The organism is Intrasporangium sp., assembly GCF_036566125.1.
In the GTDB taxonomy this organism is placed as follows: Bacteria; Actinomycetota; Actinomycetes; order Actinomycetales; family Dermatophilaceae; genus Intrasporangium.
Map to the genome: position 1 here is coordinate 1 of NZ_DATCWX010000060.1, position 40822 is coordinate 40822.

General features: G+C 69.9%; 41 protein-coding genes and 2 tRNA genes. 27 read left to right on the forward strand and 16 right to left on the reverse strand.

Annotated features, from left to right (window positions below; genetic code table 11):
• Window positions 1-217, forward strand: a 217-nt coding sequence (locus VIR15_RS03445; RefSeq protein ID WP_331926076.1) for a gamma-glutamyl-gamma-aminobutyrate hydrolase family protein, incomplete at its 5' end; no start/stop codon positions are given.
• Window positions 218-627: 410 nt separating this feature from the next.
• The gene (gene cimA / locus VIR15_RS03450) at window positions 628-2211 is read left to right on the forward strand and encodes a citramalate synthase (protein ID WP_331926077.1); all 1584 of its coding nucleotides are present in this window, start codon (window positions 628-630) and stop codon (window positions 2209-2211) included.
• 30 nt (window positions 2212-2241) lie between these two features.
• Here cimA and VIR15_RS03455 read toward each other — a convergent pair whose 3' ends face one another.
• From VIR15_RS03455 to VIR15_RS03470, 4 genes are all read right to left on the reverse strand, one after another.
• A complete protein-coding gene (locus VIR15_RS03455) occupies window positions 2242-4047 on the reverse strand; it encodes an HNH endonuclease (protein ID WP_331926078.1) in 1806 nt (601 codons plus the stop codon).
• 109 nt (window positions 4048-4156) lie between these two features.
• A complete protein-coding gene (locus tag VIR15_RS03460) occupies window positions 4157-5263 on the reverse strand; it encodes a TolB family protein (RefSeq protein WP_331926079.1) in 1107 nt (368 codons plus the stop codon).
• Window positions 5260-5778 (reverse strand): SigE family RNA polymerase sigma factor, encoded by a 519-nt coding sequence (locus tag VIR15_RS03465; protein ID WP_331926080.1) that lies wholly within the window; start codon window positions 5776-5778, stop codon window positions 5260-5262. The genes VIR15_RS03460 and VIR15_RS03465 overlap by 4 nt, the downstream gene beginning before the upstream one ends.
• A gap of 72 nt (window positions 5779-5850) precedes the next feature.
• Window positions 5851-6738, reverse strand: coding sequence for a 3-methyladenine DNA glycosylase (locus VIR15_RS03470; RefSeq protein WP_331926081.1), 888 nt, complete (start codon window positions 6736-6738; stop codon window positions 5851-5853).
• Between the two features lie 202 nt (window positions 6739-6940).
• Here VIR15_RS03470 and VIR15_RS03475 point away from each other — a divergent pair, with 202 nt between their 5' ends.
• The 5 genes from VIR15_RS03475 (at window position 6941) to VIR15_RS03495 (ending at window position 10425) form a co-directional block, all read left to right on the forward strand.
• Complete coding sequence (locus VIR15_RS03475; protein ID WP_331926082.1) at window positions 6941-7723, forward strand: fumarylacetoacetate hydrolase family protein; 783 nt, start codon at window positions 6941-6943, stop codon at window positions 7721-7723.
• Window positions 7724-7745: 22 nt separating this feature from the next.
• Complete coding sequence (gltX, locus tag VIR15_RS03480; RefSeq protein WP_331926083.1) at window positions 7746-9371, forward strand: glutamate--tRNA ligase; 1626 nt, start codon at window positions 7746-7748, stop codon at window positions 9369-9371.
• A 26-nt stretch (window positions 9372-9397) separates the two neighbouring features.
• Window positions 9398-10054 (forward strand): GNAT family N-acetyltransferase, encoded by a 657-nt coding sequence (locus VIR15_RS03485; RefSeq protein WP_331926084.1) that lies wholly within the window; start codon window positions 9398-9400, stop codon window positions 10052-10054.
• Between the two features lie 125 nt (window positions 10055-10179).
• A tRNA-Gln gene (locus VIR15_RS03490) sits at window positions 10180-10251 on the forward strand.
• Between the two features lie 98 nt (window positions 10252-10349).
• A tRNA-Glu gene (locus VIR15_RS03495) sits at window positions 10350-10425 on the forward strand.
• A gap of 47 nt (window positions 10426-10472) precedes the next feature.
• On the opposite strand, the gene VIR15_RS03500 is transcribed toward VIR15_RS03495, so the two are convergent.
• The 4 genes from VIR15_RS03500 to VIR15_RS03515 all read right to left on the reverse strand — a co-directional run bounded on the left by VIR15_RS03500 (window position 10473) and on the right by VIR15_RS03515 (window position 14250).
• Window positions 10473-11099: a MerR family transcriptional regulator gene (locus VIR15_RS03500; RefSeq protein WP_331926085.1), complete on the reverse strand. Its 627-nt coding sequence runs from the start codon at window positions 11097-11099 to the stop codon at window positions 10473-10475.
• Window positions 11100-11161: 62 nt separating this feature from the next.
• Window positions 11162-12169 carry a glucose-6-phosphate dehydrogenase (coenzyme-F420) gene (fgd, locus tag VIR15_RS03505; RefSeq protein ID WP_331926086.1) on the reverse strand — a complete coding sequence of 336 codons (1008 nt, stop codon included), beginning with the start codon at window positions 12167-12169 and terminating at the stop codon, window positions 11162-11164.
• 134 nt (window positions 12170-12303) lie between these two features.
• Window positions 12304-13200 carry a L,D-transpeptidase family protein gene (locus tag VIR15_RS03510; protein WP_331926087.1) on the reverse strand — a complete coding sequence of 299 codons (897 nt, stop codon included), beginning with the start codon at window positions 13198-13200 and terminating at the stop codon, window positions 12304-12306.
• Between the two features lie 300 nt (window positions 13201-13500).
• Window positions 13501-14250 carry an IclR family transcriptional regulator gene (locus VIR15_RS03515; RefSeq protein WP_331926088.1) on the reverse strand — a complete coding sequence of 250 codons (750 nt, stop codon included), beginning with the start codon at window positions 14248-14250 and terminating at the stop codon, window positions 13501-13503.
• 143 nt (window positions 14251-14393) lie between these two features.
• Here VIR15_RS03515 and leuC point away from each other — a divergent pair, with 143 nt between their 5' ends.
• The 3 genes from leuC to VIR15_RS03530 all read left to right on the forward strand — a co-directional run bounded on the left by leuC (window position 14394) and on the right by VIR15_RS03530 (window position 17359).
• On the forward strand, window positions 14394-15818 hold the full coding sequence (gene leuC / locus VIR15_RS03520) for a 3-isopropylmalate dehydratase large subunit (RefSeq protein ID WP_331926089.1): 1425 nt from the start codon (window positions 14394-14396) through the stop codon (window positions 15816-15818).
• Between the two features lie 2 nt (window positions 15819-15820).
• Complete coding sequence (gene leuD, locus VIR15_RS03525; RefSeq protein ID WP_331926090.1) at window positions 15821-16426, forward strand: 3-isopropylmalate dehydratase small subunit; 606 nt, start codon at window positions 15821-15823, stop codon at window positions 16424-16426.
• Window positions 16427-16666: 240 nt separating this feature from the next.
• Entirely contained in the window at window positions 16667-17359 is a 693-nt protein-coding gene (locus tag VIR15_RS03530) for an HU family DNA-binding protein (protein WP_331926091.1), read from the forward strand.
• A gap of 62 nt (window positions 17360-17421) precedes the next feature.
• On the opposite strand, the gene VIR15_RS03535 is transcribed toward VIR15_RS03530, so the two are convergent.
• The gene (locus VIR15_RS03535) at window positions 17422-17634 is read right to left on the reverse strand and encodes a cold-shock protein (protein WP_331926092.1); all 213 of its coding nucleotides are present in this window, start codon (window positions 17632-17634) and stop codon (window positions 17422-17424) included.
• Window positions 17609-18340 (reverse strand): 2-phospho-L-lactate guanylyltransferase, encoded by a 732-nt coding sequence (cofC, locus tag VIR15_RS03540; protein ID WP_331926093.1) that lies wholly within the window; start codon window positions 18338-18340, stop codon window positions 17609-17611. Before cofC ends, VIR15_RS03535 begins: the two co-directional genes overlap by 26 nt.
• 113 nt (window positions 18341-18453) lie before the next feature.
• Between cofC and VIR15_RS03545 the strand changes: the two genes are divergently transcribed.
• Window positions 18454-19248: a lysophospholipid acyltransferase family protein gene (locus VIR15_RS03545; RefSeq protein WP_331926094.1), complete on the forward strand. Its 795-nt coding sequence runs from the start codon at window positions 18454-18456 to the stop codon at window positions 19246-19248.
• Window positions 19245-20243 (forward strand): NAD(P)H-dependent glycerol-3-phosphate dehydrogenase, encoded by a 999-nt coding sequence (locus tag VIR15_RS03550; RefSeq protein ID WP_331926095.1) that lies wholly within the window; start codon window positions 19245-19247, stop codon window positions 20241-20243. Before VIR15_RS03545 ends, VIR15_RS03550 begins: the two co-directional genes overlap by 4 nt.
• A 142-nt stretch (window positions 20244-20385) precedes the next feature.
• Here VIR15_RS03550 and VIR15_RS03555 read toward each other — a convergent pair whose 3' ends face one another.
• Window positions 20386-21477: a trans-sulfuration enzyme family protein gene (locus VIR15_RS03555; RefSeq protein ID WP_331926096.1), complete on the reverse strand. Its 1092-nt coding sequence runs from the start codon at window positions 21475-21477 to the stop codon at window positions 20386-20388.
• Window positions 21478-21527: 50 nt separating this feature from the next.
• Here VIR15_RS03555 and VIR15_RS03560 point away from each other — a divergent pair, with 50 nt between their 5' ends.
• Window positions 21528-22715 carry a D-alanine--D-alanine ligase family protein gene (locus VIR15_RS03560; protein WP_331926097.1) on the forward strand — a complete coding sequence of 396 codons (1188 nt, stop codon included), beginning with the start codon at window positions 21528-21530 and terminating at the stop codon, window positions 22713-22715.
• Window positions 22716-22739: 24 nt separating this feature from the next.
• Here the strand turns inward: VIR15_RS03560 and VIR15_RS03565 are convergent, their stop codons facing one another.
• Complete coding sequence (locus VIR15_RS03565; protein WP_331926098.1) at window positions 22740-23192, reverse strand: DUF3515 family protein; 453 nt, start codon at window positions 23190-23192, stop codon at window positions 22740-22742.
• Between the two features lie 42 nt (window positions 23193-23234).
• Window positions 23235-23468, reverse strand: a complete 234-nt coding sequence (locus VIR15_RS03570; RefSeq protein WP_317181962.1) for an Lrp/AsnC family transcriptional regulator — start codon at window positions 23466-23468, stop codon at window positions 23235-23237.
• Between the two features lie 194 nt (window positions 23469-23662).
• Here VIR15_RS03570 and thiL point away from each other — a divergent pair, with 194 nt between their 5' ends.
• Complete coding sequence (thiL, locus tag VIR15_RS03575) at window positions 23663-24664, forward strand: thiamine-phosphate kinase (protein ID WP_331926099.1); 1002 nt, start codon at window positions 23663-23665, stop codon at window positions 24662-24664.
• A gap of 29 nt (window positions 24665-24693) precedes the next feature.
• On the opposite strand, the gene rpmB is transcribed toward thiL, so the two are convergent.
• Complete coding sequence (rpmB, locus tag VIR15_RS03580; protein ID WP_331926100.1) at window positions 24694-24882, reverse strand: 50S ribosomal protein L28; 189 nt, start codon at window positions 24880-24882, stop codon at window positions 24694-24696.
• A 161-nt stretch (window positions 24883-25043) separates the two neighbouring features.
• The gene (locus tag VIR15_RS03585) at window positions 25044-25823 is read right to left on the reverse strand and encodes a fructosamine kinase family protein (RefSeq protein WP_331926101.1); all 780 of its coding nucleotides are present in this window, start codon (window positions 25821-25823) and stop codon (window positions 25044-25046) included.
• A 125-nt stretch (window positions 25824-25948) separates the two neighbouring features.
• Between VIR15_RS03585 and fakA the strand changes: the two genes are divergently transcribed.
• The 11 genes from fakA to VIR15_RS03640 all read left to right on the forward strand — a co-directional run bounded on the left by fakA (window position 25949) and on the right by VIR15_RS03640 (window position 37784).
• Window positions 25949-27724, forward strand: coding sequence for a fatty acid kinase ATP-binding subunit FakA (fakA, locus tag VIR15_RS03590; protein ID WP_331926102.1), 1776 nt, complete (start codon window positions 25949-25951; stop codon window positions 27722-27724).
• Window position 27725: 1 nt separating this feature from the next.
• Complete coding sequence (locus tag VIR15_RS03595) at window positions 27726-29957, forward strand: ATP-dependent DNA helicase RecG (RefSeq protein WP_331926103.1); 2232 nt, start codon at window positions 27726-27728, stop codon at window positions 29955-29957.
• Between the two features lies 1 nt (window position 29958).
• Window positions 29959-30540, forward strand: coding sequence for a 16S rRNA (guanine(966)-N(2))-methyltransferase RsmD (gene rsmD, locus VIR15_RS03600; RefSeq protein WP_331926104.1), 582 nt, complete (start codon window positions 29959-29961; stop codon window positions 30538-30540).
• A gap of 9 nt (window positions 30541-30549) precedes the next feature.
• Window positions 30550-31038, forward strand: a complete 489-nt coding sequence (coaD, locus tag VIR15_RS03605; RefSeq protein ID WP_331926105.1) for a pantetheine-phosphate adenylyltransferase — start codon at window positions 30550-30552, stop codon at window positions 31036-31038.
• Between the two features lie 93 nt (window positions 31039-31131).
• Window positions 31132-31707: a YceD family protein gene (locus VIR15_RS03610; protein WP_331926106.1), complete on the forward strand. Its 576-nt coding sequence runs from the start codon at window positions 31132-31134 to the stop codon at window positions 31705-31707.
• Between the two features lies 1 nt (window position 31708).
• Window positions 31709-31903: a 50S ribosomal protein L32 gene (gene rpmF, locus VIR15_RS03615; protein WP_324143154.1), complete on the forward strand. Its 195-nt coding sequence runs from the start codon at window positions 31709-31711 to the stop codon at window positions 31901-31903.
• A 7-nt stretch (window positions 31904-31910) separates the two neighbouring features.
• Window positions 31911-32708: a ribonuclease III gene (rnc, locus tag VIR15_RS03620; protein ID WP_331926107.1), complete on the forward strand. Its 798-nt coding sequence runs from the start codon at window positions 31911-31913 to the stop codon at window positions 32706-32708.
• Window positions 32708-33574: a bifunctional DNA-formamidopyrimidine glycosylase/DNA-(apurinic or apyrimidinic site) lyase gene (gene mutM / locus VIR15_RS03625; RefSeq protein WP_331926108.1), complete on the forward strand. Its 867-nt coding sequence runs from the start codon at window positions 32708-32710 to the stop codon at window positions 33572-33574. Before rnc ends, mutM begins: the two co-directional genes overlap by 1 nt.
• A gap of 96 nt (window positions 33575-33670) precedes the next feature.
• The gene (locus VIR15_RS03630) at window positions 33671-34957 is read left to right on the forward strand and encodes a hydroxyacid-oxoacid transhydrogenase (RefSeq protein ID WP_331926109.1); all 1287 of its coding nucleotides are present in this window, start codon (window positions 33671-33673) and stop codon (window positions 34955-34957) included.
• 56 nt (window positions 34958-35013) lie between these two features.
• On the forward strand, window positions 35014-36942 hold the full coding sequence (locus VIR15_RS03635) for a M3 family metallopeptidase (protein ID WP_331926110.1): 1929 nt from the start codon (window positions 35014-35016) through the stop codon (window positions 36940-36942).
• 8 nt (window positions 36943-36950) lie between these two features.
• Window positions 36951-37784, forward strand: a complete 834-nt coding sequence (locus VIR15_RS03640; protein ID WP_331926111.1) for an MOSC domain-containing protein — start codon at window positions 36951-36953, stop codon at window positions 37782-37784.
• Here VIR15_RS03640 and VIR15_RS03645 read toward each other — a convergent pair.
• Window positions 37762-39735, reverse strand: a complete 1974-nt coding sequence (locus VIR15_RS03645) for an acyltransferase family protein (RefSeq protein ID WP_331926112.1) — start codon at window positions 39733-39735, stop codon at window positions 37762-37764. The two genes, VIR15_RS03640 and VIR15_RS03645, sit on opposite strands and share 23 nt — an antisense overlap.
• A gap of 282 nt (window positions 39736-40017) precedes the next feature.
• On the opposite strand from VIR15_RS03645, the gene VIR15_RS03650 reads away from it, so the two are divergent.
• Together VIR15_RS03650 and VIR15_RS03655 are read left to right on the forward strand one after the other, a co-directional pair.
• Window positions 40018-40308 carry an acylphosphatase gene (locus VIR15_RS03650; RefSeq protein ID WP_331926113.1) on the forward strand — a complete coding sequence of 97 codons (291 nt, stop codon included), beginning with the start codon at window positions 40018-40020 and terminating at the stop codon, window positions 40306-40308.
• 127 nt (window positions 40309-40435) lie between these two features.
• The gene (locus tag VIR15_RS03655) at window positions 40436-40732 is read left to right on the forward strand and encodes a chorismate mutase (RefSeq protein ID WP_331926114.1); all 297 of its coding nucleotides are present in this window, start codon (window positions 40436-40438) and stop codon (window positions 40730-40732) included.
• Window positions 40733-40822 lie beyond the last annotated feature (90 nt).

Here is a 40822-nt window from a genome sequence, read left to right on the forward strand (position 1 = left end):
GCCGAGCCACCACCACCAGTCGGTGGCGACACATCCTGGTTACGTCTCGGCCGCCTGGGCCCCCGATGGCACGTTGGAGGCGATGGAGGATCCTTCGTCCCCCTTCCGGCTCGCGGTCCAGTGGCACCCGGAGCAGGGGACGGATCCCCGCCTCTTCGAGGCGCTCGTGGCGGCCGCGAGGTCGTGTGCCGCTGGGCTCGGTCGCGCTCGTCGGTGACCGGGAGGTCGGTGTTGCGTCACGGCGGGGTGGGCAGGCAATCGTTGACGCGGCCCTCGACCCTTGACAGCGATTGGCGAGCTCAACAGCTGCCACTCACGATCCTCCACCGCGTCTCCTGGAGTCGCGGGTCCACGATGCGGACAGGCGGTTTCGGGCATCGGACGGGGCTGCCACGATGACGCTGTGACGCACCTCCTCGGGCCTGCCACGAGCACGCTCATTATCACCTAGCGCGACGAGAGACCCTCGTCGCGCAGACCTCCCTACCCGGGGGGTCTTTTTGTTTCCCCGACCACCCGTCGAGGAAAGCCGTGAGGCACACCGAGCTCAGCGGCATACGGATGAATGAAACCCGGGGAGCGGAACGTCACGTCGACCCATCGCCAAGCACGAGGACAATGACGGTCATGGAAGCGCTGCACGTCTACGACACCACCCTGCGCGACGGCGCCCAGCAGGAGGGGCTCAACCTGTCGGTGTCGGACAAGCTGGCCATCGCCGGGCTGCTCGACGACCTCGGGGTCGACTTCATCGAGGGCGGCTGGCCGGGAGCGAACCCGAAGGACACTGAGTTCTTCGAGCGGGCCCGGACCGAGCTGCACCTGCGTCACGCGACGCTGGCCGCCTTCGGGGCAACGCGACGGGCGGGGTCCTCGGCCGCCGAGGACCCGCTTGTCGCGGCACTGCTCAATGCGGGCACGTCCGTCGTGTGTCTCGTCGCGAAGTCCCATGTGCGACACGTCGAGGAGGCGCTCCGGACCACACTCGAGGAAAACCTCGACATGGTGCGCGACACGGTCAGCCACCTCGTCGCCGCGGGCAAGCGGGTGTTCCTCGACGCGGAGCACTTCTTCGACGGCTGGCACCTGGACCGCGAGTACGCGCTCGCAGTGGTCAGGACGGCCCACGACGCGGGAGCGGACGTCATCGTGCTCTGCGACACCAACGGTGGGATGCTGCCCCACGTCATCGAGGAGGTCGTGGCGGACGTCATCGCCGAGACCGGCGCTCGCGTCGGCGCGCACTGCCACAACGACACCGGGTGCGCCGTCGCCAACTCGATCGCGGCCGTGCGGGCCGGAGCGACCCACGTCCAGGGAACGGTCAACGGCTACGGCGAGCGAACCGGCAACGCCGACCTGCTCACCGTGGCGGCGAACCTCCGGTTCAAACTCGGCCTCGACGTGATGGCCGCGGACTCGTTCCGCAAGGCGATGCACGTGGCCCACGCCATCAGTGAGGTGACCAACGTGCCCGCCTACAGTCGCCAGCCCTACGTCGGCGCCAGCGCCTTCGCGCACAAGGCCGGCCTCCATGCGAGCGCACTCAAGGTCGACCCGAATCTCTACCAGCACATGGACCCCGAGCTGGTCGGCAACGGGATGCGCACCCTGGTCTCCGACATGGCCGGTCGCGCCAGCATCGAGCTCAAGGCGAAGGAGGCAGGGCTCGACCTGTCCGGGCGACCGGACATCGTCGTGGACGTCCTGGCGCGGGTGAAGGATCTCGAGCAGCGCGGCTGGACCTTCGATGCGGCCGACGCAACGGTCGAGCTCATGGTTCGCGAGGCATTGGAGCCGGGATGTGCGACCTACTTCTCCGTGGAGTCATGGCGCGTCATGACCGACTCCACGGCGACTGGTGATGCGGTCTCCGAGGCGACGGTCAAGCTCCACGCCGACGGGGCGCGGCACCTGGCAACCGGCGAGGGCAACGGCCCGGTCAACGCCCTGGACCACGCCCTCCGGGAAGCGCTCGCGAAGGCCTACCCCGAGATCGAGAAGCTCGAGCTGATCGACTACAAGGTCCGCATCCTCGACGCCTCGCACGGGACGGACGCGGTGACCCGCGTGCTCATCGAGACGTCGGACGGCGAGACGTCGTGGGACACGATCGGCGTAGCCGGGTCGATCCTCGCCGCGTCGTGGCGCGCCCTCACCGACGGACTGGCGTACGGCCTCATCCGGCAGGGAGTTGCTCCCCGGCCCTGACTGCAGCGTCGTCCTGCCGGCTCCAGACGGTCAGGCGGCGATGCGCTGGATCTGGAAGCCGTGCTCGCTAAGGATGTTCCGACGGCGCTGGTCGGGGTCGGCGGGGGCCTCGTCGATGGCCTTCTGTGTGGACGGCGTGTGGCCAGGAAGGACGCTTGGGGCGCTTGAGATGTGGCCGTGCCCGGTGGGGGTGGTGAGCTGCACGGTGTGCGGCTTGCCTGCGTCATCGCCGGCCCGGTGAGTGGTTTGGGCGGTGGTCGTCGCGGTGGGTCCGGCGTGCAGGACGTTGGAGTACCAGCCGGGCAGGTCCTTGACGTGGTTGCAGCGTTGGCACAGGCCTTGCCCGTTGGCGGCGCTCGTGGGCCCGCCGGCGGCGTGCGGGGTGACGTGGTCGGCGTGCCGGATCGGGGCGTCGCACCACGGGGTGCGGCAGGTGCCGTCGCGGGCGATAAGGAAGCGGCGCAGCCCGGCGGGGAAGAGCCGTCGCTTGGAGTCCATTGCGACCAGGGTGCCACTGCGCGGATGGGTGTAGAGGCGACGCAGGTAGATCTTCGCGCGGCGCCGCTCGTAGTCCTGCCGGCTCTCGTGTCCCGGCTCATCGGGTGGGGGTTCGTCGATCAGGTCCGCGGTGAGCAAGTCGCGGGCCCAGCCGGCCGGGATGGGCCCGTAGCCGGGGATGTGTGCCGGGGTGTCATCCCCGGCGAGCAGGGCGCGGTCGGTGATAACGAGCTGTATCTCTACCGACACGTCGGCCGGCAGCCCGGCCGTCGCAGGCCCGGGCAGGTCCGATGCCTGTGTGGTGACTGCAGTGCAGGGCGTCGGCAAGGGGGTGGGGTGAGTGACCCGGTGCACGAGGGTGTCGGCCATGACCTGGCCGCGGCTGCGGAGATCGCCGGTGGCGTGCGCGGTCGCGGCGGCCCGCATCAGCGCGGCTTGAACTGCAACGGCCTGTGCTACGGGCAGGATCGCGGTGACGATGGCCATGGTGTCCGGGATCGGACGGATCGTCACGCGCCGCTCGGACTCGGCGGTCCGCGCCCGCTTGACCGCGGCCTGCGCGTCGATCCGGTCCGCGGCGGCGCGGACCTCGGCCTCGAGCCGCCGGTCGCCCCACGCCGCGATCCCCGGATCCGCCGCGCCCGCGCTGCCGTCAGGATCGGGAAGGTTGGCAGCGATCACCTCGGCGTCGACGTGGGTGCGCTGTTCGGGGGCCAGGTGCGAGGTCAGCTTGGCAACGAGCTCGGCCCGGCGCTCGTTGAGAGCCCCAGACTCGAGCGCGGTCAGCGTGAACGGCAGGTCCCTCGTGAGGGCGAGGGCGGTGGTGGTCAGCCGGGCTCCGCGAGCAGGGGACTCGTGCCGCGCGAGCCCGATCTGGGCGGCGACGCCGGCCCGGTCGTAGGCACCGCGGTCGCGTCGGGTCTCGCCGCGGTCATGGCGATGGTTCAGCGCGACGGGCTGGAACTCGCACCGCCGCGCCTGGTCTCGTGCGGCCTGGAACGCCTCAAACGAGTCGCTGTCCTTGGCAGCCTGGCGCCACTGGGCCGCCTGGGCCGCCTGCGTCTCGACGAACGCCGCCGTGACGCGTGCTTGCGCCGCCGCGCAGGCAGCCTTCACCCGTTCCAGGTCGGCCAGCACGTCGACCAAACGGGCCGCGCCCTCCTTGGCGACCTCCTCGGCGCCGGAAGGGCCGGCGAAGGTCGCGGCCAACTGCGCAACCCATCCAACGAAGGGTCTCGTCACGTCGGCGGACGCAGTGACGTGGCCGGAGTGCCCGGGTCCCACCCCGCCCGCTGACTCCTCGACCATGCGTCCAGCCGAGCGTTTGAGGATCGCCATTCCAAGGATCTGAACAAGCGAATTCATTTGAGGTATAAGGCAATTGGCAACCAAATGGACTGTCGGCGGCTGGTCGTAAGGTGTCGTTGGGAGGGTCTGTACCGGGGACTCAGGGGGCGATGAGGAGGGTGTTCCTGTCGCGCCAGCCTTGTGGGGTTCCCGACGACGACACTCGACGTGTTGCGCCCGTCGCGATGTCGACGACCCACACGCCCTGGTCGTCGTCGTAGGCGATCGAGCGCCCATCCGGCGACGGCACCAGCATTCCGATCGCTGTGCGGGCGGTGACCACCGTGCGTCGGGATCCCGAGCCGTCGACAATGCCGATGGCCGAGCCCTCCCAGAAGCCAACCACAGGTGTGATGTACGCGACTGATGCCGTGCCCGGGATGGCCTTGGGTGCCTTCGCGTCACGCAGCAGCCTGGTTCCTTTCGCGGATCCAGCTGCGGTCAACGGCGCGGACCAGATGTCCCAGCCGACCTGGTCGCCGTCGCCGCGGGGGAGGTCATACAGAATCGAGGCGCCGTCCGGAGAGAAGGTCGTCTGCAGGGACCACCACCAGGCGTGGTCCAGCGGGATGTCGGTGACTTGGCGGGTACGGCCTGTGGCGACATCGATGAGGTAGAGCTCACCGACAGCGTAGGCAGAGCCATCAGTTGCACCCACGAGGAGCTTGGTGCTGTCAGGGGACCAGCTGATGAGATCGGTCAGCTGAGCGTCCGGGATCGGCAGCGGCTGGAGTTCCAGATCATCCAGGCTGCCCACGGCGATCCAGGGGTTTCCCTCGCAACCCATCCCCGTCAGGTCGCACTTGACGACGGCGACCCGCGTCCCGTCCGGGGAGATGCTGTAGGCCGGGATCAGCGGGTATCCGGGCACCAACTGGCTGGGCAGCGGTGACATCGACAGGGTTGGCAGGTCGAGCAGGAAGGGCCAGCTGTAATCCGCAGGGGTCGCCTCGGTGGTCGGGCTCGGTGGGGGCGCCGGGGCCACCGGCATGGCACGGTTCGGCCCCGTGGCCGACCAGGCAACCACCACGGCGATCGCAAGGACCACCGCGGCGGCGAGCCACCGGCGTGCCAATCGCCGGCGGTCGCGCGTGGACAGCTCCTGATCGAGCCGGTTCCGGGCGGCTCGGCGGTCGATGCCCATCTTCTCGACTTCTGCCGTGAGGGCGGCGGTGAGCTGGCGGCCGAGGTCGTCTTCGACGTTCATGCGGTCACCTCCAGCAGGTGCGCAAGTGCGGCCAGTCCTCGGGAGCTGTGCTGCTTGACCGAGCCGGTCCCGATGCCGAGCTGTTGTGCGACTTCGTGCTCCTGCATTCCGAGGTAGTAGCGCAGGACGAGCACCTCCCGCTGGCGAGATGGGAGCCCCCGCAGGGCCTCGACGAACGTGGTGTGATCGGCGCCATGGGCAGCGACGTCCTCGAGACTGGCAAGGTCTTCGGCGCCCGCTCCCTCGTGCCGTCGTCGGACCATTCGTCGGCGCAGCTGGCTGCGCGACCCGTTCAGGACGCTGGAGCGCAGGTACCGGTGTGCGTCGTTGGGGTTGCGGAGCGAGGACCAGTGGCGGTGGAGCGACAGGAACGCCTCCATGACGATGTCCTCTGCGGTCTCCCTGTCGTCGACGAGGAACCGTGCCGTCGCCACGAGCTCCACGTAGTGCAGGTCGAAGAGGGCGGCGACGGACGCTCGGGCTCCGTCGTCGGAACCCGTCTCACGCCGCGGCACGCGGCCGACTCCACTGCGCATATCCCCAGAGACGTTTCGGCCCCTGCTCCGGATGACGCAAGGGCGTCACGATCATCCTGCGCGGGCAGCTCCACTGAGGGCAAGGAGTTCGTCGATCGCCTCGACGAGGCGCGCGCGGAGCGCCTGGCTTCGCTCGCTGAAGCGTCGCTGCTCCTCGACGTACTGCGCCTTGCCCTCCGGCGTTTCGATCCGCACCGGCTCGTAGCCCAGGGCCCTGAGGTCGTACGGCGACGCGCGCATGTCGAGCTCCCGGAGCTCGCGTGCGAGCTCGAACGCGTCGAGTGCGAGGTCGCTACCGACCGCGGGCGACAGCTTCATGGCCCATTTGTAGAGATCCATCCCGGCGTGCAGGCACCCGGGTTGCTCATACGCCCCTTGGCTGGCTCTCGTGGGACGCAACGCATTGCGCGGGGCCGCGTCGGGCGTGAAGAACCGGTATGCGTCGAAGTGCGAGCACGAGACGTGGTGCGCCTCGACGACGGCATCGGTCTGGCTCTGGCCCAGCCGCAGCGGCCACGACGAGTGCCGCACGCCAACCTGCGGGAGGCGGTAGACCATCGCCCACTCGTGCAGCCCGAAGCAGCCAAACCGACCCGGGTGTGCGGCGGTCCGTCCGACGAGGTCCCGGACGAACCGCACGGTGTCGCCCCGCGCCTCGAGGAAGGTGGCGACGTCGACCAACACGACGTCGCCGGCCCGCCGGTAGAACCGCCAGGCGGCGTGTCGGGTCGGGCCGGCGGACGCCAGCCCCACTCCGGCGCCCGGGTGCCAGCGTCGCAGTCGGCCCGGCGTCCAGCCGTAGTACGTGAACAGGAAGTCCTCGACCGGATGCGTGGCTCCGGCCACGCGGCGCGCCCGGTGACCCGCGGTGAGGGCATCCGCGCGCGTCTCATGGGCGGCCACCCGAGCGCGCCACTCGTCCTCGGCCAGGATCCTCACCCCAGCAGGGTAGGAGATTGCGGGGCCGGACCCTCCACGAAGCCGGCCCCGCGAGACTAGGAATACCCCATGAGGGGCTCACAATCCGCGAAACCGCGAGATTCCCTTCGGGGGACCCGGCCACGCGGCAACCGCGGCTGCCAGCGTGAGCCCGCCCAGCGGCATACGGCTGGACGTCGCTGGGGATCGTTAGGCTGGCCGCGTGCGCATCGCGAGGTACACGACCGGGGACGACCCGGCATACGGCATCGTCCAGGGCGACCCCGGCAAGGAGGTCATCACCCCGCTCAAGGGCGACCCGCTCTACGTCGGGTTGCAGCCGTCAGGCGCCGGGCCGGTCCTGCTCGAGGACGTCCGCCTCCTCGCGCCCGTCATCCCGCGCTCCAAGGTCGTAGCGGTCGGCAGGAACTACGCCGACCACGTCAAGGAGATGGGCGGGAGTGCTCCGCCGGAGCAGCCGATGCTCTTCTTCAAGCCCAACACCGCGGTCGTGGGGCCGTTCGACCCGGTCGTTCTGCCGAGCGGCAGCACCGAGGTCTCCTACGAGGGTGAGCTGGCGGTCGTCATCAAGACGATCACGAAGGGGGTCACGGCGGAGCGCGCGGCCGAGTGCATCTACGGCTACACCGTGGCCAACGACGTCACGGCGCGCGACTGGCAGCGCTCGGACGGGCAGTGGGCGCGGGCCAAGGGCTTCGACACGAGCTGCCCGCTCGGACCGTGGATCGAGACCGAGCTCGACCCGGGCGACCTCCGGATCACGACGACCCTCGACGGAGCGGTCAAGCAGGACGGCACGACGGCCGACATGGTGCACGGGGTCGCCAGCATCATCGAATACGCCTCCGCCGCCTTCACCCTCCTGCCGGGCGACGTCATCCTCACCGGCACACCGGCCGGCGTCGGCCTCGTCGAGCCGGGCCAGCAGGTCACCGTCGACATCGACGGCATCGGCTCCCTGACCAACACCTTTGTGCGCCGCTGAGCCCCACTAGGCTGGTCGCACCATGAGCGACACACAAACCGATGGCCGTATGCCGCTGGGCTCGGTTCCCGGCGCCACCTCCCTCGACGAGCAGGTCGAGTTCCGACCGGCCCCCCGGGCCCGCCGCAGCACGTCCGACGGGAGTGGTCCCGTGCGGACGAGGGTGGCGCCGTCGCCGACGGGCGACCCTCACGTCGGCACGGCGTACATGTCCCTCTTCAACCTGGCCTTCACCCGGCAGCAGGGCGGCCAGTTCGTCCTCCGCGTCGAGGACACCGACCGCGCCCGCTTCCGGGAGGACAGCGAGGCACAGCTCTACGACACCCTGGCGTGGCTCGGTCTGCACTGGGACGAGGGCCCGGACATCGGTGGCCCGTTCGCGCCCTATCGCCAGTCCGAGCGCCTCGACACCTACCGGCCCTACGTCGACAAGCTCGTCGAGGCGGGGCACGCCTATCTCTGCTGGTGCTCGAAGGAGCGCCTCGACCAGATGCGCGACCGGCAACAGAAGACGAAGCAGCCGACCGGCTACGACCGCCTCTGTCACGGCAAGACGCGGGAGGAACGGGCAGAGCTGCCCGGCTTCACGGAGACGCCGGTCGTGCGGATGCTCATCCCCGACAACGTGCCGCTCGTCTTCGACGACGTCATCCGCGGCACGGTGTCCGCTCCCATGCCGGACGACCAGGTCATCCTCAAGGCGGACGGCTTCCCGACCTATCATCTGGCCGTCGTCGTTGACGACCACGAGATGGGCATCACTCATGTCGTGCGTGGCGAGGAGTGGATCAGCTCGACGCCGAAGCACATCCTGCTCTACCAGTGGCTCGGGCTCGAGCCGCCGAAGTTTGCGCACATGCCGCTGCTGCGCAACACCGACAAGTCCAAGATCTCCAAGCGCAAGAACCCGGCCGCGCGGCTCACGTGGTTCCGCGAGCAGGGCTACCTGCCCGAGGCGCTGGTGAACTTCCTTGCCCTGCTGGCCTATCCGCCGCAGCAGGACGTGGACGGGAACGACGTTGAGGTCTTCACGTTCGAGGAGTTCAGCCGCACCTTCGACTGGTCGAAGGTCAACCCGATCGGCCCGATCTTCGACCTGAAGAAGCTCGAGTGGCTCAACGGCGTCTACATCCGTCAGCTCGAGGTGGGGGAGTTCGCGACCCGTCTGCTGCCCTACCTGCACGAGGCGGGGATCATCGGCGAGAACCCGTCGCTCGGGGAACTGGGTCGGCTCAGGCTCGTCGCAGCGCAGATCCAGGAGCGCATCGCCCTGCTGACCGAGGCTCCCGCTCTGGTCCTGCCGTTCTTCGTCGCTGACGACCAGCTCGAGATCCAGGACGACGCGCGGGCCCAGCTCAAGGACGACTCCGCCGAGGTTCTCGACGCCGCGATCCGGGTCCTGGCCGACATCGACGACCATGGTGAGGGCGTGCTCGGCACCGGTGGGGGATGGGTCGCCCCGACCATCGAGGCGCGGCTGCGCGAGGCGATCGTCGACGGCATGGGGATCAAGCCGCGCTTCGCCTTCGGGCCACTGCGCACGGCCGTATCCGGTGCCCGGATCTCGCCCCCGCTCTTCGAGTCGATGGAGATCCTCGGCAAGACCTCGACCCTGAGTCGCCTTCGCGCGCTGCGCGACTCGCTGTGAAGACCAGGCTCTGAGGGTCGGCGGGCATGGCCGGTGTCGGTGAGGTCTGGCCCGTGCACGGGCTGGCGCTCCGCACCACCGACGTGGAGCTGCGGGTCATGACCGAGGCCGACCTCGACGCCGTCTGTCGGGCTCTTCCCGCTGATGTCGAGCTGGACCCGGCGGCGACGACGTACGAGGGGCTCGACGAACGCTCCGGCAGGAGCGCGATCGTGGCACAGGGGTACTGGCGTGCGTTCGGCACATGGTCGCCCGAGACCTGGGCACTGCCCTTCGTCGTGCGAGACGGTGGGGGAGTGGTGCTCGGTGTGCAGTGGCTCGAGGGGCCACAGTTCCGCACCGACCGCGTGGTCGACTCGTCGTCCTGGCTCGTCCCCGAGGCCCGCGGATCCGGCCTCGGCAAGCAGATGCGGACCGCTGTGCTCGAGCTGGCCTTCGGGCGCCTCGGTGCCGTGGCGGCGGTGAGCTCGGCCGTGCTCGCCAACGCCGCCTCGCTCGGTGTGTCACGGTCGCTCGGCTACCGGGAAACCCACACGTCGGTGCTGGAGCACAGCAGCGAGATCCTCCAGCACCTCAGGCTCGAACGGTCGGCATGGCGCGCATCGGGCCGCGGCCGGGCGATTGAGGTGTCGGGGGCGGAGGCTGCCCTGCCGTTCTTCGGACTGAGGGACGAGCGTGCCTGAGCACGCGCTGGGACCGAGCTCAGCGGCATACCGTCGATTTGGGGTGGCGGCGGTCGACCGGTAGTATTCCCACTCGGTTCACCTCGCAGAAGGCCCCTCGGGCGCGCTCGGGAGTGATACCCCCTTGGGGTATGGTGTAATTGGCAACACAGCTGATTCTGGTTCAGCCATTCTAGGTTCGAGTCCTGGTACCCCAGCTCTGGTTCAGCGGTCCTTCGGGCCGACGAACCGATTCGGAGAAATCGCATCGTCACGGTAAGGTTCTCCGAGTGCCGAGTCGCTCGGCACAGCGCGTGGCCCCGTTGTGTAGCGGCCTAGCACGCCGCCCTCTCAAGGCGGTAGCGCGGGTTCGAATCCCGTCGGGGCTACCACGTGACAAGGCCCGGATCCTCGGATCCGGGCCTTGTGCTGTGTCCGGTCACCTCCCGCCGAACTTGCCCGCGCTCACGTGCTCCTGGGCCAGCCGGCGCAGTCCGATGACGACGGGGTCGCTCAGGACGTTGCCGAGGATGACGTACCGCAGCGCCTCCGGCGCCGACTCCAGGCCGAGCTCGTCCCGCACGTCCTGGTCTGCCATGAGGAGGGCGGCTCGCGCGTACACTGCGAACGTCTCGTCCGAGATCTCGAGGCCGTCCCGGCGCGCCCGGTCAAGGGCCGCACCGAGCTGGGCTCGCGCGACCGAGTCGTCGGGCACTCGCCACTCGAGCCGGTCGATGAGCTGGTCCGAGAGCTGGCGATCGTGCGCGTCGGTGGCCGCGCCGTCGTGACTCGTGCTGCGCAGCACGGCGTGGGCGATCCCGAGGAGCTCATGCCGTGACGTCGGTGGGTCGGACAGGGCGTGGACGACCTCGCGGACGCGCTCGATCGACAGGCCGGCCACGTCGATGAGGGCGCGGACGAGACGGACTTGCTCGACGTGTGACTCGCCGTAGTCCGCCCGGGTTGCGCTGACGGGGACGCCGGCAGGGACCAGGCTCTCGCGCAGGTAGTACTTGAGCGTGGCCACCGAGACTCCGGTGCGCTGCGACAGTTCCGAGATCCGCACAGTGCCTCCCTCGGTTGGATAGTAGCGCTAACCAACCGGGCAGGTGGGCGAGTCGTCTCTGCTCAGCCGAGGTCCCGCAGCCCGGGAAGGACGTCTGCGACGAACTGGTCCAGGAAGCGGCCCTGGTCGTGGCCCGGGGCATGCACGACGAGGTGGTTGAAGCCCCAGTCGACGTACTGCTTGATCTGGGCCACGGCCTCCTCGGGGTCGTGGGTGACGATCCAGCGCTTCGCGATGTGCTCATCGGGGAGCTCGTCGGCGAGCCGCTCCATCTCGACCGGGTCGTCGACGCCGTGCTTCTGCTCCGCGGTCAGCGACAGCGGCGCCCAGAAGCGGCAGTTGGCGAGGGCAGCGTCGGCGTCACGGTCGTAGGACAGCTTGATCTCGATGAGCTTGTCGATGTCGTCGCGCGTGCGCCCAGACTTGGCCAGGCCCTCGTCGACGGCGGGGAGCAGTTTGTCCTCGTAGAGCTCGCGCCCCTTGCCGGACGTGCAGATGAACCCGTCGCCGGACCGACCGGCGTAGCGGGCGACCAGCGGTCCGCCGGCGGCGATGTAGATGGGCACCGGCTGCTCGGGACGGTCATAGATGGTGGCGTCGCGGGTCGTGTAGTAGTCGCCCTCGAAGCTGACCCGCTCCTCCGTCCACAGCCGGCGGATGAGCGTGACCGCTTCGCGGAGCCGGGCGAAGCGCTCCTTGAACTCCGGCCACGGGGAGCCAGCGGCGCCCACCGCGACCTCGTTGAGGGCCTCGCCCGTACCGATGCCGAGCACGATCCGACCGGGATTGAGGACACCGAGGGTCCCGAACGCCTGGGCCACGACGGCCGGGTTGTACCGGAACGTCGGAGTCATGACGGAGGTGCCGAGGATGACGCGCTCGGTCCGCTCACCGGCGGCCGCGAGCCAGGACATCGCGAAGGGCGCATGGCCGTCGTTGTGCCGCCACGGCTGGAAGTGGTCGGAGATGAAGACCGAGTCGAGGCCGTCCTGCTCCGCGCGCACGGTGAAGTCGACGAGCTGGCGCGGCCCGAACTGCTCTGCCGAAGCCTTCCATCCAACCTTGAGCATCAGACCTCCTCGTCGTGGCACCCCCGAAACGCCTGGGGGACCATCCGGGTTTCGCACAGCCTACGACCAGCCCCCGGAACTCCCGTTGGCTGGTCGTCGGCTGGTCCGCCTGCCCGGCGGGAGGCCGTCGGTCGTCACCAGTGGACGACGACCTTCGTGCCCACGGGCGCCGCGTTGTAGAGCCGCTTGAGCAGCGTCATGTTGCGCACGTTGACGCAGCCGTGTGACGAGCCGTTGTACCCGTTTCGGGCGAAGTCGCCGGAGTAGTGGATGGCCTGGCCGCCGCTGAAGAACATCGAGTAGGGCATCGGCGTGTGGTAGAGGTTCGAGATGACGTCGACCTTCTTCCACGTGATGCCGAAGACGCCCTCGCGCGTCGGCTCGGCCTCACTGCCGAAGCGGACGGCCATGGAGTACTGCGCCTCGCCGTCGATGACCCAGGTCAGGGACCGCGTCGACTTGCTGATGCAGATCACTCGGCCCGTGAGGCAACGCTTGTCGACGTCCCATGCCGCCGCACTCGGCTGGGGCGCCACCGGCTTGACGTTGTTCAGCTCGTCCTCCGTCGGCATGCGTGTCATCGACAGGATCCGGTTGTAGGTGCGCTCGTCGGTGACGCCGGTGACCGGGAACCCGCGCTTGCGCTGGAAGCCTCGGATGGCCTCGGTGGTCCGCGACCCGTAGTTGTTGCTGACGTCACCGGAGAACCAGCCGATCTGCTTGAGCCTGGCCTGCATGGCGCGGACCTTGGGGCCGGAGTCGCCCGGCCGCAGGATGACGACGACCGGCTCCGGCCGGGGCTCGCTCGGCTTTGCTGTCTTGGTCGGCTTGGCCGTCGGCGTACTGGCCTTGTTCGTCGGCTGCTTCGTCGGCGTGGGCTTGGCCGTTGGTGTCGTGGGCCGCTCCGTCGGCGTTGTCGCTGGTGATGTGGCAGCGGAGGTCGTGGCGCTGCCCGTCGCGGGGTCAGCCGGCGTTGTCGGCCCGCACGCCGCGGTGCTCAGGGCGAATGCGCCGAGGGCTATGACGGTCAAGGTTTGTCGGGCCGTCCCCCGAGGTCGTGCGTACCGCATGGTGTCCCCAATCCGTGCAACGAGATGTCACACAGCCTGACGCGATGACCTCGACAAACGTTGTCACGTGCGAATGCTCTGCGCCGATCGTGACCAATCCGTTGCCGCGTTCCCAGTTCCACTGTGGCAGAAGCAGCCGGCGCCGGTTGGGAAATGTGGGCGACGAGACTCGGGTCGGGCCGCGCCCACGCCCTCCCCCTCAATCGAGTGAACAGCTTTTGCGCCCCGAAAGTTGTTCACTCGATCAGGTAGAGCGGCCGCTCAGACGTTCTGGGGTTGCTGCTGTTGCTGCTGGGCGTGGTGCCTCCGGAGCACCTCGGTCAGCTTGTTCGCGCCGGCCACCACCGTCGCTGCATGAAGCCGCCCCGGCTGCCGCGACAGCCGCTCGATGGGACCGGAGATGGAGACGGCGGCGACGACTCGCCCAGACGGACCACGCACCGGCGCCGAGACCGACGCGACCCCTGGCTCGCGCTCGGCCACGCTCTGCGCCCAGCCGCGGCGGCGGACGCCGGAGAGCGCCGTCGCGGTGAACGCGGCCCCCTGCAGTCCCCGGTGCAGCCGGTCCGGCTCTTCCCAGGCGAGCAGGACCTGCGCCGCGGAGCCGGCGAGCATGGACAGCGTTGCACCGACCGGGATCGAGTCCCGGAGGCCGACGGGCCGCTCCGCGGCTGCGACGCAGATCCGCATGTCGCCCTGGCGCCGGAACAGCTGGGCGCTCTCGTTGGTGTGGTCCCGCAGGGCACCGAGGACGGGACCGGCCGCGGCGAGCAGGCGGTCCTCACCGGCGGCTGATGCGAGCTCGCCGAGCCGGGGACCGAGGACGAAGCGGCCCTGCATGTCGCGGGAGACGAGACGGTGGTGCTCGAGCGCGACGGCGAGGCGGTGGGCGGTCGGGCGGGCCAGTCCCGTGGCACCGACAAGCTGTGCGAGCGTGGCCGGGCCGGCCTCGAGGGCGCCGAGCACGGTGGCCGCCTTGTCGAGAACGCCGACTCCACTAGAGTTGTCCATGACCTGATATTGCCGTCTCAGGCACTGAGACGTCAATTCATCGCCCCGTCTTTGGGGAGAGGCTGGACCTGAGCGACGTCGCGGTGGACGGCTGGCCGCGCGTCCGGGTGTGATCTTGGCGTCATCTTGGGTGGAGGAGAGCAATGAGCGGGACGCTGGCCGAGAAGGTGTGGGAGGCGCACGTCGTGCGGCGTGCGGAGGGGGAGCCGGACCTGCTCTACATCGATCTTCACCTCCTGCACGAGGTGACCAGCCCCCAGGCGTTCGACGGTCTCCGGCTCGCCGGTCGGCCGGTCCGGCGCCCGGACCTGACCTTGGCCACCGAGGACCACAACGTCCCGACGACGCCGGGCCCGATCACCGATCCGGTGTCGAAGGTGCAGGTCGACACGCTGCGCCGCAACTGTGCGGAGTTCGGGATTCGGCTGTACTCGATGGGCGACGTCGAGCAGGGCATCGTTCATGTCGTCGGCCCGCAGCTCGGCCTGACCCAGCCCGGCACGACCGTGGTCTGCGGCGACAGCCACACCTCGACGCACGGCGCATTCGGCGCGCTCGCCTTCGGTATCGGCACGTCGGAGGTGGAGCACGTCCTGGCGACCCAGACGCTGCCCCTCAAGCCGTTCCGCACCATGGCCGTCAACGTCCGTGGACGGCTCGGCGAGGGCGTGACCGCCAAGGACATCGTCCTGGCCGTCATCGCGAAGATCGGCACCGGTGGGGGGCAGGGCTACGTCCTCGAGTACCGCGGAGAGGCGATCGAGTCCCTCTCCATGGAGGCTCGGATGACGGTGTGCAACATGTCGATCGAGGCTGGCGCTCGCGCCGGCATGATCGCTCCGGACGAGACCACCTTCGCCTACCTCAAGGGCCGCCCGCACGCCCCGAGCGGTGACGACTGGGACGCCGCCGTGGCGGAGTGGTCCGCGCTGCGGAGCGATGACGACGCGGTCTTCGACGCAGAGGTCGAGCTGGACGCCTCGGAGCTGACTCCCTTCGTCACGTGGGGCACCAATCCCGGCCAGGGTCTACCGCTCGGCGAGTCCGTGCCCGATCCCGAGTCCTTCGCCGACGAGTCCGACCGGTTGGCGGCGCAGAACGCCCTCGCCTACATGGGCCTCGAGCCGGGCACTCCGCTGCGTGACATCAGGGTGGACACCGTTTTCGTCGGTTCCTGCACGAACGGTCGGATCGAGGACCTGCGCGCGGCAGCGGCCGTGGTCAAGGGGCGCAAGGTCGCCGACGGTGTCCGCATGCTCGTCGTCCCGGGTTCCGCTCGAGTCCGCCTCCAGGCCGAGACCGAGGGCCTGGACGCCATCTTCACCGCGGCGGGGGCCGAGTGGCGCCTGCCCGGCTGCTCGATGTGCCTCGGGATGAACCCCGACACTCTCGCGCCCGGTGAGCGGAGCGCCTCGACGTCGAACCGCAACTTCGAGGGACGACAGGGCAAGGGTGGCCGAACCCACCTCGTCAGCCCGCTCGTCGCTGCCGCGACCGCCATCCGAGGCACGCTCTCGAGCCCCGCGGACCTGTCAGCCGCCCTGCCCCGCGTCGTCCAGGAGGTCTGATCATGGAGAAGTTCGAGACCCACACGGGTGTCGGCGTGCCGCTGCGGCGCAGCAACGTCGACACCGACCAGATCATCCCGGCGGAGTACCTCAAGCGTGTGACTCGCACCGGATTCGAGGACGGCCTCTTCTCCGCGTGGCGCAGGGACGGGGCCTTCATCCTGAACAACCCCAGCTATGCCAACGGCTCGGTCCTCGTGGCCGGACCGGACTTCGGGACGGGGTCGAGCCGCGAGCACGCAGTCTGGGCCCTCATGGACTACGGCTTCCGCGTGGTCATCAGCTCGCGCTTCGCGGACATCTTCCGCGGCAACAGCGGCAAGCAGGGCCTGCTCACGGCAGTCGTCTCGCAGGACAACGTCGAACTGCTCTGGAAGTACCTCGAGAACCACCCCGGGGCCGAGATCACGGTCGACCTCGTCGCACGGACGGTGACGGCGGGGGAGATCGTGGCGCCTTTCGACATCGACGACTACACGAGGTGGCGCCTTCTCGAGGGACTCGACGACATCGGCCTCACGATGCGCCACGCGGACGAGGTGTCGCGCTTCGAGAGCTCACGCCCCTCGCACAAGCCCGTGACGATCCCGGTGGACGCCTCCGCCTGATGCATCTGGGGCGGGATCCACTTGGGAGACAGGTGAATCCGGCCGACTGAGGCTTGGCTCGCAGGACGCCTCGCCCGGGCGGCCTCGCTGTGTCGTCCCGCCAAAGTCATTGCGACACAACGGGAAAGTGGCGCCAGATGATGGACCTCGACCCTCCGTCGGCCTACCGTCGTTTGTAACCGGACTGGATCCGGACGCGCGTCGGGTCACGGGACACCGACAGTCCTCTGGAGGGAACACGTGAACAAGGCAGAACTGATCGCCGCCCTGGAGGTCAAGCTTGGCAGCCGCAGGCTTGCCTCGGACGCCCTCGAGGCCGTTTTCGACAGCATCATCCGAGAGGTGGCCAGAGGCGGGAAGGTTGGCATCACCGGGTTCGGGACGTTCGAGCGGGCGGACCGCGCGGCGCGAACGGGTCGCAACCCCAAGACCGGTCAAACGGTGAAGATCAAGAAGACGCGGATCCCCAAGTTCAGGGCGGGCACGAACTTCAAGGAGATCGTCGCCGGGCAGAAGAAGCTGTCGAAGACTGCGTCTGCGGCGGCCCGGGCCTCGGCGGGCACTGCCACGGCCACGACAGGCACGACCAAGAAGGCCGCTGCCAAGAAGGCGACCCCGGCCAAGGCCGCAGCGAAGAAGGCCACGACCAAGAAGGCCGCCCCCGCGAAGGCGGCGACGACCAAGAGGGCCACGCCGGCCAAGTCCACCGTCGCCAAGACGGCAACCAAGTCAACGTCCAAGGCCGCCTCGAAGACTGCGACGCAGAAGACGGCCACCAAGTCCACTGCCAGGTCCACCGCTGCGAAGACGGCGACCAGGCCCACGGCGAAGTCCACCACGAAGGCGACTCCCGCCAAGCGGGCAGCATCGACGAAGACTGCTGCCAAAAAGACGACGGCCAAGCGGTCGGCGGCCCGCAAGTCGGCCGGCTGACGGACTCGTTCCGGGAGTCCAAGGAGTTCATCGGGCTCCCGGAACGTCGATCCCGGCTGCCGTCAAACGGCGCCGTCGATGGGCTCGATCCCTTGGATCCGCATGGCGACAACACGGTTGTCGGCGACCTCCACGGTGAGTCGCTGCCCCAGTCTGAGCAGGCGCAGGCCGCTCGTGGCGAAGGCTGACCCGTCGAACGGCAGGAGCACGCCGTCGTCACGCACCACGCTGCCCGTCAGCGAGATGGGATCAAAGGCGTGGACCGTTGCCTGCATGCGCCCATCCAAGCAGATCGAGGCTCCCCAGAGCGGCCGTGGTGGAGGGCCCGGCGCCGAGCTCGAGCACCCTGACAAGGGAGCGCAGGTCGTCGACGTCCGTCCGCAGTCTTGGCAGGTCGAGCTCGAGCCGGGCGGCGCCGTCCGCGGCATGGCGCGCGGCGCTTCCCGGGCCGAACCGGGGCGTGAAGTGTCCGACTGGCCCACCGGAACTGGCTCTGAGCACCGTCCCCGACCCGTCGGCGTCGGGGACGAACGACTGCCCGTGCGCACTTGCGGCCTCGAGCGCGTGCCCGAGGTCAGCCGGGGTCAGGGCCGGCAGGTCACCGAGCAGTACGGCGACCCTGCCACCCGGTGGCGTGCGTGCCAGACCGAGAGTGACGGCCGCGTTGAGGCCGACACCGGCGTCCCGGACCGTGGTCACCCCGTGGTCGCGGAACTCCGCGGCAATGACCTCGTCGGCCGTGACGAGCACGACCCGCGCAGGGCCCACCGTGAGGCAGGCGGCTCGCAGGGTGTCGCGGGCCAGGGCCCTGCCGATGGTCTCGCGGTCCGCGCGGTGGGCGGATCCGACACCGGCACCGAACTCGACTCCTGCCAGTGCACGCGCCAGCCGGGACTTGCCGACTGCGGCGTCCTTGACCGGTATGACGAGATGCCACTGCGGAAGACCGGTGGTCGGGGTATCGCTGCCTGGCTCGCTCATGCTGGGGAGAATTCTCCCACTCGCCGCTCGATCGCTCGACACTGCGCCGAGAGGTGGACAAGATGAAGGGCCAGCGCCCCCGCCCGGGGCGCCCCAGAAGGAGGTCCCGACGAGTGAGAGGCGCGCGCGCCACGCGGCTGCCCTTGGCCTACCGGTTGGCAGCAATCCTGCTGCGACCACTGCTCATGGGGCTGACGAAGCGGGACTGGCGGGGGGTCGACCACCTGCCCGCGACAGGCGGATTCGTCGTGTCACCGAACCACATCTCCTACATCGACCCGCTCATCTTCGCCCACTTCATGTACGACAACAGGCGGGAGGCCTACTTCCTGGCCAAGGAGAGCCTCTTCACGATCCCGGTCGTGGGCTGGGTGATTCGCAGGTCGGGGCAGATCCCGGTGTATCGCAACTCCCTGGCTGCCGCCGAGGCCTACCGCTCTGCGGTGGCCGCAGTGCAGGCGGGCAAGGCGGTCGCGATCTTCCCGGAGGGCACCATCACCCGTGACCCGGACCTCTGGCCGATGCGTGGCAAGACCGGCGCGGCTCGCGTCGCGCTCGAGACCAGGTGCCCCCTCATCCCCGTGGCGCAGTGGGGACCCCACGAGATCCTGTCCCCCTACGGTCGCCGACCAAAGTTCTTCCCCCGCAAGACGATGCAGCTACGGGCGGGTCCCCCGGTCGACCTGTCTGACCTGTACGACAAGCCGATCGACACGAAGACCCTGCGCGAGGCCACCGACCGTCTCATGGATCGCATCACCGAGCTGCTCGAGGAGATCCGGGGTGAGGAGCACGTGCATGGTCGGTTCGATCCGCGCCAGCACGGCGTCCCAGAGATCGGCGACCCGATGAAGCACCACGAGATCGGCCGTCCCACGCCGGGTGCGACGAAGGGGGAGGGCGCGTGACACAGGTCGCCGTCATGAGCGCCGGCAGCTGGGGCACCGCCTACGCCTCCCTACTGGCGAAGGCGGGCTGCACCGTGACGATATGGGCCCGACGCCAGGAGGTCGTCGACCAGATCAACTCCGGCCAGAACCGCGACTACCTGCCCGACCTGAGGCTGCCCGCCACGATCCGGGCAACGGTTGACCCGGAGGCCGCATGCCAGGGCGCCGAGATCGTCGCGCTGGCCGTTCCCTCGCAGACCCTCCGGGCCAACCTCACCGAGTGGGGCGAGGCAATCCCGGCCGAGGCCGATGTCGTCTCACTCATGAAGGGCGTCGAGCTCGGCACGACGATGCGGATGAGCGAGGTCATCGAGCAGGTGGCGGGGATTGCGAGAAAGCGCATCGTCGTCGTGTCCGGTCCCAACCTCGCCAAGGAGATCGCCCTGCTCCAGCCTGCGGCGAGCACGGTGGCCTGCATCGATCCCGCCGCAGCCGATCGCGTCGCGGCCGCCTGCGCGTCCGAGGTGTTCCGGCCCTACACGACCCATGACGTCGTCGGCACCGAGATCTGCGGTGCGACGAAGAACGTCGTCGGGCTGGCCGTCGGCATGGCCGAGGGGTTGGGCTTCGGCGACAACACGAAGGCGACGATCATCACCCGGGGACTCGCCGAGACGACGCGCCTCGGCCTGGCGCTCGGGGCGGAGCCCCAGACCTTCCTCGGGCTCGCTGGAGTCGGCGACCTGATCGCCACGTGCATGTCGCCGCTCTCGCGCAACCACTCCTTCGGCGTCCAGCTCGGTCGCGGTCTGACGATGGAGCAGGCGACGGCGGAGATGAAGCAGACCACCGAGGGCGTCAAGTCGTGCGAGTCCATCCTCAGCCTGGCCCAGCACCACGACGTCGACATGCCGATCGTCGAGCAGGTCGTGGCAGTGGTCCGTGACGGGCAGCCCGCCCGGGAGGTCGGGCCCAAGCTGATGTCCCGCGACCTCAAGTCCGAGCGCCACTAGGCCACCATCAGGCCGTATGCCGCTGGGCTCGCGCGCGCACGAACGCGCGCTCCCAGCGCCGAGAGTGCACGTGAGGACAGTGCACGTGAGTGCACGTGGGCGCCGGGCAAGCCCAGCGGCATACGGACTCGTGTGACGGCGTTCAGAGCGCGGCGCGCAGCGCCTGGTCCAGGTCCGTCCAGAGGTCCTCGACATGCTCGATGCCGACGGAGAGGCGGATGAGGTTGTGCGGCACCGTCTCGGGCTCGGAGGGCTGCCGGCGACGCCGCTCCAGCTGTGACTCGACGCCGCCAAGACTGGTCGAGTGCACCCACACGTGCGTTGCGGCGCAGACCCGCTCGGCAGCATCGGCATCTCCGGGGACGTCGATGGACAGCATCGCCCCGCTGCCGGGGTAGCGAACCCGCTCGACCGCCGGATGGCCTTCCAGGCGCGCGGCGAGCTCTGCGGCGTTGGCGCTGGCCCGCTCGAAGCGAAGGGCGAGGGTGCGCAGTCCGCGCAGGCCGAGGTACACCTCCAGCGGCCCGGCGATCGCGCCGTACAGCGTCCGATGACGCCGGAGGCGCTCGCCGATCTCGGCGCCACGGCTGTCGTCCGGCACGACCGTGACGCCGAGGAGGACGTCGCTGTGCCCCGCGATGTACTTCGTGGCGGAGTGGACGACGACGTCGGCGCCGAGGCTCAGCGGACGGCAGCCGAGGGGGGTGGGCAGCGTGTTGTCGACGACGCTGACGACGCCACGCGCCCGCGCTGCGTCGAGCACGGTGCGCACGTCCATGACGTCCATGAGCGGGTTGGTGGGCGACTCGATCCACACGAGGTCGGCACCGTCCAGGTCCGAGACGAATCCCGCCGTGTCGCTCGCGTGTCTGCGGCGGACCGTTCCGCCGGCTTGCTCGAGCGCCTCGAGCAGCTGCACGGTGCCGTTGTAGGTCGTGTCCGGGGCCACCACAGTGCCCCGGGCTGGCACGAGGGAGAGGGCCGCCGAGATGGCACCCATGCCGGAGGCGTGCACCAGAGCACGCCCTCCCTCCAGACCGCCGAGGGCCTCCTCGAAGGCATCCCACGTCGGGTTGCCGGCGCGCGCGTAGTTGACGGGGCCGTCGGCGACGTAGGTGGAGGAGAGGACGACGGGTGGGTTCACCGGGGCGCCCGGCTCGGGGAGCGGCCGACCAGCCGAGACGAGGAAGGTGTCAATGTGCACGTGTGGGTGCAGGTCTCGAGTCGCGCTCACGCGGTCAGCCTAGGGTCCGGGCGGTCCGGCGCGTATAGAGTGCTCGTCTGATGACCAGCGACGAGCAGCACGTGCAGGCAAGCGAGCCGGACCGGCCGGAGGACGGTGACGCATCCCGCAACGGACACCGCGGGCGTCGGCCCCGGGTCGCCATCGTCTTCGGGGGCCGTTCATCCGAGCACGCGGTGTCGTGTGCCACCGCTGCCGGGGTGATGCGCGCGATCGACCGCGACAAGTACGACCTCGTCCCGATCGGTGTGTCGAGGGACGGCCAGTGGGTCCTCGCCGCAGATGACCCGGCCCGGTTCGAGCTCACGGCAGGGCGCACGCCCGAGGTGCTGCCCGACGATGCCCACGTCGTGCTGCCCCTGTCGACGCGCCAGACCGCGCTGACCGTTCTCGAGGCGGGCCAGCCGCCGACGGAGCTCGGGAACGTCGATGTCGTCCTGCCCCTGCTCCATGGCCCGTTCGGTGAGGACGGCACCCTCCAGGGGTTCCTCGAGCTGTCCGACATCCGCTACGTCGGCTCGGGCGTGTTCGCCTCGGCGGCGGGCATGGACAAGCACTACATGAAGGTCGTGTTCGCCGGTCACGGGCTGCCGATCGGGCCGTATGCCGTCATCACGGACCGGGCGTGGCGGGCCGACCGCGCGGCGGCGCTCGATGCCTGTTCGGGCCTCGGCTTCCCGCTCTTCGTCAAACCGGCGAGGGCCGGGTCCTCCATGGGGATCTCGAAGGTCGCGGACCCGGCCGATCTCGAGGCGGCCATCGAGGCGGCCCGGGTCCATGACCCGAAGGTCGTCGTGGAGGCAGCCATCAGCGGCCGGGAGATCGAGTGCGCCGTCCTCGAGGGACATGGACTCGAGGGCCCGCGCACCTCGGAGGTGGGCGAGGTCGCCGTCCACGACAACCACGCCTTCTACGACTACGAGGCCAAGTACCTCGCCGAGGCCGATGTCGATCTCACGTGCCCCGCCGACGTTCCGCCTCGCGTGTCCGATGAGGTGCGGCGCCTCGCGGCAGCGGCGTTCGAGGCGCTGGGTTGCGAGGGCCTCGCCAGGGTGGACTGCTTCTACACCGATGACGGGCGAGTCCTCGTCAACGAGATCAACACGATGCCCGGGTTCACGCCACATTCGATGTACCCGCGCATGTGGGCGGCTTCGGGCCTGACCTACACGGAGCTCATCGACGAGCTCATCTCCCTCGCGCTCGAGCGACGCACCGGTTTGCGTTGATCCCCCCGCGCGACTGGGCGCCGCTCAGCTGCAGTGCCGCCCCGTCTCCGGCAGCGATCGAGCCGCCCCGGCGAACGCGGGCAGGAGGAGTGGCACAGGGCCGTGCTCCTGCGGTACGAGCACCTCGATCGCCGGCTCGCGTCCATAGGTGACGGCAGCGCTTCCATCGGTCAGCTGACGTACGACCCAGTCGACCCCGTCGACGACAACGCAGGATTCGGTCGTCGGGGGAGGCGCGGGGAGCCCGCAGCGGGCGATGATCGCGGGGTCGCCCCACGCGGCCGCCGAGGGGTGCTGGGGCGTCGTGGGGACCGCCTCTAGCCCGCTGACGGTCTGCGGCCAGGAGATGGAGGAGCAGGCGGGCGCGTCGGCGAGCGGCGCCAGCGCCACCTCGGGGGCGCTGGCGCAGGCCGTGGTCAGCAAGAGGGCGGCGCAGACCACGATGCACGCCGGCAGGCGACGAGGCACGAACGTCACGGCGCGGCGGCCTCGGTGTCTGCGGGGAGCGGTGGACGTGGTTCAGACGTGGACCACGGTGCAGGTCAGGGTCCGCGTGATGCCTGGCACGTCCTGCAGCTTTGCGATGACGAGCCGGCCGAGGTCATCGACGTTCGCGGCCTCCACACGAGCGATGACGTCGTACGGGCCGGTCACGTCCTCCGCCAGGGTCACACCGGTGATACCGGCGATCGCCTCTGCAACCGTCGCAGCCTTGCCGACTTCGGTCTGGATCAGGATGTAGGCCTGGACCACGTGTCACCTCACTGTTGGACGACTTGCGCAATGTCTCCGGCGGGGGGAACCGGCTCCCGCGTCACCCAGCCCGCGACTCAAGGAATGCGAGTCGATGTGCCAAGGGACGTGCCCCGACGCTACCGTGCCATGGGACCTTCCGTCCCATGGAAACTGGGGCGCCTGGCGCCCAGTGCGACGAAGAGGTGTTATTCGTGTCAAGCCGCCCGGGTCCGAACCTGACTGGCGGCACGCCGCTTCGCGGTCTGGACGAGGAGCAGGTCCTCGGCCGGATCCTTCCGCTCTTTCGATCCTCGCCCGATCTCATCGTCCCACCGGGCGACGATGCCGCCGTGCTGGCCACCAAGGACCGGACCATCGTCACGACCGACACCGTCGTGCTCGGCAGGGACTGGCTCGACGAGTGGTCATCCGGGGCGGACGTCGGTCACAAGGTCGTCGCCCAGAACCTCGCGGATGTCGCTGCCATGGGCGGTCGGCCAACGGGCGTGCTCGTCACACTCGTCACCGATCCGATGGTCTCCGTGGACTGGGTCGTCGATCTCGGGCGAGGCATCGCCGAGGCCTGCGATCGAGCCGGTGTCGTCGTGTTGGGCGGTGACCTGTCCTCAGCCCCTCCCGGAGTGGTCATGGTGTCCATCACGGCGCTCGGCGACCTGACGGGAGCGCCCGTGCTGCGCTCCGGCGCCCGCGACGGCGACCGCCTGGCCGTGTGCGGGTCGCTCGGCCTCGCCGCAGCGGGACTGCAGCTCTTGCAGCAGGACCAGGCCCAGCGGCATACGACGGCGGTTGCCACCCAGCGGCGGGCCACCCCGCCACTCGAAGCCGGCCCCCAGGCAGCGGCGGCAGGGGCGAGCGCCATGCTCGACCTCTCGGACGGACTGTTGCGCGACGGTGGCCGCATCGCCCGGGCCAGCGGTGTCGTCCTGGAGCTCGACCCCGAGGCGCTGGCGTCCGAGGTCGCCGGAGTGTCCGGCGCCGTCGGTGAGGAAGCGGCGTGGGACTGCGTCCTGGCCGGGGGAGAGGAGCACTCCCTGTTGGCCACGTTCCCCGGCGACGTTCCGGACGGGTGGCGCGTCATCGGCTCGGTGCGTGCGCCGCGGGCTGACGAGGCCCCCGGGGTCCACATCGAGGGGCGTCGTCCCCGGCACACCGGCTGGGACCACTTCACGAATGGCGAAGGCCGGCGCCCCTGAGGGAGCCGGCCTTGCGTGGGACGGTCAGGTCAGCGAGCGACCTTGCCCGCCTTGAGGCACGAGGTGCAGACGTTGATCCGCTTCGGCGTCACACCGTTCACCAGCGTCCGAACGCGCTGGATGTTGGGGTTCCAGCGGCGCTTGGTGCGGCGGTGCGAGTGCGAGATGTTGTGACCGAAGCTCGGTCCCTTGCCGCAGACGTCGCAGTTGGCAGCCACGGGTATCTCCTGAATGTCGGGGTGGACGGAAGTGCTGGTGCTCCCCATCGGGCCGCCTCGGGCACTCGACACACCCGCGGGGCGTACGTCACCCGCTGAGCGCGAAGGGAACCGTCCAAGAGTAGCCGACCGGGTGCCACCTGAACAAAACGGCGAGGAGATCACGCCACTGCGCGGGCTGCCGCCACGAGTCCGGCGGCATACCCGGGCCCATGGGAGGCCGTATGGGTCGCGAGGGGATGGAGCTGGTGGAGCGGGATCAGGCGCCTCCATCGTGCGGGAAGACCGGATGCATTGGCATAGGCCGTGAGCACCTGCTCGAGATACGGGCAGCCGAACAGCTCGAGCATGGCCAGGTCGGTCAGGCCGTGGCCGCCGTGCGCGGCAGGGTCGATGAGTACCGCCGCCACCGACGTGAACACGACGTTGCCCGCCCACAGGTCCCCGTGGATCCGGGCGGGCGGCCGGTCGTCGTCGTAGGCACCTGCGGAGATCCGATCGCAGACGGCATCCACCACGCGAGCATCGGAACCGGCCAGATGCCCCACGTCCACGGCCTTGCGGACGAACGGGCGAACCCGTTGCTCGGCGAAGTAGCGACCCCAGGAACGCTCGGGGTTGTTGGTCTGGGGCTGCCTTCCGATCCAGGCATCCCCGTGCCAGCCGGACGGCGGTGTCCCGAAGGCTGCGGCTCCTGTGGAGTGCGTGATGGCCAGTGCTCGGCCGAGGTCCGTCGCCGCGGCCGGGGTGGCCGGTGCCTGCGAGAGGCGCCGCAGGTCGATGTGGTGGGGTCCCACGTCGAGCACCTCAACCACGCGGGCGCCACCGTCGGACTCCGCCTCCGCCAGCCACCGCAGGCCGGCAGCCTCCGCCTGGAAGTAGCCCTCAGGAGCATCCGCTCGGGTCTTCCGGTGCACGGTTCCGTCCCGTCGGGTAGACACGAGGGCAACGGTAGACGGCTCGCCGCAGCAAGGCGTCGGAGCGACGCAGTAGCCTGCCGGACATCAGCTCGAGTGGACGGAACCGGCCGGACCGAATCGGTTTGGACGCAAGCGGAAGGAGCCGGATGGCACGCGGGTCACGCAGCGCGCTGGAGGCGCTCGAGGTCCTCGACGTCAATGCCGTGCGCCGCTGGGCCGTGCTCATCCGCTCCGTCTTCGCCGCGCGCCGGGCGGAGATCGATGCACTCAACGTCTTCCCGGTCCCGGACGGCGACACGGGTACCAATCTCTACCTGACCTTCGACGGAGCCATCGAGCGAATGCTGACCGGGGCCGCCGATCAGCCGTTGGACAGTGTCGCGGACCTGCTCAAGGACTTCGCGGGCCACCTGCTCTGGACCGCTCGGGGGAACTCGGGGGTCATCCTCAGCCAGATCGTCCGGGGGCTCTCCGAGGGGGTCGGCGGACGGACCGTGATCGACGCCGAGGACCTGGCCGCCGGCCTCGCCCGGGCCGACGAGCGGGCCTGGCAAGGGGTGACCGATCCGAAGGAGGGCACCATGCTCTCGGTGTCGCGGGCGGTGGCGTTGGCATCGGCGGAAGCCCACGGCCTCGCCTTCCATGCCGCGACCGTCCGCATCCTGGAGGCCGCCCAGGAAGCGCTCGCCCGGACGCCGGAGCAACTCCCCGTGCTCGCCCGCGCCGGTGTCGTCGATGCGGGTGGGGCCGGTCTGGTTCTTGTCCTGGAGTGCCTCGAGAGACTCGCCGCCGGGGATGACGGCCGAGTCGTCCTCGGGTTGTCCTCGTCCGACCGGCGGGGTCGGCTCCATCCAGAGTCCGGAGCACTCCTTGTGACCCGGCCACTCGACGCTGACGTCGTTCCGTCCGGGGAGCCGATGGGCCCGGAGTACGAGGTGATGTACCTGCTCTCCGTCGAGGAGGAGGACCGCATCCCCGCGTTGCGCACGCGCCTGGTCGAGCTGGGCGACTCCGTCCTCGTCGTCGGTGGCGACGGCGAGTGGAACGTCCACGCCCACGTGGACGACCCGGGTGCGGCCGTCGAGGCCGGGGTCGAGACCGGGCGCCCGCACCGGATCCGGATCACTCGTCTCGTCACCGACGACGGGCTGGCCATCCACACCCACGACGACGTCCATGGCGATGCTCACGGCCATGGCCGTGACCATCCTCACGACCGTGCTGACGAGCATGGTCACGAGCAGGAGACCAGGCTGACCGGGGTCGTCGCCTGTGCCGCGGGCCACGGGATCGCCGACATCTTCACCGAGGTCGGGGCCGTGGTCATCTCCTCCGGTCCGGGTCATCGGGCGGCGACAGGTGAGTTCATCGAGGCCATTCGCCAGCAGCACGCGACCGGCGTCCGTGGTGTCATCGTGCTGCCGAACGACGCAGACACGGAGCTCGCGGCGGCGGCAGCGGCCCGCGCTGTCGCCGACGAGGGCATCGAGGCCTTCGTCGTCCGGGCTCGGACCGCCGTCCAGGGGTTGGCGGCCGTGGCGGTGTTCGAGGCGGACGCCCGGCCGACCTCGAACCTCGTCGCCATGCAGGCGGCCGCAGCCGGAACCCGCCATGGGGCCGTCACGATCGCCAACCGGGTCGGCCTGACGAGCGGCGGACCGTGCGAGCCGGGCGACGTCCTCGGCGTCGTGGACGGCGACATCGTCATCGTCGGCTCCGACCAGCTCGTCGTCGCTCGCGAGGTGGCTCATCGGCTGCTGTCGAGCGGTGGCGAGCTGGTGACCCTCGTCCTCGGCGAGTCGGCCCCCGCTGGCCTCGTGGCCGCGATCGAGGCGACCGCGCGCGAGCAGCACGGCGGGGTCGAGGTGAGCGTGGTCGACGGGGGACAGCCGGTCTACACCGCGCTCATCGGGGTCGAGTGACATGGTCGTGCTCACCGAGGACTCGCCCCTGACGAAGCTCGTCAAGAAGGGCGATGCCGAGGCGCTGACCAAGAACAAGGGCGTCGGAACCGTGGGCGAGCTGCTCGAGCTGGTGCCGCGACGCTACCTGCCGCCCAACGAGCTCACGGACCTGTCCGGGCTCCGGGTGGGCGACCGCGTGCTCATCGTGGCCGAGGTCGCGCAGGCAATGACCAGGCCGATGCGCAACCGTCGCGGCAAGATGCTCAATGTCGTGCTCGCCGACGGTTCGGGCAACCAGCTGACCGTCACGTTCTTCAACGCCTACGGTCACGTTGGCAAGCTGCAGCCGGGCGCGCGAGGGTTCTTCATCGGCCAGATCGGCTCCTATGGCAGGACCCTCCAGCTGACCCACCCGGACTACGAGCTCATTGAAGAGAACGACTCGGAGGGGCAGGTGGAGTCCTACCGCACCCACTGGGTGCCGGTGTACTCGACGACGGGCAAGCTGAACGAGTTCCGGATGCGCAGGGTCGTGCACAACGCGCTCGACCGCGTGGAACGGCTCCGCGAGCCACTGCCGCAGGAGGTCCGCGAGAGCCGGGGGCTCCTCGGTCGACGCGAGGCTCTCGAGCTGGTGCATCGTCCGCTGCTGACGGAGACTCCAAAAGCTGGCCTGCACCGGCTCAAGTTCGATGAGGCCTTCGTGCTGCAGACGATCCTGGCCCAGCGCCGGAAGGCCGCCGAGGCGGTCATGGGCACCCCGCGACGGCCACGACCCGGCGGCCTGCTCGGGGCCTTCGACGCACGCCTGCCGTTCGAGCTCACCGATGGTCAGCGTGACGTCGGCGAGCTCCTCGAGCAGGAACTCGCCCGGGAGCGGCCCATGCACCGGCTCCTCCAGGGCGAGGTCGGCTCGGGCAAGACCATCGTCGCCCTGCGGGCCATGCTCGCAGCGATCGACTCGGGTGGCCAAGCGGCGCTACTGGCACCGACCGAGGTCCTGGCGTCACAGCACCACCGGTCGATCACCGCCATGCTCGGCGACCTGGCGATGGGCGGCATGCTCGGGGGCAGCGACATCGGCACCAAGGTCGTGCTGCTGACGGGCAGCCAGAGCACCTCCGTCCGGAGGGCTGCGTTGCTGGACGCGGCCTCGGGGGAAGCTGGGATCGTCGTGGGCACCCATGCTCTCATCCAGAAGCACGTGCAGTTCGCCGATCTCGCCCTGGTCGTCGTCGACGAGCAGCACCGCTTCGGCGTCGAGCAGCGGGACGCACTGCGGGAGAAGGGAGCCCGGCCGCCGCATGTGCTGGTCATGACGGCGACCCCGATCCCGCGCACGGTCGCAATGACCGTCTTCGGGGACATGGAGACCGCCACGCTGAGGGAGCTGCCCAAGGGCCGGTCTCCGATCACGACTCACCGCGTCGACGCGGCCAAACCGAACTGGGTCGACCGGACCTGGCAGCGAGTCGCGGAGGAGGTGGCCAAGGGGCACCAGGCCTATGTCGTGTGCCCTCGCATCGGCGATCCAGACCCCGGTTCCGTCCTGTCGTCCGACACCTCTGACGAGGACGCCGACGAGTGGGAGCCCCTGGATTCGGATGACGGCGAGGACCGCCCTGCTGAGGAACCGCTCACCGGGGTCTACACGATGTGGCATCAGCTGAGCCGCAATCCCGCGCTCGCCGGGACACGAATCGGGGTGCTGCACGGCAGGCTCGACGCGGAAACGAAGGAGGACACGATGCGTGCCTTCGGTGCCGGGGAGATCGACGTCCTCGTGGCCACAACAGTCATCGAGGTCGGGGTCGACGTGCCCAACGCGACCGTCATGGTCGTCATCGACGCCGAGCGCTTCGGCATCTCGCAGCTCCACCAGCTGCGCGGCCGGGTGGGCAGGGGCTCGGCGCCCGGTCTCTGCCTGCTCATGAGCACGGACCCGGGCGAGCGAGCGAAGCAACGCCTCGACACCGTCGCGAGCACCTCGGACGGCTTCGAGCTCGCCCGGGCGGACCTCTTCTTCCGCCGGGAGGGTGACGTCCTCGGCGCCCGCCAGAGCGGGAGGGTCAACTCGGTACGCCACCTGCGGCTCACCCGTCCGGAGGACGAGCAGATCATCGCAGCGGCACGGGAGGACGCCTTTGCACTCGTCGACGCAGATCCCGAGCTGCGGCAGCATCCGGCGCTCGTCGCCGCGGTGGCCACGCGCCTCGACGAGGAGCAGGCCGTGTGGCTGGAGCGAGGTTGACATGACGAGGATCATCAGCGGCTCGGCAGGGGGCCGCACGCTGCGAACCCCAGCAGGCTCCATGACTCGCCCGACCTCGGACCGGGTCCGCGAAGCACTCTTCAGCCGGCTCGAGCACCGCGGCCTGCTGGTCGACACGCACGTCCTCGACCTCTACGCGGGCTCTGGAGCCCTGGGACTCGAGGCGGCGAGCCGGGGGGCGTCCCGGGTCCTTCTCGTGGAGTCCGACCGGAAGGCTGCCAAGGTCATCGCCCGCAACATCGACACGGTGGGCGCACCCGGGGTCCGGGTCGTCACGGACACGGTCGAGCGCGTCCTCCGGGCTGGCCCGCCCGCCGGCATCAGGGTGGACCTCGTCTTCCTCGACCCGCCCTACGACATCAGCGAAGCGGCACTGACGGACGTGCTCGGGGCCCTCGTGGAGCACGGATGGCTGGCCCCGGAGGCGTTTGTCGTGGTGGAGCGGTCGACGCGATCGCCCCAGCCGTCGTGGCCCGCGGGGCTCGAGCTCTCGGGAGAGAAGCGCTATGGCGAGACAGCCGTCTGGTTCGCGGAGCCGCCCCTCTCGGGCGGGGTCGCGTAGGTTGGCCCCGTGACGAGCGAACCGCGACGCTGCGTGTGCCCCGGCTCCTACGACCCCGTGACGAACGGTCACGTGGACATCATCGAGCGGGCCGCCGGCCTCTTCGACGAGGTGGTCGTCGCGGTGCTGCACAACCAGGCGAAGCAGGGAACCTTCAGCGTCGACGAGCGGCTGGAGCTGCTCAAGCAGTCGCTGGCCCATCTGGACAACGTGCTCATCGCTGCTTGGGCGGACCGGCTGGTCGTGGACGTCTGCCGCGAGGTCGGGGCGCGGTCCATGATCAAGGGCCTGCGCGGCGGCACCGACTTCGCCTACGAGCTGCCGATGGCCCACATGAACCGCCACCTCACGGGGGTCGAGACGCTCTTTCTCTCGTCCGCCCCGGACCTGCAGCACGTGTCCAGCTCGCTGATCAAGGAGGTGGTCCGCTATGGCGGTGACGTGTCGGGCCTCGTCCCGGATGTGGTGCTGACCGCGCTCGAGGAGCGGATGCGCTGATTTGGGACCACCGATTCCCTCCGGTAAACTCGGACGTCGGTCCACGTCTGCCTTGACGCGGGCCGAACCCACACCTACCGCTGTGCAGGAGTCATGGACCGTCCCGATCCCCGTTCGCCCCTGGTGCTCGACACCCGGAAGCTGGGCAGGCGACCCGGGACGATGCAGGAGCTCCAGCGCACGGTAGTGCTCCCCGAGGACCTCGGCACCGAGGTGATCGCGATCAAGGCCGGCTCGCCGGTGCAGATCGACGTGCGGCTCGAGTCGGTCGTCGAGGGAGTGCTGGTGACGGGTTCGGTCTCCGGCACGGCGACCGGTGCCTGCGTGCGGTGCCTGGATCCCGTCGAGCTCGACGTCGACGCGCGATTCCAGGAGCTGTTCGCCTACACCGATCGGTCGGCGCACCACCGAGAGGTGGCGGGCGACTCGGACGAGGACGACGTGTACGAGCTGGTGGACGACCTGGTCGACCTCGAGACCGTGCTGCGGGACGCGTTGGTTCCCACGCTGCCGTTCCAACCCGTGTGCCGGGACGACTGCCCCGGGCTGTGCGCCCAGTGCGGTCTCCGCCTCGCCGAGGACCCGGACCACCATCATGAAGTGATCGACCCCCGATGGTCGGCCCTCAGCGGACTGCTGCAGGACGACCCGCAAGAGAAGAGGAACTGACGTGGCTGTCCCGAAGCGGAAGATGTCGCGGTCCAACACCCGTTCGCGCCGCGCGAACTGGAAGGCTGCGCCGACCACTCTGACCACGTGCCCCCAGTGCGGCGCGGCGGCCCAGCCGCACATCGCGTGCCCGTCGTGTGGCACCTACAAGGGCCGTTACTACGCCGCCGCTGAGCGCACCGAGCACCAGGCCTGATCTGCCCGTGGGCACCCCCCTGAGCGACGGCGAAGCGGGTGTTCTGGCGGTCCCACAGCGGCCCGTCGATGCCTTGCTCGGCCACCTCCAGGAGGTGGTCGGGCGCGACATCGACGAGCCGCTGCTGCTGCGTTCCCTCACACACCGCTCGTTCGCCTATGAGAACGGCGGAGTCCCGAACAATGAGCGCCTCGAGTTCCTGGGGGACTCGGTGCTCGGGCTCGTCGTGACCGAGACCCTGTATCGCGGACATCCGGACCTGGCCGAGGGCCAGCTCGCCAAGCTGCGAGCGGCCGTCGTCAACATGCGGGCGCTTGCTGATGTCGCACGCAGCTTCGATCTCGGCGGGTACGTCATGCTCGGCAAGGGTGAGGAGGCCACTGGCGGTCGGGACAAGGCCTCCATCCTGGCCGACACGATGGAGGCGTTGATCGGGACGGTGTTCCTGTCGACCGACATCGAGCACGCTGCGCAGTTCATCCACCACCACTTCGACGCGCTCATCGAGGAGGCGGCGACGCTGGGTGCCGGCCTCGACTGGAAGACGAGCCTCCAGGAGGTGGCTGCGGCGGTCGGCCAGGGTGCGCCTGAGTACCGCGTCGGCGAGCAGGGCCCCGACCATGAGAAGGAGTTCCACGCCCGCGTCGTCCTCGGCCACGAGGTGCTGGGCGAGGGGCGTGGCCGCAGCAAGAAGGAAGCCGAGCAGAAGGCCGCCAAGGAGGCGTGGCACACCTTGGACGCGCGCCGGTCTGCCCGCGCCGAGGCCGACGCCGAGAGCGCGTCGGATCGCCACGGCCGGGTCTGATGCCCGAGCTGCCTGAGGTCGAGGTGGTCCGCCGTGGACTCGCGGACCACGTCGTCGGGCGCCGCATCGCGGGCGCCGAGATCACCGGCCTGCGGGTCGCGCGCCGTCACGTCGCCGGGCCGGAGGACCTGGCCGCCCGGATCAAGGGTGCCACGGTGACGTCGGCTGCCCGCCGGGGCAAGTACCTGTGGCTCGTCCTGGACGCCGACGAAGCCTTGATCGTCCACCTCGGCATGAGCGGCCAGATGCTCGTCAAGCCGGCGGGTCTGCCCCGCGACAAGCACTGCCACGCCGTCTTCGACTTCGCGGACGACGGCCCCCAGCTGCACTTCGTCGACCAACGCACCTTTGGGGGGCTGGCTCTCTCGCCGCTCAATCTCGACGGCGTTCCCGCGGCGGTGGCGCACATCGCCCCCGATCCGTTCGAGGCGAGCTTCGACCAGGCCGCCGTCGTGCGCCGCATGAAGGCCCGCGACAGCGCCGTGAAACGCGCGCTGCTCGACCAGTCGCTCATCTCCGGGATCGGCAACATCTACGCCGACGAGGCGTTGTGGCGGGCCAAGGTCCACGGGGAGCGGATCTGCGCGACCCTCACCAAGCCGACGCTGAGCCGCATTCTCGACCACGCTCGGGACGTCATGTCCGAGGCCCTGGGCCATGGCGGCACGAGTTTCGACGCGCTCTACGTCAACGTCAACGGTGCAAGCGGATACTTCGACCGGTCGCTGCACGCCTACGGTCGCGAGGGCACGCCGTGCGACCGCTGCGGCGCGCCGATGCGTCGCGAGCAGTTCATGAACCGGTCCTCCTACTCCTGCCCCGTCTGCCAGCCCCGACCACGGCCCAGGGTCCGCCGCCTCGGCTGAACCCGGGCTGCGTGCAGCGGTGCGCCCTCAACCCAGGGCGGGGAGGCCGGAAGGGGCTTCGTGCGCAAGCGCCACGCTTGCTGGGAGGCTGGGCGGATGAGCGACGCCAGTGAGACGGTCTTCACCTACGCCTCCCCCCGGCTGCGCTTCGGGCCGGGAGCCGCGGACGAGATCTGGCACGACCTCACACAGCTCGGGGCCCGACGGGCGCTCGTCGTGACCGACCCGGGCGTGCTCGCCACCGGCGGGCCCGACCGGGTGGCGGACCAGCTCCGGGCCCACGGCATCGACGCGGTGGTGCACGACACCGCCCACGTCGAGCCGACGGACGCAAGCCTCGCGGGGGCCATTATCCGAGCCCGAGCCGACGGGCCGTTCGACGCGGTCGTGGCCATCGGCGGTGGGTCGTCGATCGACACGGCCAAGGCCGTCGACCTCATGCTGACCAATCCGGGTGACCTCATGGACTACGTCAACGCGCCGATCGGCGCCGCCCGGCCGCCGCAGCAGCCACTGCTGCCACTCATCGCGGTGCCGACGACGTCGGGCACCGGTGCGGAGAGCACGACGATCTGCGTGCTCGACGTCCTGGCCCTCGAGGTCAAGACCGGCATCAGCCACGAGCGGCTCCGGCCCACGCTGGCCGTGGTCGACCCGAGGCTGATGGTGACCCAGCCCCGAGGGGTCACCGCCAGCGCCGGCATGGACATCCTCTGCCACGCCCTGGAGAGCTGGACGGCGCGTCCCTTCTCGGACTATCCGCGCAAGACTCCTGAGCAGCGGGTGCCCTACTGCGGGGCCAACCCCATCGCGGACCTGTGGTCCGAGCGTGCCATGACCCTGCTCGCCCGCGCCTTCCGCGTTGTCGTCCGGGACGGGGACGACGAGGCGGCCCGCGCCGACATGGCCCTGGCGGCGACCTTTGCCGGGCTCGGCTTCGGAAACGCCGGCGTCCACGTGCCGCATGCGAACGCCTATCCGGTTGCCGGTCGGGTGCGTGACTTCCACCCGCGCGACTACCCGCAGGACGAGCCGATGGTGCCGCACGGCATGGCCGTTGCCCTGACCGCTCCGGAGGCCTTCCGGTGGACCTTCGACGCGAATCCCGAGCGGCACCTCGCGGCGGCCGGGTTTCTCGACCCCGACCGTCGCGGCACGTGGCAGGCGGAACCGCAGGACGTGCTCCCCGGGATCCTGCTCGACCTCATGCGCGACCTCGGCCTGCCCAGCGGGCTCAACGCCGTCGGCTACGACGAGGGAGACGTCGACTCCCTCGTCGAGGGTGCGATGAAGCAGCAGCGGCTCCTCGCCACCAGTCCCAAGACCGTCACCGACGAGGACCTGGTCGGAATCTTCCGCCGATCCCTACGGCTCTGGGACTGACCACAGCGGAAGGAAACATCGGGCGCGGAGCGAGCCCAGCGGCATACAGTGCCGTCGTGACGACTGAGCCGATGTCCCTCACCCTGCCGACCGACGACTCGGGGCCCGACTGGCTCGAGTGGGTGGGCCGCCGTGGCGACGACGAGCTGGCTCGGTGCCGCACACTCGTCGACGAACTCAAGGCGAGCCCTCCGACGGAGGCGATCGATGCCCTCCGCCTGTGGAACGACGCACAGATTGCCGTGTCCAACGCGGCCTCGGTCGGGTCCTTCTTCGCCGAGGTCCATCCCGACAAGACGGTCCGGGAACGTGCAGAGACGGTGGCCCAGGAGGTCCAGAAGCTCGACACCGACCTCGGACTCGACCCCGAGCTGTACGCCGTCCTCGCCGCACTCGACCCGGCCACCCTCGACGCTGCTGCCAATCGCCTGCTCGAGCGAACGCTGCGCGACTTCCGCCGCTCGGGCGTGGACCGGGACGAGGCGACTCGTGCCCGCCTCCGCGAGCTGAGCGAGAAGGGGCTGCTGCTCAGCCAGGACTTCAGCAAGAACATCCGAGAGAACGTCCGCTCGGTCCACGTCCGTCCGGAACAGCTCGACGGCATGCCGCAGGACTGGATCGAGGCCCACCCGGCCGGCGACGACGGCCTCGTCACCGTGACGACCGACTACCCGGACGTCGTGCCGTTCCGAACGTTTGCCAAGGACGCCGCCGCGCGACGGGAGCTCGTCACGCAGTTCCTCACGATCGGCTGGCCGGCCAACGACCAGGTGCTGCAGGACATCTTCGCCGTGCGTCGGGAGACGGCAGCGCTGCTCGGCTACGCCTCCTGGGCCGACTACGACGCCGAGGTGAAGATGATCGGCAAGGGCACGGCGATCGCCGAGTTCATCGACCGGATCACCGATCTCTCCGCCGACAGCGCGGCCCGGGACAAGGCCGTCCTGCTCGAGCGCCTGCAACAGGATCGCCCCGATGCCACCGACATCGACGGGGCGGACGTCGCCTACTACGCCGAGCTGGTCCGGAAGGAGCAGCTGGCCGTCGACGCGCAGCGAGTGCGGACGTACTTCCCCTTCGAGTCGGTCCGCCGCGGTCTGCTCGAGGTCACCGGGCGCCTCTTCGGGCTCGACTGGACGCCGGTCACTGATGCCCCGACCTGGCACCCGGAGGTCGCGACCTACGACGTGGGGTTCCAGGGGCGGCGGATCGGTCGCATCCACCTCGATCTGCACCCGCGTGACGGCAAGTACAAGCATGCTGCGCAGTTCGACCTTGTTCGCGGTGTGCGTGGGGTGCAGCTGCCCGAGGGCGTCCTCGTGTGCAACTTCAACCGGGGCCTCATGGAGCACGACGAGGTCGTCACGCTCTTCCACGAGTTCGGACACCTTGTCCACCACGTCATCGGCGGTGACCAGGAATGGGTTCGATTCTCGGGAGTGGCCACGGAGTGGGACTTCGTCGAGGCACCGAGCCAGATGCTGGAGGAGTGGGCCTGGGACGCAGACGTGCTCGCGACCTTCGCACGCAACGCCGAGGGGGAGGTCATTCCGGCCGAGCTCGTGGCGGCGATGCGACGCGCCGACGACTTCGGGAAGGGCTACGACGCCCGGACGCAGATGTTCTACGCCGCCCTCTCCTATGACTTCCACGTCAACGAGACGGATGACCTGACCGCGCGCCTCAGGGAGCTGATGCGCCGGTACTCGGTGTTCCCCTACCTGGAGGGCACCCACATGCAGTGCCACTTCGGGCACCTCGACGGCTACAGCTCCGGCTACTACACCTACATGTGGTCCCTCGTCATCGCGAAGGACATGTTCTCCGCCTTCGACCGGGCGAACCTCTTCGACCCCGAGATCGCCGGTGCCTACCGCGACAAGGTCCTCGCTCCCGGTGGCCGCCGCGACGCCGCCGACCTCGTCGAGGACTTCCTCGGCCGCCCCTACACATTCGACGCGTATGCGGCCTGGCTCGCCGAGTGAGGGCCGGGATGCGCGTCACAGCGCTGACGCTCTACCCCGTCAAGTCGCTCGAGGGTGTCGGGCTGGACGCGTCGTCGCTCGATGCGCGCGGTCTCCGTGGCGACCGCCGCTGGGGCCTCGTGGATGCGTCGGGAAACAAGGTCACGGCTCGTGAGGTCAAGGCGCTGCTCGGCCTGACCGCTGAGCCGGCCGAGCAGACCGGTTCGGAGGGCGCGATCCGGCTGCGCGACAGGGCAGGCGGCTCCATCGTCGTCGCGGCACCACGTGAGGCGACGCCCATCGTCGTGGACCACAGCGGACAGGGGACCGCTCGGCCGGCCGAACCGGAGGTGCACGCGTGGATCTCGGAGCGGGCCGGGACCGAGCTGCAGCTGGTGTGGCAGGACGACGCGTCGCTCCGTCCTGTCCGGCGGGATCGCGGCGGACAGGACGGGGACACGAACTCCCTGGCAGACGCGGCGCCGATCCTGCTGACGACCGGCTCCTCCCTTGGCCGACTCAACGGGTGGTTGGCAGAGGCTGGTGCCCAGCCCATCGACCACGATCGCTTCCGGCCGAACGTCGTGGTCGACGGCACCGAGCCGTTCGCCGAGGACGGCTGGGACACGGTCCGCATCGGCGACGTGGCCTTCCACCGGACGATGGTGTGCGACCGCTGTGTCATGACGACCATCGACCGCCAAACCCTGCGGACGACCAAGGAGCCGATCCGCACGCTCTCTCGGCACCGGAAGTGGGATGGTGCGACATGGTTCGGTATCCGGCTCGCGCCGGACTTGCCGCTCCGGGCTGATGCCCGGCTGCGGGTCGGTGACGAGGTCAGGGCATCGGGAGGTCCTTGAGGACGACCTTCTGTCCGGTGTGGCGCTCGCTCAGCGTCGCCAGCGCTTGGCGCACCGTCTTGGCGAACAGGTGCGATCCCTTGAGGCTCGGGTGGATCCGATCCGACTGGAGCTGCTCCGGGTGGTCCCGCACCGCGGCGGCCCAGTCGGCGACGATGACGTTGGGCCGCGACGCGGCGACGGCCTCGAGCGCGGCGTTGTCGTCGTCGATGCGCGCAAAGGGGCCCATGAGGTTGACGAGGACGACCATGCGGTCGGGGCCGAGGGCGTCGACGGCTGCAGTGACACCTCCGGCCTCGACGCCAGCGTTGGTGCCGAACGCCAGGACCACGGCGCGGCGGTTGCCCTCCCCGCGCGCCTTGATCGCAGCAAGGCCGTCTGACCAGCGCCGGTTGGACCTCGCGTCCATCCTGATGCCGGGGAAGTAGTAGTCGAGCGCGTGGATGCTGCCGACCATCATCGAGTCGCCGTAGCCGTCGATCTGGTTGCCCGTGGGCATGGTGAAGTCGGCCTGGGCGTCCCTTGGGTCGACGGATTTGGTCACCGGCGGAGGCACGACGGCGGGCGTGCCCGAGGAGCCTTGCCCTCGGGGAGCCGACGACGTGGTCTCAGGGGTCCGCGTCGTCGGGGCGGCCGTCGGCGAGGTCTCCCCAGCGCCACGGGCGAGCGCGGCGGCCGCGGCCTCGTTGGCGCGCAGCATCCGTGCCGTCTCCGACTGGTCGGGTGCCGTCAGCACCACGATGGTCAGGACGAGCATGGCAGTGAGGGCAGTGCCCGCGACGGCCTGCCGGGTCCGTCGGGACCAGGACAGGAGAAAGGCGCCGGTCATCCGCAGCACGCCGCCGAAGCCGTGGCGGCGGAAGGGCGTCTCGACCCCACGATGGGTCAGGTCCGCGAGGGCGAGCGTCACGAGGACACACCACGCGCGAGTCAGCAGATGGCTCGCCGTGCCGGGGGCCGACGGGTTGTCGCGGGCGACGAGCAGGATGACCGGCCAGTGCCAGAGGTAGATCGCGTAGGAACGCTCGCCGATCCAGCGGGCGACGGGGTGGCCGGTGAGGCGCTGCCACGTGGTGGCCCGGCCCGGCGGGCGGTCGAGCACTCCGAGCACCAGCACACCGGATGCCAGGGACGCGAGCAGGATTCCTCCGCGGAAGGTCGCCGGGTCGCTCTCGTCGAGGAGCATGAGGCAGGCGATCAGGATGGCCGCGGCGACCGGGACCGCCCACCGCCCGGGCGCTCCGAGCCTCGAGGGCCGGATCCGCCCCGCCAGGCGCGGGCTGGCCCAGGCGAAGGCGAGCGCCGCGCCGATCATCAGGCCCATGACGTGCGTGTCGGTGCCGTAGTACACGCGGGTGGCGTCAGCGCCCGGATCGAGCAGGACCGCCATGAGCACGGTCGAGACCCCTGCGATGCCGAGGGCCACGGCGACGCGCGTCCTGGCCGCGGCGAACGTGACGAGCAGCAACGTGAGCCCCGGCCAGACGAGGTAGAACTGCTCCTCGACCGCAAGTGACCAGAAGTTCATGAACAGCTGCGGAGCCGTCTGGTCGAAGTAGCTGGAGCCCGCGGTGATCTCCACCCAGTTGGTCGAGAAGGTCAGCGCACCAACGATCTGTCGACCGACGTGCACGAGCAGGTCGCCGCTGACGAGTCGTGCGATGAGCGTGCTGACGGTGACCGTCAGGACGAGCGCTGGCAGCAGCCTGCGGGCCCGGCGCACCCAGAAGTTCCTGAAGGCGATCCGTCCACTCCGCTGGTGCTCGCGGACGAGCAACGTCGTGATGAGGAACCCGGAGACGACGAAGAAGACGTCGACGCCGAGGAAGCCTCCGGGGAGCCACGAGGCGTTGAGGTGGAAAACGAGGACGGCCATGATCGCCAGCGCGCGGATGCCGTCGAGACCCTCAATCCTTTTGGCGCGTTGCGGGCTCTGGGGCGGCGACGACATACCAGGACCCGGCCTCGGCTTGGTCGCCGTGACCGCCCTTGGGTCGTGGTGGGCCACTGGGGGTGTGGCCGACGTCGTCACGTGGCTCCCTTCGCGTTGGCGACGGGGGGCCGGCAGGGCCGGTCCCGCTTGTGAGCATAGGGACGCGTGGGGGCAGTGGTGCGGAGGCGCGCGCAGGACGACAACCCCATTCCGTATGCCGCTGGGCTCGCCCCCGGGGCGCGCTCAGTCCGTCGGGTGGTGGCGGCCACACCGTGCGAGCCCGGTCGTACCGTGTCCCGCATGAGTGAGGCGTCGCGCGTGACCTTCTTCGTCCGTGGCCGGGTGCAGGGCGTCGGCTTCCGGTGGTGGACCCGCGCACACGCGCTCGAGCTCGGTCTCGTCGGCCACGCCCGCAACCTGGTGGATGGGCGGGTCGAAGTCGTCGCGCAGGGGGACCCCAAGGCGGTGGAACAGCTCGAGGAGCTGCTGCGCGAGGAGCCGACGACGACCCGGCGCCCCGGATACATCGAGTCCGTCGTCGCGCAGCGGGGCAGCACCCGCGAGGACCTCACCGGATTCGTCGAGCGCTGACCACTGGTTGGTGGATCGCGCGCCCTCGTCCGTTGTCGGCATGACGGATGGCCGTGGTCCGCCCTTCGGTCGTCGGTCCTCCGAGCGGAGGCGGCTCGCCTAGCCTGTTGCGGTGACCGAGCCGGAGATGGAGTCCCAGATGCCTGCCGAGCTGCTTCGGCTGAGGAGCAGCATCGACAACATCGACGCTGCCCTCGTGCACCTGCTCGCCGAGCGGTTCAAGTGCACCCAGCAGGTGGGTCGGCTCAAGGCCGAACGGAACCTGCCCCCGGCGGACCCGGCCCGGGAGGAACGGCAGATCGCCCGATTGCGCGCCCTGGCCGACGAGGCAGGGCTCGACCCGGTCTTCGCGGAGAAGTTCCTGAACTTCATCATCGCCGAGGTCATCCACCACCACGAGCGGATCGCCTCCGGCGACGAGTGACCCGACAGCGCAACACACCCGCTTGTCGACTGCCTACCCCGGCTGCAGCCGCAGTGGGCAGTCGACAAGCGGGTGTGTTGCGCTGTCGGG

Excerpts from the sequence above, each read along its gene's own strand:
- cimA (WP_331926077.1), top strand. The coding sequence starts at position 628 with ATGGAAGCGCTGCACGTCTACGACACCACCCTGCGCGACGGCGCCCAG.
- VIR15_RS03455 (WP_331926078.1), bottom strand. The coding sequence starts at position 4,047 with ATGGCGATCCTCAAACGCTCGGCTGGACGCATGGTCGAGGAGTCAGCG.
- VIR15_RS03460 (WP_331926079.1), bottom strand. The coding sequence starts at position 5,263 with ATGAACGTCGAAGACGACCTCGGCCGCCAGCTCACCGCCGCCCTCACG.
- gltX (WP_331926083.1), top strand. The coding sequence starts at position 7,746 with ATGAGCGACACACAAACCGATGGCCGTATGCCGCTGGGCTCGGTTCCC.
- VIR15_RS03485 (WP_331926084.1), top strand. The coding sequence starts at position 9,398 with ATGGCCGGTGTCGGTGAGGTCTGGCCCGTGCACGGGCTGGCGCTCCGC.
- fgd (WP_331926086.1), bottom strand. The coding sequence starts at position 12,169 with ATGCTCAAGGTTGGATGGAAGGCTTCGGCAGAGCAGTTCGGGCCGCGC.
- VIR15_RS03515 (WP_331926088.1), bottom strand. The coding sequence starts at position 14,250 with ATGGACAACTCTAGTGGAGTCGGCGTTCTCGACAAGGCGGCCACCGTG.
- leuC (WP_331926089.1), top strand. The coding sequence starts at position 14,394 with ATGAGCGGGACGCTGGCCGAGAAGGTGTGGGAGGCGCACGTCGTGCGG.
- leuD (WP_331926090.1), top strand. The coding sequence starts at position 15,821 with ATGGAGAAGTTCGAGACCCACACGGGTGTCGGCGTGCCGCTGCGGCGC.
- VIR15_RS03535 (WP_331926092.1), bottom strand. The coding sequence starts at position 17,634 with ATGCAGGCAACGGTCCACGCCTTTGATCCCATCTCGCTGACGGGCAGC.
- cofC (WP_331926093.1), bottom strand. The coding sequence starts at position 18,340 with ATGAGCGAGCCAGGCAGCGATACCCCGACCACCGGTCTTCCGCAGTGG.
- VIR15_RS03560 (WP_331926097.1), top strand. The coding sequence starts at position 21,528 with ATGACCAGCGACGAGCAGCACGTGCAGGCAAGCGAGCCGGACCGGCCG.
- fakA (WP_331926102.1), top strand. The coding sequence starts at position 25,949 with ATGGCACGCGGGTCACGCAGCGCGCTGGAGGCGCTCGAGGTCCTCGAC.
- VIR15_RS03595 (WP_331926103.1), top strand. The coding sequence starts at position 27,726 with ATGGTCGTGCTCACCGAGGACTCGCCCCTGACGAAGCTCGTCAAGAAG.
- rsmD (WP_331926104.1), top strand. The coding sequence starts at position 29,959 with ATGACGAGGATCATCAGCGGCTCGGCAGGGGGCCGCACGCTGCGAACC.
- VIR15_RS03610 (WP_331926106.1), top strand. The coding sequence starts at position 31,132 with ATGGACCGTCCCGATCCCCGTTCGCCCCTGGTGCTCGACACCCGGAAG.
- mutM (WP_331926108.1), top strand. The coding sequence starts at position 32,708 with ATGCCCGAGCTGCCTGAGGTCGAGGTGGTCCGCCGTGGACTCGCGGAC.
- VIR15_RS03630 (WP_331926109.1), top strand. The coding sequence starts at position 33,671 with ATGAGCGACGCCAGTGAGACGGTCTTCACCTACGCCTCCCCCCGGCTG.
- VIR15_RS03640 (WP_331926111.1), top strand. The coding sequence starts at position 36,951 with ATGCGCGTCACAGCGCTGACGCTCTACCCCGTCAAGTCGCTCGAGGGT.
- VIR15_RS03645 (WP_331926112.1), bottom strand. The coding sequence starts at position 39,735 with ATGTCGTCGCCGCCCCAGAGCCCGCAACGCGCCAAAAGGATTGAGGGT.
- VIR15_RS03650 (WP_331926113.1), top strand. The coding sequence starts at position 40,018 with ATGAGTGAGGCGTCGCGCGTGACCTTCTTCGTCCGTGGCCGGGTGCAG.
- VIR15_RS03655 (WP_331926114.1), top strand. The coding sequence starts at position 40,436 with ATGGAGTCCCAGATGCCTGCCGAGCTGCTTCGGCTGAGGAGCAGCATC.